Annotated in this window: 50 protein-coding genes, 2 tRNA genes and 4 pseudogenes (2 of these 56 running past the window's edge); 32 read left to right on the top strand and 24 right to left on the bottom strand. The window is 61.1% G+C overall.

The window, feature by feature from the left end; all coding sequences use genetic code 11:
- Together R1T40_RS20735 and R1T40_RS20730 are read left to right on the top strand one after the other, a co-directional pair.
- On the top strand, positions 1 to 976 hold the 3' portion of the coding sequence (locus tag R1T40_RS20735; protein ID WP_317385505.1) for a methyl-accepting chemotaxis protein. It extends 875 nt beyond the left edge of the window; the window shows 976 of its 1,851 coding nt (coding positions 876–1,851); its start codon lies beyond the left edge, outside the window; its stop codon occupies positions 974 to 976.
- Positions 977 to 1,314: 338 nt separating this feature from the next.
- Positions 1,315 to 2,520 carry a hypothetical protein gene (locus tag R1T40_RS20730; protein WP_317385504.1) on the top strand — a complete coding sequence of 402 codons (1,206 nt, stop codon included), beginning with the start codon at positions 1,315 to 1,317 and terminating at the stop codon, positions 2,518 to 2,520.
- A 154-nt stretch (positions 2,521 to 2,674) separates the two neighbouring features.
- Here the strand turns inward: R1T40_RS20730 and R1T40_RS20725 are convergent.
- Positions 2,675 to 2,752 (bottom strand) — tRNA-Arg (locus R1T40_RS20725).
- Between the two features lie 206 nt (positions 2,753 to 2,958).
- Here R1T40_RS20725 and R1T40_RS20720 point away from each other — a divergent pair.
- Positions 2,959 to 3,793: pseudogene (locus R1T40_RS20720) on the top strand (IS5 family transposase); the annotation flags it as partial.
- A gap of 277 nt (positions 3,794 to 4,070) precedes the next feature.
- A pseudogene (locus R1T40_RS20715) lies at positions 4,071 to 4,387 on the top strand (transposase); the annotation flags it as partial.
- Between the two features lie 16 nt (positions 4,388 to 4,403).
- Here R1T40_RS20715 and R1T40_RS20710 read toward each other — a convergent pair.
- Positions 4,404 to 5,456, bottom strand: coding sequence for a nuclear transport factor 2 family protein (locus R1T40_RS20710; protein ID WP_317385503.1), 1,053 nt, complete (start codon positions 5,454 to 5,456; stop codon positions 4,404 to 4,406).
- Between the two features lie 160 nt (positions 5,457 to 5,616).
- Here R1T40_RS20710 and R1T40_RS20705 point away from each other — a divergent pair, with 160 nt between their 5' ends.
- The 14 genes from R1T40_RS20705 (at position 5,617) to R1T40_RS20640 (ending at position 18,706) form a co-directional block, all read left to right on the top strand.
- Positions 5,617 to 6,663, top strand: a complete 1,047-nt coding sequence (locus tag R1T40_RS20705; RefSeq protein WP_317385502.1) for an ABC transporter ATP-binding protein — start codon at positions 5,617 to 5,619, stop codon at positions 6,661 to 6,663.
- Positions 6,664 to 6,734: 71 nt separating this feature from the next.
- The gene (locus tag R1T40_RS20700) at positions 6,735 to 7,943 is read left to right on the top strand and encodes an ABC transporter substrate-binding protein (RefSeq protein WP_317385501.1); all 1,209 of its coding nucleotides are present in this window, start codon (positions 6,735 to 6,737) and stop codon (positions 7,941 to 7,943) included.
- An 83-nt stretch (positions 7,944 to 8,026) separates the two neighbouring features.
- Positions 8,027 to 9,049, top strand: coding sequence for a carbohydrate ABC transporter permease (locus tag R1T40_RS20695; protein WP_317385500.1), 1,023 nt, complete (start codon positions 8,027 to 8,029; stop codon positions 9,047 to 9,049).
- Between the two features lies 1 nt (position 9,050).
- Positions 9,051 to 10,205 (top strand): carbohydrate ABC transporter permease, encoded by a 1,155-nt coding sequence (locus R1T40_RS20690; RefSeq protein ID WP_106165484.1) that lies wholly within the window; start codon positions 9,051 to 9,053, stop codon positions 10,203 to 10,205.
- A 121-nt stretch (positions 10,206 to 10,326) separates the two neighbouring features.
- The gene (locus R1T40_RS20685) at positions 10,327 to 10,878 is read left to right on the top strand and encodes an ester cyclase (RefSeq protein WP_317385499.1); all 552 of its coding nucleotides are present in this window, start codon (positions 10,327 to 10,329) and stop codon (positions 10,876 to 10,878) included.
- Between the two features lie 5 nt (positions 10,879 to 10,883).
- A complete protein-coding gene (hisD, locus tag R1T40_RS20680; RefSeq protein WP_317385498.1) occupies positions 10,884 to 12,215 on the top strand; it encodes a histidinol dehydrogenase in 1,332 nt (443 codons plus the stop codon).
- A 72-nt stretch (positions 12,216 to 12,287) separates the two neighbouring features.
- Positions 12,288 to 13,337 carry an ester cyclase gene (locus R1T40_RS20675; RefSeq protein ID WP_317385497.1) on the top strand — a complete coding sequence of 350 codons (1,050 nt, stop codon included), beginning with the start codon at positions 12,288 to 12,290 and terminating at the stop codon, positions 13,335 to 13,337.
- A complete protein-coding gene (locus R1T40_RS20670) occupies positions 13,337 to 14,101 on the top strand; it encodes an SDR family NAD(P)-dependent oxidoreductase (RefSeq protein ID WP_317385496.1) in 765 nt (254 codons plus the stop codon). The genes R1T40_RS20675 and R1T40_RS20670 overlap by 1 nt, the downstream gene beginning before the upstream one ends.
- Positions 14,101 to 15,135 carry a LacI family DNA-binding transcriptional regulator gene (locus R1T40_RS20665; protein WP_317385495.1) on the top strand — a complete coding sequence of 345 codons (1,035 nt, stop codon included), beginning with the start codon at positions 14,101 to 14,103 and terminating at the stop codon, positions 15,133 to 15,135. Before R1T40_RS20670 ends, R1T40_RS20665 begins: the two co-directional genes overlap by 1 nt.
- A 5-nt stretch (positions 15,136 to 15,140) precedes the next feature.
- Positions 15,141 to 16,130 (top strand): nuclear transport factor 2 family protein, encoded by a 990-nt coding sequence (locus R1T40_RS20660; RefSeq protein WP_317385494.1) that lies wholly within the window; start codon positions 15,141 to 15,143, stop codon positions 16,128 to 16,130.
- Positions 16,131 to 16,132: 2 nt separating this feature from the next.
- A complete protein-coding gene (locus R1T40_RS20655) occupies positions 16,133 to 16,255 on the top strand; it encodes a hypothetical protein (RefSeq protein ID WP_279327916.1) in 123 nt (40 codons plus the stop codon).
- A 33-nt stretch (positions 16,256 to 16,288) separates the two neighbouring features.
- Positions 16,289 to 17,254, top strand: coding sequence for a cupin domain-containing protein (locus R1T40_RS20650; RefSeq protein ID WP_317385493.1), 966 nt, complete (start codon positions 16,289 to 16,291; stop codon positions 17,252 to 17,254).
- A gap of 64 nt (positions 17,255 to 17,318) precedes the next feature.
- Complete coding sequence (locus R1T40_RS20645; RefSeq protein WP_317385492.1) at positions 17,319 to 18,014, top strand: alpha/beta fold hydrolase; 696 nt, start codon at positions 17,319 to 17,321, stop codon at positions 18,012 to 18,014.
- Complete coding sequence (locus R1T40_RS20640; protein ID WP_317385491.1) at positions 18,011 to 18,706, top strand: RraA family protein; 696 nt, start codon at positions 18,011 to 18,013, stop codon at positions 18,704 to 18,706. Before R1T40_RS20645 ends, R1T40_RS20640 begins: the two co-directional genes overlap by 4 nt.
- Positions 18,707 to 18,957: 251 nt before the next feature.
- Here R1T40_RS20640 and R1T40_RS20635 read toward each other — a convergent pair.
- From R1T40_RS20635 to R1T40_RS20625, 4 genes and pseudogenes are all read right to left on the bottom strand, one after another.
- Positions 18,958 to 19,365, bottom strand: a pseudogene (locus R1T40_RS20635) (hypothetical protein); the annotation flags it as partial.
- Positions 19,366 to 19,525: 160 nt separating this feature from the next.
- Positions 19,526 to 21,931, bottom strand: coding sequence for an AMP-binding protein (locus R1T40_RS20630; RefSeq protein ID WP_317385490.1), 2,406 nt, complete (start codon positions 21,929 to 21,931; stop codon positions 19,526 to 19,528).
- Positions 21,932 to 22,188: 257 nt separating this feature from the next.
- A pseudogene (locus R1T40_RS22310) lies at positions 22,189 to 22,452 on the bottom strand (DUF6880 family protein).
- A 258-nt stretch (positions 22,453 to 22,710) separates the two neighbouring features.
- Entirely contained in the window at positions 22,711 to 23,022 is a 312-nt protein-coding gene (locus tag R1T40_RS20625) for an ETC complex I subunit (RefSeq protein WP_317385489.1), read from the bottom strand.
- Between the two features lie 205 nt (positions 23,023 to 23,227).
- Between R1T40_RS20625 and uvrB the strand changes: the two genes are divergently transcribed.
- The 6 genes from uvrB to R1T40_RS20595 all read left to right on the top strand — a co-directional run bounded on the left by uvrB (position 23,228) and on the right by R1T40_RS20595 (position 30,572).
- Entirely contained in the window at positions 23,228 to 25,420 is a 2,193-nt protein-coding gene (gene uvrB, locus R1T40_RS20620; RefSeq protein WP_317385488.1) for an excinuclease ABC subunit UvrB, read from the top strand.
- Positions 25,421 to 25,583: 163 nt separating this feature from the next.
- Positions 25,584 to 25,940, top strand: coding sequence for an MliC family protein (locus R1T40_RS20615; protein WP_317385487.1), 357 nt, complete (start codon positions 25,584 to 25,586; stop codon positions 25,938 to 25,940).
- A 299-nt stretch (positions 25,941 to 26,239) separates the two neighbouring features.
- Positions 26,240 to 27,013 (top strand): amino acid ABC transporter substrate-binding protein, encoded by a 774-nt coding sequence (locus tag R1T40_RS20610; RefSeq protein ID WP_317385486.1) that lies wholly within the window; start codon positions 26,240 to 26,242, stop codon positions 27,011 to 27,013.
- A gap of 3 nt (positions 27,014 to 27,016) precedes the next feature.
- Positions 27,017 to 27,691, top strand: coding sequence for an amino acid ABC transporter permease (locus R1T40_RS20605; protein ID WP_106165649.1), 675 nt, complete (start codon positions 27,017 to 27,019; stop codon positions 27,689 to 27,691).
- Positions 27,688 to 28,422: an amino acid ABC transporter ATP-binding protein gene (locus R1T40_RS20600; protein WP_317385485.1), complete on the top strand. Its 735-nt coding sequence runs from the start codon at positions 27,688 to 27,690 to the stop codon at positions 28,420 to 28,422. The genes R1T40_RS20605 and R1T40_RS20600 overlap by 4 nt, the downstream gene beginning before the upstream one ends.
- A gap of 863 nt (positions 28,423 to 29,285) precedes the next feature.
- The gene (locus R1T40_RS20595; RefSeq protein WP_317385484.1) at positions 29,286 to 30,572 is read left to right on the top strand and encodes an MFS transporter; all 1,287 of its coding nucleotides are present in this window, start codon (positions 29,286 to 29,288) and stop codon (positions 30,570 to 30,572) included.
- A 298-nt stretch (positions 30,573 to 30,870) separates the two neighbouring features.
- On the opposite strand, the gene R1T40_RS20590 is transcribed toward R1T40_RS20595, so the two are convergent.
- The 8 genes from R1T40_RS20590 to R1T40_RS20555 all read right to left on the bottom strand — a co-directional run bounded on the left by R1T40_RS20590 (position 30,871) and on the right by R1T40_RS20555 (position 38,124).
- Positions 30,871 to 31,416, bottom strand: coding sequence for a peroxiredoxin (locus tag R1T40_RS20590; RefSeq protein ID WP_106163745.1), 546 nt, complete (start codon positions 31,414 to 31,416; stop codon positions 30,871 to 30,873).
- A 164-nt stretch (positions 31,417 to 31,580) separates the two neighbouring features.
- The gene (locus R1T40_RS20585; RefSeq protein ID WP_106163746.1) at positions 31,581 to 32,513 is read right to left on the bottom strand and encodes an AEC family transporter; all 933 of its coding nucleotides are present in this window, start codon (positions 32,511 to 32,513) and stop codon (positions 31,581 to 31,583) included.
- Between the two features lie 35 nt (positions 32,514 to 32,548).
- Positions 32,549 to 33,346 carry an MBL fold metallo-hydrolase gene (locus R1T40_RS20580; protein ID WP_317385483.1) on the bottom strand — a complete coding sequence of 266 codons (798 nt, stop codon included), beginning with the start codon at positions 33,344 to 33,346 and terminating at the stop codon, positions 32,549 to 32,551.
- Positions 33,346 to 34,149 (bottom strand): TatD family hydrolase, encoded by an 804-nt coding sequence (locus R1T40_RS20575; RefSeq protein ID WP_317385482.1) that lies wholly within the window; start codon positions 34,147 to 34,149, stop codon positions 33,346 to 33,348. Before R1T40_RS20575 ends, R1T40_RS20580 begins: the two co-directional genes overlap by 1 nt.
- A 67-nt stretch (positions 34,150 to 34,216) precedes the next feature.
- Positions 34,217 to 35,338: a DNA polymerase III subunit delta' gene (locus R1T40_RS20570; protein WP_317385481.1), complete on the bottom strand. Its 1,122-nt coding sequence runs from the start codon at positions 35,336 to 35,338 to the stop codon at positions 34,217 to 34,219.
- Positions 35,335 to 35,979 carry a dTMP kinase gene (tmk, locus tag R1T40_RS20565; RefSeq protein WP_317385480.1) on the bottom strand — a complete coding sequence of 215 codons (645 nt, stop codon included), beginning with the start codon at positions 35,977 to 35,979 and terminating at the stop codon, positions 35,335 to 35,337. Before tmk ends, R1T40_RS20570 begins: the two co-directional genes overlap by 4 nt.
- Complete coding sequence (locus tag R1T40_RS20560; protein ID WP_317385479.1) at positions 35,976 to 37,157, bottom strand: D-alanyl-D-alanine carboxypeptidase family protein; 1,182 nt, start codon at positions 37,155 to 37,157, stop codon at positions 35,976 to 35,978. Before R1T40_RS20560 ends, tmk begins: the two co-directional genes overlap by 4 nt.
- A gap of 58 nt (positions 37,158 to 37,215) precedes the next feature.
- Entirely contained in the window at positions 37,216 to 38,124 is a 909-nt protein-coding gene (locus R1T40_RS20555) for an SPOR domain-containing protein (RefSeq protein WP_317385478.1), read from the bottom strand.
- Between the two features lie 312 nt (positions 38,125 to 38,436).
- On the opposite strand from R1T40_RS20555, the gene R1T40_RS20550 reads away from it, so the two are divergent.
- Together R1T40_RS20550 and R1T40_RS20545 are read left to right on the top strand one after the other, a co-directional pair.
- Positions 38,437 to 38,526: transfer RNA gene (locus R1T40_RS20550), tRNA-Ser, on the top strand.
- A 395-nt stretch (positions 38,527 to 38,921) separates the two neighbouring features.
- A complete protein-coding gene (locus R1T40_RS20545) occupies positions 38,922 to 39,311 on the top strand; it encodes a hypothetical protein (RefSeq protein WP_106163752.1) in 390 nt (129 codons plus the stop codon).
- A 186-nt stretch (positions 39,312 to 39,497) separates the two neighbouring features.
- On the opposite strand, the gene R1T40_RS20540 is transcribed toward R1T40_RS20545, so the two are convergent.
- The gene (locus R1T40_RS20540) at positions 39,498 to 39,818 is read right to left on the bottom strand and encodes an antibiotic biosynthesis monooxygenase family protein (RefSeq protein ID WP_106163753.1); all 321 of its coding nucleotides are present in this window, start codon (positions 39,816 to 39,818) and stop codon (positions 39,498 to 39,500) included.
- Between the two features lie 150 nt (positions 39,819 to 39,968).
- Here R1T40_RS20540 and R1T40_RS20535 point away from each other — a divergent pair, with 150 nt between their 5' ends.
- Positions 39,969 to 40,589, top strand: a complete 621-nt coding sequence (locus tag R1T40_RS20535) for a hypothetical protein (RefSeq protein ID WP_317385477.1) — start codon at positions 39,969 to 39,971, stop codon at positions 40,587 to 40,589.
- A 60-nt stretch (positions 40,590 to 40,649) separates the two neighbouring features.
- Entirely contained in the window at positions 40,650 to 41,165 is a 516-nt protein-coding gene (locus R1T40_RS20530; protein WP_317385476.1) for a HugZ family pyridoxamine 5'-phosphate oxidase, read from the top strand.
- Here the strand turns inward: R1T40_RS20530 and R1T40_RS20525 are convergent.
- The 3 genes from R1T40_RS20525 to R1T40_RS20515 all read right to left on the bottom strand — a co-directional run bounded on the left by R1T40_RS20525 (position 41,162) and on the right by R1T40_RS20515 (position 45,863).
- Entirely contained in the window at positions 41,162 to 43,447 is a 2,286-nt protein-coding gene (locus R1T40_RS20525; protein WP_317385475.1) for a glycosyl hydrolase family 28-related protein, read from the bottom strand. The genes R1T40_RS20530 and R1T40_RS20525 overlap by 4 nt on opposite strands.
- 120 nt (positions 43,448 to 43,567) lie before the next feature.
- The gene (locus tag R1T40_RS20520; protein ID WP_394805005.1) at positions 43,568 to 43,981 is read right to left on the bottom strand and encodes a DUF4864 domain-containing protein; all 414 of its coding nucleotides are present in this window, start codon (positions 43,979 to 43,981) and stop codon (positions 43,568 to 43,570) included.
- 238 nt (positions 43,982 to 44,219) lie between these two features.
- Complete coding sequence (locus R1T40_RS20515; RefSeq protein WP_317385474.1) at positions 44,220 to 45,863, bottom strand: lysine--tRNA ligase; 1,644 nt, start codon at positions 45,861 to 45,863, stop codon at positions 44,220 to 44,222.
- Positions 45,864 to 46,074: 211 nt separating this feature from the next.
- On the opposite strand from R1T40_RS20515, the gene R1T40_RS20510 reads away from it, so the two are divergent.
- On the top strand, positions 46,075 to 46,497 hold the full coding sequence (locus R1T40_RS20510) for a tellurite resistance TerB family protein (RefSeq protein ID WP_106163758.1): 423 nt from the start codon (positions 46,075 to 46,077) through the stop codon (positions 46,495 to 46,497).
- Positions 46,498 to 46,633: 136 nt separating this feature from the next.
- Here the strand turns inward: R1T40_RS20510 and R1T40_RS20505 are convergent, their stop codons facing one another.
- The 5 genes from R1T40_RS20505 to R1T40_RS20485 form a co-directional block, all read right to left on the bottom strand.
- A complete protein-coding gene (locus tag R1T40_RS20505; protein ID WP_317385473.1) occupies positions 46,634 to 47,896 on the bottom strand; it encodes an ABC transporter permease in 1,263 nt (420 codons plus the stop codon).
- Positions 47,893 to 48,699, bottom strand: coding sequence for an ABC transporter ATP-binding protein (locus R1T40_RS20500; protein WP_317385472.1), 807 nt, complete (start codon positions 48,697 to 48,699; stop codon positions 47,893 to 47,895). The genes R1T40_RS20505 and R1T40_RS20500 overlap by 4 nt, the downstream gene beginning before the upstream one ends.
- Before the next feature lie 85 nt (positions 48,700 to 48,784).
- Positions 48,785 to 49,777 (bottom strand): taurine ABC transporter substrate-binding protein, encoded by a 993-nt coding sequence (locus R1T40_RS20495; RefSeq protein WP_317385471.1) that lies wholly within the window; start codon positions 49,775 to 49,777, stop codon positions 48,785 to 48,787.
- 254 nt (positions 49,778 to 50,031) lie between these two features.
- Positions 50,032 to 51,516 (bottom strand): D-alanyl-D-alanine carboxypeptidase/D-alanyl-D-alanine endopeptidase, encoded by a 1,485-nt coding sequence (gene dacB, locus R1T40_RS20490; RefSeq protein WP_317387014.1) that lies wholly within the window; start codon positions 51,514 to 51,516, stop codon positions 50,032 to 50,034.
- A 104-nt stretch (positions 51,517 to 51,620) separates the two neighbouring features.
- A complete protein-coding gene (locus R1T40_RS20485) occupies positions 51,621 to 52,223 on the bottom strand; it encodes a nicotinate-nucleotide adenylyltransferase (RefSeq protein WP_317385470.1) in 603 nt (200 codons plus the stop codon).
- Positions 52,224 to 52,470: 247 nt separating this feature from the next.
- On the opposite strand from R1T40_RS20485, the gene R1T40_RS20480 reads away from it, so the two are divergent.
- Both R1T40_RS20480 and R1T40_RS20475 read left to right on the top strand, forming a co-directional pair.
- Positions 52,471 to 53,565, top strand: coding sequence for an IS110 family RNA-guided transposase (locus R1T40_RS20480; RefSeq protein ID WP_165798175.1), 1,095 nt, complete (start codon positions 52,471 to 52,473; stop codon positions 53,563 to 53,565).
- Between the two features lie 415 nt (positions 53,566 to 53,980).
- Complete coding sequence (locus tag R1T40_RS20475; RefSeq protein WP_317385469.1) at positions 53,981 to 54,514, top strand: ClbS/DfsB family four-helix bundle protein; 534 nt, start codon at positions 53,981 to 53,983, stop codon at positions 54,512 to 54,514.
- A 149-nt stretch (positions 54,515 to 54,663) separates the two neighbouring features.
- Here the strand turns inward: R1T40_RS20475 and ettA are convergent, their stop codons facing one another.
- Positions 54,664 to 56,331: an energy-dependent translational throttle protein EttA gene (ettA, locus tag R1T40_RS20470; RefSeq protein ID WP_106163763.1), complete on the bottom strand. Its 1,668-nt coding sequence runs from the start codon at positions 56,329 to 56,331 to the stop codon at positions 54,664 to 54,666.
- Positions 56,332 to 56,563: 232 nt separating this feature from the next.
- Here ettA and R1T40_RS20465 point away from each other — a divergent pair, with 232 nt between their 5' ends.
- Positions 56,564 to 56,705, top strand: partial view of a hypothetical protein gene (locus R1T40_RS20465; protein WP_106163764.1) — the 5' portion only. Its footprint extends 74 nt past the window's final position; the window shows 142 of its 216 coding nt (coding positions 1–142); its start codon is at positions 56,564 to 56,566; the stop codon falls past the right edge of the window.

Below are 56,705 nucleotides of genomic sequence, written 5' to 3'. Positions count from 1 at the left end.
AGAGTATGAAACCCTACGCCGGAATTTCAACTCGACCCGTGCGACGATGGTCAGCATCATCAACTCCGTAATCGAGAGTTCAGAACGCATCCGCTCAAGCGCCGAACAGATCAGCGTATCTAGCGGTGATCTCTCTCAACGAACCGAAAGCCAAGCGGCCACGTTGGAAGAGACAGCTGCCGCCATGGAAGAGCTGAACGGTAGCGTTCGCTCTGCCGCGGAAGGGGCACGAAAAGTCGAAGGCATCATGGACGAGACCCGCTCCACAGCTGAGCAAAGCGGGAAAGTTGTGACCGATGCCGTGGATGCAATGTCCAATATCGAGGCATCGTCCAGCAAGATCTCAAAGATCCTGACCGTGATCGACGATATTGCCTTTCAGACAAACCTACTTGCATTGAACGCCGGCGTTGAGGCCGCCCGGGCTGGTGAAGCCGGGAGAGGTTTTGCTGTCGTCGCGTCCGAAGTGCGCGCATTGGCGCAGCGCTCGGCGGGTGCCGCCCAGGAAATCAAGCATCTGATCGTCGAAAGCACCGAACAAGTCGGCGAAGGCGTACGCCTCGTTGGCCGCACAGGCGAAGAGCTTGAAAAAATTATTGGCCGCGTCAGCACGATTTCTGGGCATGTGAGCGATATTGCCTTGGGCGCTGAGGAGCAATCAACGACTCTCAATGAGATCAACACTGGTGTCGCCCAACTCGATCAGGTGACTCAGCACAATGCTGCCATGGTCGAGGAAACGACCGCTGCCAGCCAGGTCCTTCGCAATGATGCCGCGCAATTGGCTCGTGTCGTAGCTGTGTTCAAAATCGATACGAAGCGGCAACGCGAAGACGATTTTGAAAGCGACCTGAACGCCGATACTATCGCGGTTGTTGCACAACAGGATACAAACAAAGCAGGCGAAGCGGAACTGCCGCAAGACGACGCCTCAGACGCACCAATGAAATCAGCTGTCGGTTGGACCGACTTTTGAATCGCCGGGCGACGGCACGACAAGAAAACTATATTTCTGGAACGCTGCTACCCTTCGGCAATACACGCCGCCCGGTATGTCAAGGCAAAAGCTGACGAGATGTGGCGATCCAGAAAGCCGGTTCTTCCTTCCGGCCATTCGCAGGGAAATCGGCAGGGCCTCGGCAGTGACTGCTGTGAAAATGGCCTGAAACCGTGCCTCAGCGCGGACACGCCGCCGGGGCTTTGACGGAACGGTGGATCCAGAACGACCCTTAAATCGCTGCGGACAAAACATGTCTGGCCTCACCACAGCCGGTGTTTCCGACGATCACACTCTGTGAGTTCATAGGTGCAGCCTTGCTGCGCACACAAGGCGAGGCCTCGGACGATCGGCGCGCCAAGGCCAAGGGCTTTGTCTTCGTCTCGCAAGGCCCTGACGGGATCCGAGCGGCTCTGGACATCCTTATGCGATCACAGGACGGCGGCCACATCGTGAATCAGGGCGAATTGGGTCCGCTTCTCCGACACCTTAATGGCAGCTATCTTGATGACGATGCCTTTGCGGTCTTTCGCGAAATCCTTCGTGGCTACTGTCTGGAAATATGGCCGTTAGCGCCAGGTGATGAACTTCTCGGACATACCGTCACAGAGCGGCGTATCCACTCCCTTGCAACAGCATCCAAGGAAATCGGCATCGGCCCGGCTGTCTTAGATGATTTCCTGACGGAAGCAGGCGCGTTCGCGCCCAGTGACGCGCGTGCCGATGCCCGCAAGACCTTTAATGCGAAGGCCTGGCAGCACGTCCTTGATGAAATCCCGACACTGGTTGGTCCCATTGCGCTGCGAAAGGCAATCGGCGCAACCTTGGCCGAATTGAACGGGTTGAAGGCAGACGGTGTCCTCGTCCCGAGGACCAACGTCGCAACAATCAAATCGCCTTGGCGGATTGCGGATGGCCCAACTCTTCTTGAGGAGCTGGGGGCCTATGCGCAGCCGGTTGCCTTGGAGGAGCCAGGGTGGGAGACGATCCAACGCGTTCACAAGCGGCTGGACTTTCCTGTGGGCGAGATCATTGCGGCCATCCGGACGGGTTCTCTGCGCCTTGGTCAGCGTCCTGATGTGTTCGGTTACCACGGGCTTGTCGTGGAAATCACTGAAGTTGCTGCGCTCAAGGCGAAGGTCGCGCCGAAGCGCAAGCCATCGACCAACCAGGGAGAGATGACCGCAGCAGCCTTCGCCCGATCGGCGGGTATTCGGGGGAAAGGTCAGTTCTTGGCTCTGATCGCAGGTGGTCACACGCCTGCGATGTTGGTTTTGAATCCTACGACCAGGCGTCGGGACTGGCGGATGAGCCGCGACGACATCGCTGCGTTTGAGGCCAGCTATACGACACCATCGATGCTGTCGGCCGAAACCGGTGCGCATTTGAACACGATTCGGGCCGTTCTGCAGAGCGAGGGGGGCCAGCCGTTTCGACCGAACGGCTTGGATCTCGGACCGGTCTATCTTCGGACCGAGGTTGAACCAGTTGTGGCGCTCTTGAAAACTCAGCGCGAAAAGTAACGGCCAAGCGCCAACCATGCTGAAAAACGATTATATTTCAGCGAATTACAAGAAATCGCCACTATGGCACCCCATAGCCTCTTGACAGGGGGTGTGCATGAAAACCGCGAAAACGTGCAAGCTTATGGTTCATTGGCAGCAAACTGAAAACGATTGGCGAGCCGTGGAGGATTCGAACCCCCGACCTGAGAATTAGAAGTTCCCTGCTCTAATCCAGCTGAGCTAACGGCCCGTTCTAGGTTCGGCTGTATCAGTCAAAGGTCTCATCTTGTCAACTTGGTAGAATGCCCAATACCATTTCGCAATCACCAAACCACAACAAGATCGAACAGCTACTTCGAGCATCACAAAACCTTGTCGCGCAAAGGAGCGAGGGTTTCACCTTGTGAAGCCAATGAAGTAGCTGGAAAACATAGGCCGTACTCAGAGGACGATCTACAAACAACCAACTGGCAAAGAGATAATCAGGCGCTAAGGCAGCGCGGATCGCTGACCGACTGGTTCGATCCCTCCATGCAGTGGGAAGCCATTTAATCGGGGCATTGCGGCCGTCAGAAGCCTATAGCGACGCTGAGATCCAGGCCTGTCTCACCCTCAACGCCCTCGTAGGGTTGCCCATCGGCCAAGCGACCGGTTTCGTGACGAGCCTGCTCGAACTATCCGGGCTTGGCTGGTTCGTGCAGCACTGCAGCTCTCTGTAACGTCGCCAGAAGACCTTGAACGTGTCCATTCCATATCGCGGTTCCAATGAGCAGCTGCACCTGCTCCTGGACAGCACCGGCATCAAGGTGGAAGGCGAGAGCGAGTGGCAAACGCGCAAGCATGGCGGCTCGAAACGAAGAGCCTGGCGGAAGATGCCCCTCGAGTTTGATACGGAAACGCTGGAGACCCGGGCGTTCGAGGTCACCTCCAGCAGCGTCGGCGACGCGCCGATGCTGCCGGGTCTGCTTGCCTAGCTCCCTCGGGATCAGGACGTCGCCACCGTTACGGTCGACGGTGCCTACGACACGCGGGGCCTGCCACACTCCCGTCACCGATCACGGTGCGGCAGCAATCATTCCGCCCGGCCGCAGCGCGAGGCCCTGAAAGCCGGGCACTGCAGGAGCCGCGGCACGCAACGAGATCCTGCGGACGTCAAAGCATCTTGGTCAAGCGCCGTGGCGGATCTGGAGCGGCTACCACCGACGAAGAGGGTCGAGACGAAAATGAACTGCGTGAAGCTGCTCCGGCAGAGGCTGAGGTCCGCGACTTCGGCCGCCAGGTTGCCGAAGTTTAGATCCGTGCGGCAGCCATGAACCGCTTCACTGCCCTCGGCAACCCGGTCACCGTGGCCCGGGAGTGAGTGTGTCCCGAGAAGGGGAAACTGCGATCAACAGCAGACTTTTGCGACCGCGCCGCATCACGGGACTGTTATAGCTGTGCCTCATATCTCCAGCTCCCTTTCGCTACCCATCCCGTTCTTACTGACCCAAACATCGCCACCAGCCGGCTTTGTTGTGAAAATACGGCGAGGGATCCATCTCGCGAACCAAGCGAGGTAGCTGGACTGACTGACCAGCCCCTTCCCTCCGCGCTATAGGACCAAGAACTGGCCGAGCGGCAACCAGGCACTGAAGCAGCGCGGCTCCCTGAAGATCTGGTTTAAACCGAACATGGCACGAGGGCCGCCGCCAACCGGCAAGCGTGGCCGACAGCCACGGTATACTGAAGCCGCGCTTAGGGCATGCCTTACGGTGAAAGTTCTCTTGGCATGCCCCTCAACTGGATGAACGGGTTCGTGAAGAGTCTTTTGTGCCAGTCCGGGGTAGGAGTAGTGTCACGTTTCACTACGCTGAGCAGGCGCTTTAAAAAGTTGAGCGCCGACGTCAGACAGCTACTCCGACCTAAGTATTCAGGTCGCCTTGCGGCACCTGAAAGGTACTCATGGCCGGGCTGCCGACTTGACGCATACGCTCCAAGATATCGACGCCCTGCTGTTTCCAGAAATGCAGCAGGTCGATGAACACCCAGTTTTCCGCCAGCTTGTCACCATCCCGTCGATAAATATCAATGACCCTGAATTCACCCGGCTTACCCGTTGCGGGCATTCCCATAAAGCCACCGCTCGGAACAGCCGTAAAATTGGGCCAACCGAAGAACCCGCCAAAATTCCCCTCGCCAATCCGGCAGATATGTTGGGTTTTGGAACGCTCCGTAAACCCGGCGCGGAAGGGGCCGGAGTGCTGCTTGGCGTAGCGTTCGATCGTGTAGGTGGCGCCGATCCCTGCTGGTCCCCACCACAGCATGTCATCGTGCCAGGTGCGCGCCAGCTCCTCTTCCAACGGCAGCGCGCCCTGCCAGGTACCAAGGTCGGTCACCATCCGCTGGATCAGGTCCAACGTTTGCTCACCCGCAGCGGAATCTTGCGCGTCAAACATCACGCCATCGTGGGTCTGTGGCCCCGGTTGAACCTGGTGGCTGGCGGTTTGCGGCGGAAAGGGATGTAGCCCGGCCTGCATCATCAGATGCGGAATATCGAAATACATCGCCGTCTCGGTGATCTGCTCCCCTTCGACGCGGTGAAAGGCGCAGTAGCGCAAGAACACCAGCTTCCCCGTCGGCGCGATATTTAGCCAAGGGCGATCAAACAGCCCCATCAGATGCCCCATCGAGCAGACCCAGATCCCGCCTGGGTCCGAATAATAGTTCTCGCCCGCCATAAACACATCCAGCCGCCGCTGCATGCGGGTCAGCGCCCCTCTGAGCGGCTGCCAGAACGCTTGCGCCACCGCCTCTGGCCCTGAGATTTCATCAAAGGGGTGATAGCCGCGCCACAAGAGATTCGGGCTGCAATGCCGTGCCATCATCGCCGGAATCTCAGCAACTTCGGCCATATCGAGGTCATTATAGAACGAACGAACCAATTGTTTGGCATGCTGTAGTTGTATCTTTTTCATCAAATTTCATACCCTTAGAGAGATGCCCTAGCAGAGCCCTTCGACCTTTTTGCAAGCGCTTGCAAAAATACCTTGCCAGATGACACGTCCTATCGCTACCCTTTTTGCAAGCGCTTGCAATTGTGACAAAGCGCAGCGCCATCAGACGCGGGGAGTATCAATGGCTGAAATCCAACTGCGCAATATCGGCAAGCGCTGGGGCAGCTTTGTCGGAGTGAAAAACTTCGACCTGACCATCGCCGATCGCGAATTTCTTGTGCTGCTTGGCCCCTCTGGCTGCGGCAAGACCACCACCATGCGGATGATCGCAGGGTTGGAGGACGTCACCGAGGGCGACATCCTGATCGATGGCAAGGTCGTGAACGATTTGGAGCCCAAGGACCGTGACGTGGCGATGGTGTTCCAATCCTATGCGCTCTATCCGAACCTCAATGTTTATGAAAACATCCGCTTCCCGCTGAAGGTGCGCGGCGTCGATCCCGCGACCCATGACGAGAAGGTGCGCCGCGCCTCCGCCATGGTGGAACTGGACGATTTCCTGCATCGCAAACCGGCGGAACTGTCCGGCGGCCAACGTCAGCGCGTCGCCCTAGCCCGCGCCATCGTGCGCGAACCCAATGTGTTCCTGATGGATGAGCCGCTGTCCAATCTGGACGCCAAGCTGCGCGTCTCCACCCGCGCCCAGATCAAGAACCTCAGCCACGAACTGGCCGTCACCACGATATACGTCACCCATGACCAGATCGAGGCGATGACCCTGGCCGACCGGGTGGTGGTGATGAAAAAAGGCGTGGTGCAGCAGGTCGGCTCGCCCACGGAAATCTACGACCACCCGGCCAATACCTTTGTCGCCAGCTTCATCGGCTCGCCCGCAATGAACCTGATGGAAGGCACCGTCACCGGCGGGACCTTCCGCGCCAAACATGTGGAAATTCCGGGCCTTGATGCCAAGGACGGCCCGCTGACGCTCGGTTTCCGCGCCGAGGATGCCAGCCTCGCCCCAGAGGGTCAGGGCCAGATCACCGCGCCGATCTACACGCTGGAGCTGTTGGGCGATGCCACGATGATCTCTGTCCGCGTCGGTGGGGCACTCGTCTCGGTCAAGGCCGACAAGACCTTCCGCGCCGAAATCGGCGATCCGGTGAGCTTTAGCGTGCCGCCCGCGATCTGCCACCTGTTTGATGCCGAAACCGGCGAGCGCGCCTGACCCATTCCAGAACAGACCGGGACAACCCGGCAGACCTCAACCCAACAGGAACCCCACAGGGAGCCAACTTCATGACACTCAAGACCATCCTGATGGCAGGGGCGCTGTCCCTTGCAGGCGCCGCGGCTTCGGCCTCCTGCGCGTTTGAAAACACCGTGCCGCTCAAATCCCTCACCGCCGGGTTTGAGGCCTGGAAGGCCGCGACCGATGCCATGGCGGAATGCGGCAACTTCTCCGCCTCGCTCGATCAGGAGTTCAAGGAGAAGCAACCCGAAGCTTTTGCCGCCAACCCGGCCCTTTACCAGATCGGCGGCGTTGCTAATGAAACGCTGATCCCGCTGTTGAATGCTGGCACCATCCGCCCGCTGGATGATCTGGTGGCGAAATACGGGGAAAACCTGACGCCGAACCAGTTGATCAAGATTGACGGGGAGATCATGGCGATTGCCATGATGGTGAACGCCCAGCACCTGATGTACCGGCAGGACATCCTGGCTGATCTCGGCATCGAAGAGCCCAAGACCTATGCCGATCTTCTCGCCGCAGCCGAGAAGATCAAGGCCGCAGGCGTCGTCGATTACCCGCTCGGTGGCACCTTCAAGACCGGCTGGAATCTGGCGCAGGAATTCGTCAACATGTACCTCGGCGAGGGCGGCAATTTTGTCGACGCCGACAATAACCCCACCATCAACACGCCCGAAGGTATCAAGGCGCTGGAAACCCTGAAGGCGATGACCGCCTATATGGACCCGGAATATCTGGTGTCGGACTCCACCTACGTGCAGCAGCAGTTCCAGCAAGGCAAGATCGCCATGGCCAACCTCTGGGCCAGCCGCGCCGCCGCGATGGAAGACGCTGCCGAAAGCCAGGTGGTGGGCAAGGTGAAGATGGCCTCCGCCCCGATGGGCGCTGCCGCACCTGCGACCTCGCTGTGGTGGGATGGCGTCGTGCTGGCCGCCAACATGAGCGATGAGCAGGCCGAGGCCGCCTTCAAGGTGGTGACGGAGGGTATGGACACCGAAATGGTGCAGGCCAACAACGACGCGGCCGTCTGGTTGGTGCCCGGCTATGAGGCCGGACCGCTGGCCGCCGGTGCCGCCGCCTCTGCCGCCAATGGCGCCCGCCCCTACCCGGCCTCCACCGCGCTTGGCATCCTGCATTCCGCCCTCGGCAACGGGCTGTCGGCCTATCTGACCGGCGCCAAGGATGCGGAAACCACGCTGGCCGACATCGAGGCGAACTATATCACCGCCGCCAAGGAAGCGGGCCTCCTGGAATAACTCCCCTCTCCTCGTCGACCTCGGGGGAGGGCACGCCCCCCCCCTTTTCCCCACCCCTACGGAACCATGAGAAAGGCAGAGACATGAATTTCCGCACCTTTGCCGCCTTTGTCGGCCCCTCTGTCTTTATGATGCTTCTGTTCATCGCCTTTCCACTGATCAGCGTGTTTGTGCAGAGCTTTTACGTGACCCAAACCGTCTATGAGGTGGTCGAGGTCGAAACCTGCACCCCCGGCTTCTTGACGCAGACCTGTACTACAGAGAAGACCTCCGTGCCGGTCGTCGGAGAGGACGGTCACGTCCTGACCACCACCGAATTTGTCGGCCTGCAAAGCTACGCCAACGTGCTAGAGCTGGGACGTGCGTGGGATGCGCTGAAATCCGGTAGCTGGTCGGCCTTTCAGACCATCGACTTCTGGAAGGCGCTGCGCTTTACGCTGACCTTCACCCTCATCACCCTGCCGCTGAACATCGGCCTCGGCCTCGGCATTGCGCTGATGATCAACAATGCCGCCAAAGCGGTGCGCGGGCCGGTGATCTTCATCTCGCTTCTGCCCTTTATCATCACGCCGGTGATCGGCGCGCTGTCGATCAACTGGCTGTTTCGCGGCGACGGCATCCTGACAGCAGCGATGGAATGGTACTCGGGCCGCGATATTGCCATGTTCGCCCAAGCCTGGACCATCGAACTACTGATGATGCTCTACCGCGTGTGGCACGTCGCGCCCTTTGCCGCGATTGTCCTCTATGCCGGCCTTCAGACCGTGAATTCCGACAGTCTGGAAAGTGCTGTGATCGACGGGGCCTCGCGCTGGCAGCGGCTGCGTTACATCGTGATCCCGCATCTGATGCCGCTGATCATCTTTGTGTCGATGATCCACCTGATGGACGCCTATCGCGTGTTCGAAGAGGTCGTCGGCTTCTCCAGCCAGGGTCACGTGATCTCGCTGCAATGGCTCACATACGATTTCCTGGTGCCGGATCAGGCGGGCAACCGCTCCATCAGCCGCGCCTCCGCCAGCGCCATGCTGACCATGATCGGCATCACGCTCCTGCTCATCGCTCCCCTGCGCCGAACCTGGCGCGATCATAAAGGAGGCCACTGACATGTCGTCCCGTGCCATGCGCCAGCCCCTCAGCCTGCGTCTGACCTCCAACAGCCTCCTGATCCTGTGGTGCGTCATCGCCGCCTTCCCGATCTTCTGGATCACGGTGATGAGCTTCAAGACACCGGTGGATGCCTTTGATGCCAATGCGCTCAATGTGATCTTCGGCCCCGAAACCCGCGCCAAGGGGCATGGCGTGTCGCTCCTCGACATCTGCCTGCTGGGGCTTGCGCTCTGGGGGCTGTGGCGGGGGGCGGCCCGGCTGCTGCCCTCGATGGTCAGGAGCTACGCCCCCGCGGGCGCGGTCTGGCTGGGCTGGCTCATTGGTGCGGCTGCTTTTGGTCTGGTCGCGCTTGTCACGCTGTTTGGCCTTTTGCCCGTGCTTTCGAACGCGCTGAACCCGGTGCTTGGGGCCTTTGGGGCGGATGTGATTGGTCTGACGACCGAGCACTACAAAACCGTCTGGATCGACCGGGGCTTTTCCAACAACTTCCAGAACTCGCTGGTGGTGACCGCAGGCGTCGTGACCGTGTCACTCACCGTGGGCACGCTTGCGGGCTATGGTCTGGCGCGGTCTGGCTCAACGCTGGCCTTCTGGATCTTGATCGTCGCGCTGGTGTTCCGCGCCCTGCCCCATTCGGTGCTGGTGGCGGGCTATCTGCCGGTGTTTATCAACTCGTCCGAATGGCTGGCACCGATCCTCGGGGAGAACGCGCCGACTCTCTATGGCAAGCCGATGGCGGTGATCGCGGTGCTGGTGGCGATCAACCAGCCCTTCACCATCTGGATGCTGCGGTCGTTCTTCCAGAACATCCCCGCCGAACTGGACGAGGCCGCGCGGGTCGATGGCTGCAACCATTTCCAGGCCTTTCGCAGGGTCATCATGCCGGTGATGTGGCCAGGGGTCATTACTACGGGGTTGTTCTCTTTCCTCTTGGCTTATAACGACTTTCTGGTGACCTCGCTCCTGCTCGATGCGCAGAACCAGACCATGGTTCCGGCCATCGCGGGCATGTTCAACCGCGAAACCACCACCACCGATCAGGTGGTCGCCGTTGCCGCCGCCGTGTCGATCACCGCGCCCCTGTTCATCCTGGTGATGGTGTTCCAGCGCCAGATCGTCTCTGGCCTGACAGCAGGGGCGGTCAAGGGATGAGCTGCGCCTTTCGCCATACGGCCAGCGCCCGCCACCCGGCACTGAATCGCCTGCCACGGGATTTTCTGTCCGCCGCGCGCCCGCCGCTGCCCTTTGACAGATCCCACACAGGAGAGACCTCATGAAAGGTTCCCGCCCCGAACAGGCCGTGCTGACCCGCGACACGGATATGACCAAGACCGACGAGACCCGCGCCGTAATTGAGGCCATGGTCGACGGTCTCAACGACCACCGCATTGCCGACATCGGCGAGTTCTTTGCAGAAAACTTCCGCTGGCTCGGCAATCAGGGCTGCGGCACCAAGACCGGCCTGCGGGAATTTCAGGACAATTGGCAGCGCCCCTTTCAGGCGGCGTTTTCCGACAAGACCTGCATCGACGAGGCGCGCCTCTATATGGGCGAATGGGCGGCCGCCTTTGGCCGTCAGGAAGCCACCCATTCGGGCGAATTCCTCGGCATCGCGCCCACCGGCAAGCGGGTCGAGATCCGCTATATGGACTTCTGGAAAGTTCAGGACGGCAAGATCGTCGACAACTGGGTGAATGTGGATTTCGCCCATGTGGCAGCACAGCTCGGTGTGGATCTGTTCAACGGCCACGGCTGGGAAGCCTATGACCGCGGCGAAAAGACCCCGCCGCACCCCGACACTCCGCGTACCGACAACCAAGGATAAGAGCCATGGCTATCACCTATCTCAAACGCGGCAAATCCGACGCCGCCCGCGCCGAAGACAATGCCAAGACCCGCGCCACGGTGGAGGCCACCCTTGCCGACATCGAGGCCCGCGGCGATGCCGCCGTGCGCGACCTCAGCGAGAAATTCGACGGCTACGCGCCCGAGAGCTTTCGCCTCAGCCAGGCGCAGATCGATGCCTTGATCGGTGAGCTGACCGAGCGCGAGATTGCCGACATCAAGTTCGCGCAAAAGCAGGTCGTGGCCTTTGCCAAGGCGCAGCGCGCGTCCATGCTGGATATAGAGGTGGAAACCCTGCCCGGCGTGATCCTCGGCCACAAGAACATCCCGGTGCAATCGGTGGGCTGCTACGTGCCGGGGGGCAAGTTCCCCATGGTAGCCTCGGCCCATATGTCGGTCGCCACCGCCAAGGTCGCTGGCGTGCCGCGTATCGTGGCCTGCACGCCGCCGTTCAAGGGCAAACCGAACCCCGCCGTGGTCGCCGCGATGCATTTTGGCGGCGCCGATGAGATCCATATCCTCGGCGGCATTCAGGCCGTGGGCGCGATGGCGATCGGCACCGAGAGCATCGAGGCGGTGCATATGCTCGTCGGTCCCGGCAATGCCTTTGTGGCGGAGGCCAAGCGGCAACTCTTTGGCCGCGTCGGCATTGATCTCTTTGCCGGCCCCACCGAGACCATGGTGATCGCCGATGAGACCGCCGCCGATCCCGAGCTGTGTGCCACCGATCTTCTGGGGCAGGCCGAACACGGCTATAACTCGCCCGCCGTTCTGGTCACGAATTCACGCGCCCTGGCCGAGGGCACGCTGGAGGAGATCGACCGGCTGCTGAAGATCCTGCCCACCGCCGACACCGCGCGGGTCTCCTGGGAGGATTACGGCGAGGTGATCCTGTGTGACAGCTACGAGGAGATGCGCGAGATCGCCGACGAGATCGCCTCGGAACATGTGCAGGTGATGACCGACCGCGACGACTGGTTCCTCGAGCAGATGACCTGCTATGGCGCACTTTTCCTGGGGCCGCGCACCAATGTCGCCAATGGCGACAAGGTGATCGGCACCAACCACACGCTGCCGACGCTGAAGGCGGGGCGCTATACCGGTGGTCTCTGGGTTGGGAAGTTCCTGAAAACCCATAGCTATCAGAAGGTTTTGACCGATGAGGCGGCCACTCTGGTCGGCGAATACGGCTCGCGCCTCTGTATGCTTGAGGGATTTGTGGGCCATGCCGAGCAATGCAACATCCGGGTGCGCCGCTACGGCGGGGTGAATGTACCCTATGGCGCGGCGGCCCCTTATCGCGAGGCGGCGGAGTAAAAAAGGGGCGCTGCCCCCGGCCCCTCGCGGGGCCTCCCCCGAGGTATTTTTGAAAAGATGAAGGCAAGAGCCATGGATGTTCACACACAGAACAAGGCGTTGATCGCGCCGCTTCGGGCGGCAATGTATGATTTTGACGCGGCGGGCGTGCGAGCCGCACTTGGATCGGTCTGCACGCCGGATGTGCTGTTTCGGTTCTGCCACCCGTTCGGGGATCTCACCGGGGTGGAGGCCTTTTATGACGCGGTCTATGCGGGTCTCTTCAAGGCCTGGCCGGATCTGGAGCGTCGCGACACCATCGTGATCGCCGGGCCGGATGAATTTGGCAACGACTGGGTGGGCGCAGGTGGGTATTACACCGGGGTCTTTACCGCACCCTGGCTCGACATTCCGCCCAGCGGTCATCAGGTCAGCATGCGGTTTCACGAGTTCTATCGCATTGTTGACGGCAAGGTGGTGGAGGTGCAGGCGCTCTGGGACATTCCCGAGGTGATGATGCAGGCCAACGCCTGGCCGATGGCGCCGTCGCTGGGGCGGGAATGGCATGTGCCGGGGCCTGCGACGCAGGACGGATTGGTGCCGGGGCCTTATGATGCCGAGAAGGGTGCGGCCACCTGTCAGCACATCATCGACATGCTCGAGCATCTGAAGAAGCACCCCGCGCAGGGCGGCCCGGAGGTGATGGAGATGGAGCGTTTTTGGCATCCGCGCATGAACTGGTACGGGCCGTCGGGCATTGGCACCGGGCGCGGCATTGCGGGGTTTCGCAATTGGCATCAGATCCCGTTTCTGAACGGCATGCCGGATCGTGGCCAGTATGTGGACGAGATCAACTATCATTTCTTTGGCGATGGCGACTATGCCGCCGTCACCGGCTGGCCGAACATGATCCAGACCGTCACCCATGACGGCTGGATGGGGATTGCGCCCGCGGGCAGGAAGATCACCATGCGCAGTCTGGACTTCTGGCGGCTGGAGAACGGCAAGATCCGGGAAAACTGGGTTCTGGTCGATCTGCTGGATGCCTATGCGCAACTTGGCGTTGACGTCTTTGCCCGGCTGCGTGAGTTCAACAAGGCACGCAATCTTGCGCCGATCAATATCCCGAATGGAATGAGCTGATGACCGACCTGCCCCGCCCCCCGTCCTTTGATCTCACTGGCAAACGCGCGCTGGTGACCGGTGCCTCCTCCGGCATCGGGCAGGGCTGCGCGGTCGCGCTGGCGGGTGCCGGGGCGCATGTGGTCTGTGCGGCGCGCGGGGCGGAGCGGCTGGAGGCGACGGTGGCGGCGATGCAGGCGGCCGGTTACAGCGCCGAAGCGCTGCCGCTGGATCAGGGCGACCTTGTGGCGCTAGAGTCGGCGCTTGACGGCGCGGCCTTTGACGTGGTGGTGAATTCAGCGGGGCTTGCGCGTCATGGCCCCGCACTTGAGACCACGCCCGCGGATTATGATGCGGTGATGGGGGGCAACCTGCGCTCTGCCTATTTCCTGTCGGCCTGGGCGGCGCGGGCGATGATAGCGGCACAAAAGCCCGGATCGATCATCCATATCTCGAGTCAGATGGGCCATGTGGGCGGCATCGACCGCGCCGTCTATTGCGCCAGCAAACACGGGCTGGAGGGCATGGTCAAAGCCATGGCGATCGAATGGGGCAAATCGAACGTGCGCATCAACACGGTCTGCCCGACCTTCATCCGCACCCCGCTGACGCAGGCCACCTTTGACGACCCCGAGCGCGCCGCCTGGATCATGGAGAAGATCAAGCTGCCCCGCGTCGGCGAGGTGGACGACATCATGGGCGCGGTGCTCTATCTGGCCTCTGGCGCGTCGGCCATGGTCACTGGCACCTCGATGCTGATCGACGGCGGCTGGACGGCAGACTGATGAGCGAGAAAGTCACCATCCTCCAGGTTGCCGAGCGCGCGGGCGTCAGCCAATCCGCTGTGAGCCGGTTTTTCACCCCCGGTGCCTCGGTCAGCAAGAAAACCGCCGACAAGGTGCGCATGGCCGCCGAAGACCTCGGCTATCGCCCCAATGTGCTGGCACGTGCCATGGCCTCGGGGCGGTCGCGCATCATCGGGCTGGTGGTCGCCTATCTGGAAAACTACTTCTACCCCGAAGCGTTGGAGAAACTCTCCACCGCCTTGCAGGCCAAGGGCTATCACGTGCTGGTCTTCATGGCCTCGCAGACGGCGGGCAATATCGATCAGGTGATGGAGGAGATCCTCGACCATCAGGTCGACGGGATCATCCTTGCCTCAGTTGCCATGTCCTCGGATATTTCCGCGCGCTGTCAGCAGCTTGGCGTGCCGGTGGTGCTGTTCAACCGCGCCCAGGACATCGAAGGCATCGCTGCCGTGACCTCGGACAATCGCGCCGGTGGGCGGCGGGTGGCCGAGTTCCTGATGGCAGGCGGGCACCAGCGCATCGCCTATATCGCCGGTTGGGAAGGCGCCTCCACCCAGCGCGACCGCGAGGCAGCCTTTCGCGAGGCCCTTTCCGGGGCCGGGCGGGATCTCTTTGCCCGCGCCGTGGGCAATTTCAGTGTCGAGCAGGCCGAACAGGCCGCTCGCGACATGTTCTCCGTCCCCGCTGGCGAACGCCCCGATGCGGTCTTTGTCGCCAATGACCACATGGCCTTTGCGGTGATGGATGTGCTGCGGTTCGAGCTGGGCCTGCGCATCCCCGAGGATGTCTCGGTCGTGGGCTATGACGACGTCCCGCCGGCCGCGTGGCGCGCCTATAACCTGACCACGATCCGGCAGCGCGCCAATCTGATGGTGGCCGAGACCGTGCGCGCCATGTTTGAACAAATCGACACCCCAGACACCGCCAGCCCCTGCCATGTGCAGATCGAAGCGCCGCTGATCCTGCGTGGATCGGCGCGTATACCGGACGACTGGCCCACAGAAGGATAACCCCCATGCAAGGCTTTGATGCGAAATTTCGCGACTTCCCCGACTATATCATCGGCATCACCAAGGAGATCTGGGAAGATCGCGGCATCGCCACATTGCACCGCTACTACAGCGACGACATCGTCGTGCGCTCGCCTGCCTCGGTGGTGGTCGGCAATCAGAATGTGATCGGCGCCACCATGGCCACGCTTGCGGAGTTCCCGGACCGGGAGCTCTTGGGCGAGGATGTGATCTGGTCCGGCACGCCGGAGACGGGCATGCTGTCCTCGCACCGGATCATCTCCACAGCGACCCATACAGGCGACGGGGTCTATGGCAAGGCCACCGGCAAGAAACTCCAGTACCGTATCCTCGCCGACTGTCATGCCATCAACAATCAGATCAACGATGAATGGCTGATCCGCGATCAGGGCGCCATCGTGCGCCAGATGGGCTGGGAGCCCAGGGACTATGCCGCCCAGCTGATCGAGAACGAGGGCGGTGCGGCCAATTGCGTCAAACCCCTGAGCCCGGCCACGGATCGCCCCGGTCCCTACACCGGGCAGGGCAACGACAATGAATGGGGCGGCCGCCACGCCGAGATCCTGACCCGGATCATGAATGCTGATATGGCCGCCATCGAAGAGACCTATGATCGCGCCGCCCATGTGGAATATCCCGGCGGCGTCACCGGCCATTCCTTTGGCGCGGTGGACCGTTTTTGGATGGGGCTGCGGGCGGCGTTCCCGAACGCAACCTTCACCATCGATCACCAGATCGGTCGCGAGGATCCGCATATGCCGCCGCGCTCCGCCCTGCGCTGGAGCCTGCATGGCAAGCACGAAGGCTGGGGCGCCTTTGGTGTGCCGACCGGCGCCGAGGTCTATATCCTCGGCATTTCCCACGCCGAATTCGGCGCGCTAGTCGGCGGCGACGTGAAACTGCGCCGCGAATACACGCTGTTTGATGAAACCTCGGTCTGGAAACAGATCCTGATGCAAACTGAGGCGGAGTGATCATGCCCGCCTTTGACATGAAACTGGATGCCCGCGAGGCCACCCGGCGGATGCATGCGCATCGCGCATCGCTGCGGGCGCGTCGGCTGAACCTGCGCCCACCCGGCGCAGGTCTCTCAACCTGACGTATTTCTGTTTCATATCAAAGGATAAACTCCATGAGCACTCTGAATGATCGCATCGTCCGTTACGGCGAACTGCGCCCCTGCAAGACCGCCTTTATCGACGCACACACGCCGGGGTCGAACCAGAAGGAAAACTTCACCATCATCGGCGGCGGCGTCTCGGAATCCCCCGATCAGCACGTCCACATCCGCGACACCCCCGGGTTCAACATCGGCGCAGCCGGTCAGCCGCCCAACTGCCGCAACTCGCTCCATAGCCACACCACGGCGGAGGTGTTTTTTGTCCTCAAGGGCCGCTGGCGGTTCTTCTGGGGCCGCAATGGCGACGCGGGCGAGTTCATTGCCGAAGAAGGCGATATCTTCAACATTCCCACCGGCATCTTTCGCGGCTTTGAAAACGTCGGCACCGATTACGGAATGATCATGGCGATCCTCGGCGGTGACGATGCCGGGGGCGGTGTCACATGGGCGCCGCAGGTGATCGAAGAGGCCCGCGCCCATGGGCTCGTGCTGGGCAACAACGGCGTGCTCTACGACACCAAGCAGGGTCAGGAGCTGCCGCACAACGTCCAGCCCATTCCCACCCTGACCGAAGTGCAGATGAAAGACTTCCCCGAAACCCCGGTCGAGGCCGTGGTGCCGCGCTATGTGGCGCGTTACTGGGACCTGATGGCGCTGTCGGGCAAACAGCCCGCCAAGGTGATCGGCACCGATGCGCTCCTGAAGGACAAGCCCGGTTTCGAGGTCGACTTCCTGTCCCGCACCTCGCTGGACGACAGCCCGATCACGCCCGACAAACACGTGGTGCTGATGCCGATGCGCGGCCACTGGGCGCTGCGGGTGGGCGATTTCGATACCGTGCTGAACCCGGGCGATACCTGCCTGCTGAAACCGGGCGAGAGCTACAGCCTTGCGCCCTCGATGACCGGCGAGGCGAGCCTCTACCGCGTGACCGAGACCGACGATCCCGCCGGGGCCACCTGGAGCGGTGCCGCCTGAACGGGTGCCTGATCGACCCACGGGCCGCGCCCTGCCGCGCGGCCCCTCCCGAACGGAGGCCGCTATGACTCCCCTCGTATTTCTTCCTGGCATGATGTGCGATGCGCGGCTGTTTGCGCCACAGATCGGTGCTCTCTCTGCCACGCGCACCGTCACCTGCGCGGCGCTGACCGGACACGACACCGTTGGGGCGCTGGCCGCAGAGGTGCTGCACCACGCGCCGCCACGCTTTGCCCTTGCAGGCCTGTCGATGGGCGGCATCCTTGCGATGGAAGTGCTGCGTCAGGCCCCCGACCGCGTGGCCGGGCTGGCGCTGCTGGACACCAACCCGCTGGCCGAGGTCCCCGAGGTCAAGGCAAAGCGGGCACCGCAGATCGAGGCCGCACAGAACGGCAGCCTGGCAAAGCTCATGACCGACATCATGATCCCCAACTACCTCGCCACGCCCGACCCCGCGCATCCGATTTCCGCGCTGTGCCTGGAGATGGCGCTGGCACTGGGTCCGGAGGTCTTTGTGCGCCAGTCGCTGGCGCTGCGCGATCGCCCGGATCAATGCGCAACGCTGCGCTCCTTTGCGGGGCCGGCGCTGATCCTCTGCGGCGCGCAGGACCGGCTCTGCCCGGTTGCGCGACACGAGCTGATGCAGGAATTGATGCCGCACTGCCGCCTCGACGTGCTGCCCGACTGCGGCCACCTGCCCACCCTTGAGGCCCCCGAACAAACAACGGCGGCACTGGCCCGCTGGCTGGAGGACATATGACACCCGACTTGCTCACCCTGCTGCGGCAGGTGGATACCCCCACCGTCTGCAACGCAATCGAGGTCGCCGAGGGCAAACGCGGCTTTGACGCCTTTACCCGTGGCACCCTGCTGGCCTCCGCCCCGGAGGCCCCGGCCATGGTCGGCTACGCCCGCACCGCCAAGGTCGCTGCCGTGGCGCCGCCCGCAGAGCCGCCCGAGGTCATCAAGGCCCGCCGCATGGCCTATTACGAATACATGGCAGAGGCCCCTGCCCCCGCCGTCACCGTGATCGAGGACCTGGACTACCCAAACGCCATCGGCGCCTATTGGGGCGAGATCAACACCACCGTTCACAAGGGCTTTGGCATTTTCGGCGCGCTCACCAATGGCGTCATGCGCGACCTTGGCGACTTGCCCGAGGGCTTTCCGGTGGTTGCAGGCTCTATCGGTCCCAGCCACGGGTTTGTGCATGTGCGCGAGATCGACACGCCCGTCGAGATCTTCGGCCTGACTGTCGCCCCCGGTGATCTGATCCACGCCGACCGCCACGGCGCCGTGGTGATCCCGCCTGCGGTGATCCCGATGCTGGCGGAGGCCATATCCAAACTGCTGGAGACCGAGAAGCTGGTGCTGGAGCCCGCAAAAGCCCCCGGTTTCGACTTCGCGACATTCGAAGCCGCCTGGGCCCGGTTCGAGCAGTCGCGAACATGAATGGACAGTCTCCCGAGATCATGCCTCGCAGAGTGTTCGTTTCTGTCACTTTCCGTCCCAAGAGGTTCACCCACAACTCGGCAGTCGATGGGCGGATACTTCATCGAGACGGCTTTGACGCGCAGCTCCGTCAAAGAGTGTGTGTCACCTTCCCCCAGGGCAGATTTATCCTTCAGACCGCGTGGCGGGTACCATCAGCAAGCAGAGCCATTCGTACCCGGAGTTGCCGCGCGAGGTCTCTTCCGCACAAATCAGGTGATCGCCAGCGTCCCCCTTTCCCCTGACGGCTTCATCCCACGGGCGGTGTAACCGTTCATCGCAGTGATCAGAACCTGGACGTCCGCGGCCTGTCTGTCGAAGTTCCGCACCAGGAGGCGCTGTCCCAACAGTCTGACGCAGTGCATCTAATCGTCGGGAAAACGATCCCCCGGATCGTTTTCTGCTCCTCCTCATATCGCGAGGCGGCCTCAGCGGTGGTATCCGCTCCAACTTCGCCAGATCGCGTGACCGAGATATTTCGAAGCTCACAGGACCTCGTTTCTGGCAATCGCACCCGCAGTGACGGTCTTCCACCGCGTGGCGTCGCTGTGGGGTGGAATGACTGCATTCTGCCCGCAGCCAGCGATGGCATTGTGGCATTTGCCGGTACCGGCGACGCCCACATTGCTGCAGGACCAGACGTTGGCGCGTTTAGATTGAATGGCGGCAAAGTCCTGCATCTCTGAACGCGCATAGCTTGGTCGTGATGCAGCGCATCGTCCAAAGATCGAGCCAAAGGGGAGCGGCCGTGCAGTCGCGGTTACCGCCCTGCGAGCGTCGTCAGGCAGGATGTGCGATCTGGGTGAATTTCCTAGATATCCATGCGTAAAGATGGGTGACCGCCACACCAACGATCAGTGAAGAGATGAGCGACAGCCAAGGCCTGCTGTCGCCGTATATTTTGTTCACGATGGAAATCATCTGATAGTGGCAGAGATAGACAAACATCGACGCGTTTGCGATCTCGCCAACCAGGATCTTGACGGGCGCCGGAACTGTAACACTCCTGACGAACAGGACCATTGCGGTACCGCCGGTGACATAGAATGCGGCGGATGTCAGATCCCATTTGAGGTAGACAGCCACCATTGAGACGGCCAGCGCAAGTATGCGTGTCGAGGTGTCCTTGGCGCTTGCGAGTACGATGCCGAGGGCAAAGGCCCAGGCGTAATTCCACGGCGTGCGGTGGAAATTATAATCACCACTCCAGACGCTCTCGATGAGCTGGTTGAGGAGTGCAACTGCGGCCAGCAGGCTCAATGCGCTGATCATCGGATAGAGACGGAAGGCCTCCCTGACGCGCGCAAAGGAAAACAGGAGCGCCGCGAGCGCCAGAAGCTGAAGATAGAATTCTATGAAATAGAATAAAAAACCCTTCAGTGTGAACGGGTCGAGGTAATTGGACACCAAGAGTAGTGGCAAGATCTCAAACCTCTGGGTCAGCACCTGCAGCAGCGCCACCATCAGGATCGTGGGGATCGCCACATATCTGATCGTTCCCAACAGAGTTTTAACACTGCCGGTACGGATGATTTCCGGTAGCTGAAAGCGGGCGACAGAATAGCCCGCAAGCATGATCAGAAAGTAGGCTGCCCCCCAGTTCGGACTGTAGATAAATGCCTCTGTGTGCAGCGCGACAATACAGACCATGAAGAACCCGCGCGTCAGAGTGACCGACTCAAGGCGGCGCCAGATGGACTTCCGGCTGGCACCCACGTGCCGTTGCAGGGCGGCCGTGCTGAGTGTTTCCCAATTCTCGGGCAGCTGGCCAAAGCGCTGTTCGAAGCTGAGCGAAAACTGGATGAAGTGCAGAGAGTCACCTCCCAGAGTTTCGAAAGTATCGTCCGGGCGAACCGTTTGTCCGGGAAATTCATGCCGAAACAGGGCGAGGACATCCTTGATCTCTCCGGTTGGCACGGGCGGCGCGGCGGGGGTGAGGGCTGGACCACGCTGTGCGAACTGATCAGCAAGCATTGCCCGTTGTACCTTGCCGGTCCCGGTCACTGGGATTGCCTCAACCGGCATGATGTGCAGGGCGCTTCCAGCGGCGATGCCCATCTCGAGCAGGGCCGCGATGGCCAGATCCCTGATCCGCTCCGTCGGTGAGGCTTCAGCCTGGACTGCGACCAGTACACCATCACCACGTTGAACATCCGGGACTTTTGCCACCGCAATTTCGGATCCGGGCGGGAGCGCTGGACGCATGCGCGCTTCGAGTTGATCCGGGACGAGCTTGACTCCGCCGCAGTTGATCAGATCGTCGGCCCGCCCGTCAAAGTAGAGATGACCCTCTTGGATGTGGCCAAGGTCGTTGGTCTGCAGCCAGCCATCGGCATCGCGCAGGTCATGCAGCCCGTCGGTGTCGATGCGGTATTGCGCAACATGCGGACCACGGATGCGAACCCTGCCATCCTCGCCAATCTGCACGTCGCTGCCTCCAATCGGCTTGCCGACAGAGTGCAATTCGGCGTCGGTCGCCGCTGAGATCTGCAGGAACGTGCTGCGCGATGCTTCGGTCAGGCCATAGTGCTGTGTGATCCGTGCGTTTGGGAACAGGTCTCTGATGCGGCGCTTCTCATCCGGCGTCATATGCTGTGAGCCGATTTCCATCCATCGCAACTCTTCGCCTGCCGCGCCGATGATATCGGGGGCGTCAAGAAGAATGCGCAGCAAGGTGGGCACCGCAGAGAGCGCATTGACCTGACCTGCCGCCAGCATCTGCGCCAGTTCAAGCGGGTCGAACCCGCGCGGCGGTAGGTAAGCCTGGCCTCCCACGGCGCTGACAGCGCGGTAGCGTCCCATGCCAAAGCTGAATGTTGCCGGGACCGCCACGTATTCGCGAATGTCTTCCGTCATCTTCATCTGCGCGATGATGCGCTCGGCAGTGTCGGCCAGGTTCGTATAGCTCAGCAGGATGCCCTTTGGCGTGCCTTCGGTTCCCGAGGTATAGCTGATCTGTGCAGGCCGATCATCGTGTATCAAAGCATGTCTGGCAGTGAACCATCCGGACCGGTCCGCAGGGGTGATGCAGCGATCAATCGAGACGCCCGGCATGTCCTGCGCCTGTGCCTCGTCCGTGACAATCACGAGCGGCTGGCGCGCTTCGTTCAGCGCCAGAACCTCTTCAATGAATGCGACCGAATTCTTGCGAACCACCGCTGTGGCCTGAAGTTCCTGAGTAGCCATCTGTCCAGACACCATCGTTTCCATGCCGGGAGGCTCACACGCCGGGCGGCGCTGTTTCATGACCAAACTGTGTCCATTCGACGGAGTATTCCTCACTCCATAGCGCCGCAGCCGACGTCTGGTTACGCGTCAGGTGAAATGCAGGTGGCCGATGATATCTGCGAGGCGTCAAATCGTGCAGCCGGTGATCAGGCCGGGAGCGCTGGCGTTGGGGTCTATGATCAATCGCTCGAGGCGAACGACAGGCGCGGTGCGATCTACCCGATGGTGCTCCAGCTGTTATCGGTGCGTTCGTGGATATCTTTAGACAAATGCAGCTGAGACCGGAGTAGCTCGAAGGTCAGCGAAGGAGCAGTGGGTGCGATGCGGGGCTCGATCAGCTGGATGATCTCGGTCAGCTCCTGCGCCAGCTTCTTTTGCTAAGGGCGGTTCAGGAAACTCTTGCCCCGCCGGATCGCGGCGCAGCGTTTGCGGAAATCGGCGGTGAAGGTTTCGGGGCCATCATCGGCGGCCAGAGCCATCCGCACCGACGCGGCCGCGCGACATCGCCTTTGACCGCCTCAAGGAGCAGATCGGCGAGAACCTCCGCCGCAATGCTGTCAGGTTGGCTTTGTGAGCGGTTTTCCGGCCATGAAAGTTGGCTTTGGGTCTGAGATGCCAGCGTAGCGGCGGGCCTCACAAAGGCAACATATAGAAAAGGCGCCCGCCGGGCGCCCTATATGCAGATGTCGGGAAAAACTTAGCCTTCGATCGGAAGAACTTAGGTTTGTTCTACACCCTCAATGGGTCCAGGGTCCACGGCGGTTGGTGGCAAAGTTCTCTCCGTAGCCACCAGCACGCAGGTTGGGCTTGCGGGTCTTGGGTTCCTGCACCTCGACTTCGATGTCGTGATCCTTGGCGTATTCCAGCGCCTCTTCCTTGCTGTCAAAGCGCAGGCGCACCTGGCTTTGCGTATCGGAGGAGGACGTCCAACCCATCAACGGATCGACTTCGCGCGCAGTGGTTGGGACATAGTCCAACACCCACTTTCGCGTCTTGGCCATGCCAGAGGTCATGGCGTTTCGTGCTGGCCGGTAAATCCGCGCGCGCATGGCTGTCTCCTCAAGAAGATTCCTTTGCACCTATATGCGATGGATGCGCGGGCGCGGCAAGATTTCAAATAGATCGTCTTTAAGACGGGTTGCCCTGATGCCACCCCGCCCCGCCACATGCAAAGGCCATCTCGTTTGACTTGCCCCTTGAAGTAGAACAAAAACGGACCAACCTTTCTGTGCGTGCCCGACGAAGGAGTCGCAGATGCCATACGCCCATTCCGACAAGACCCTGCCGATGATGGCTGACCGCGCGCCAGAGCGGCGCGAAAAGCTGGAGGGCGGCAGAAGTTTTGTCATGCACACCGCATTCTCGCCCGCGGGCGACCAACCTACCGCCATCGCGGAGCTGAGCCAGGGGGTGCTGGACGGGGAGCGGGACCAGGTGCTCTTGGGCGCGACCGGTACTGGCAAGACCTTTACCATGGCCAAGATCATCGAGGAGACCCAACGCCCGGCGATTATCCTTGCGCCGAACAAGACGCTGGCGGCGCAGCTCTATGGCGAGTTCAAGGGCTTCTTTCCGGAGAACTCGGTCGAATATTTCGTGTCCTTCTACGACTATTACCAGCCCGAGGCCTATGTGGCCCGCTCGGACACCTATATCGAGAAGGAAAGCCAGATCAACGAGCAGATCGACCGGATGCGCCACTCGGCCACCAGGTCGCTGCTGGAACGCGATGACGTGATCATCATTGCCTCGGTCTCCTGCATCTACGGCATCGGCTCGGTCGAGACCTATTCGGCGATGACGCAGGATCTGGTGGTCGGCAAGGATTATGACCAACGTCAGATCATGGCCGATCTGGTGGCCCAGCAATACAAGCGCAACGATCATGCGTTTCAGCGCGGCTCTTTTCGGGTGCGCGGCGACACGCTGGAAGTCTTTCCGGCCCACCTTGAGGACCGCGCTTGGAAGCTGTCGTTCTTTGGCGAGGAGCTGGAGGCGATCACCGAGTTCGACCCGCTCACGGGTGAGCGCACCGGCAGCTTCGATAAAATCCGCATCTACGCAAACTCGCACTACGTGACGCCAAAGCCGACGCTCAATCAGGCGGTGATCTCGATCAAGGAAGAGCTGCGCCAGCGGCTCGACAGTCTCGTGAACGAGGGCAAACTGCTGGAAGCACAACGGTTGGAGCAGCGCACCAATTTCGACATCGAGATGCTGGAAGCCACCGGCCATTGCAACGGGATCGAGAACTACTCGCGCTATCTGACCGGCCGCGCGCCGGGTGAGCCGCCCCCCACCCTGTTCGAATTCATCCCCGACGATGCCATCGTCTTTGCCGATGAAAGTCATGTTTCGGTGCCGCAAATCGGCGGCATGTACAAGGGCGACTATCGGCGCAAGTTCACCCTGGCCGAACACGGGTTCCGCTTGCCCTCCTGTATGGACAACCGACCGCTGAAGTTCGAGGAATGGGACGCGATGCGGTCGCAGTCGGTGTTTGTCTCCGCCACCCCGTCCGCCTGGGAGCTGGAACAGGCCGGCGGCGTGTTCTCGGAACAGGTGATCCGCCCCACGGGCCTGCTGGACCCGCAGGTGGAGATCCGCCCTGTCGACATGCAGGTGGATGACCTGCTGGACGAAATCCGCCGGGTGTCCGAACGCGGCTACCGCACCCTTGCGACCGTGCTGACCAAGCGCATGGCGGAGGATCTGACCGAATACCTGCACGAACAGGGCATCAAAGTGCGCTACATGCACTCTGACATCGATACGCTGGAGCGGATCGAGATCCTGCGCGACCTGCGGCTGGGGGCCTTTGACGTCTTGGTGGGGATCAACCTGCTGCGCGAGGGGCTCGACATTCCGGAGTGCGGGCTGGTGGCCATTCTCGATGCCGACAAGGAGGGGTTCCTGCGCTCTGAAACCTCGCTGATCCAGACCATCGGTCGCGCGGCGCGCAACGCCGACGGCAAGGTGATCATGTATGCGGATCGCATCACCGGCTCCATGGAGCGGGCGATCGGAGAGACCGACCGCCGCCGCGAGAAACAGATTGCCTATAATGAAAAGCACGGCATCACGCCCGAGACGGTGAAGAAGAACGTCGATGATGTCCTGGCCGGTCTTTACGAGGGCGACACTGACATGTCGCGCGTCACCGCCACCATCGACAAGCCGATGCATGGCGCAAACCTCGAAGCGCATCTGGCCGGGCTGCGTGAAGACATGCGCAAGGCGGCAGAAAATCTGGAGTTCGAAGAGGCCGCCCGCCTGCGCGACGAAGTCAAACGTCTGGAAGCGGTGGATCTGGCGATTTCCGACGATCCGCTCGCGCGTCAGTCAGCCGTGGAAGCCGCCGCAGAACAGGCCACCAAAAGTCGCGGACGCTCAACCGCGGGCAAGGCCGGTCAACGCGGTGGGAATGTCAAAAGGCGGGGGAGATGACCCCCGCTGAGGGCTGAGGCCGGGCAAGACGCAGGGTCACGCGCGCCAGAGTTCGCGAACGGTCGCGGACAAGAAAACGTGTTTCGCCAGCGCGTTGAGGACGTCGTAGACCTGCTCGGCCTCCGGGGCATTGACCACCGCGCGACACCAGAAAGGGTGCTCCATGTTTCGCTTAGTACTCGCGGCGCCGCTCTTGCTGGCCGCTCTGCCTGCAGCCGCCGATACGGTGCCGACGCTGCCTGACGGTATCTCGGTCACACAGACACGGTTCACCTGCGACCGCGATAGGGTCGTGCCGGTCACCTTCATCAACGGTGACGACGGCCTCTCTGTGGCGGTCGCACAGATTGACGGGCAGCAAATTGTGATGTCGCAGGTCGTCTCCGGGTCTGGCGTGCGTTATCGTTCCCTCGACGCCGCGCGTCCCTACGAGTTGCACAGCAAGGGCAACATGGCCTTGTTTTCCTATGGTTCTGACACCGCGTCCGAAACGATACTGCGCAACTGCGTCGGGACATGAGTGCGCGACACATACGCGTGACAAAGTCCCATCCCAGCAGAGCATTGGCGCATTGCGCGTGATGCATAGCCGTGTCTCACTGATCGCGAAAGCGCAAGTTTCGAGCAGTCTCGGAAGAACAATCTCCCGGCAAGGCGCGCCGCTTTGGATTGTTGTCTCGCCGCGCGCGAAAATTCGTGCAATTTGCCCGGCAACCTGCGTCGCGCGCGAACGCAGGTTCCTGAATTCGGCGCGTTGTTGTAATTTGCTCAAAAAACCGACACCTGTGCCGCAACAGCAGACACCAAGGAGTCTCTCTCATGTTCAAATCCACCCTGCGCGCCGCCACATTGGCGAGCCTTCTGGCCGCAACCGCCGTCACCACCGCCCAAGCGGAAGACACCACCCTGACCGTCGGCATGTCCGGCGGCTATTTCCCCTTCACCTTCGTTCGTCAGGACGTCTTGCAGGGGTTCGAGGTTGATGTGATGAACGCCGTCGGCGAAGAGGCCGGCCTGGATATTGCGTTCGAGACCATGTCCTTTTCCGGCCTGATCGGCGCGCTGTCTGCCGGGCGCATCGATACCGTGGCCAACCAGATCACCATCACGCCGGAGCGCGAGGCAACATTCGCCTTCACCCAGCCTTATGTGTTTGATGGCGCTCAGGTTGTGACGCGCGAGGGCAATGACACCATCGCCAGCGTCGAGGATCTGCGCGGCAAGATCGTTGCGGTGAACCTCGGCTCCAACTTCGAGCAATTGCTGAATGAGCTGCCCTTTGCCGATGAGGTTGAAATTAAGACCTATGAAAGCAACATCGAGCAGGACACCGCACTGGGTCGCGTCGATGCCTTTGTCATGGACCGCGTGTCCTCCGCGCAGCTCATCCAGGAAAGCCCGCTGCCGCTGCAACTGGCCGGTCAGCCGTTCTCGGAAATCCGCAATGCACTGCCCTTCCGCGACGATGCCGATGGCCGTGCGCTGCGCGACAAGGTGGATGCTGCACTGACCACACTGCGCGACAATGGCACACTGACCGAGATTTCGGTCAAGTGGTTTGGCACCGACATCACCTCCAACGCGGCGGAGTAACCGATGCAAGCGCTCGACTTTGAGTACATGCTGGGGCTGGTACCGGTGATCCTCGGCTATGTGCCGCTGACGCTTGGGATGGCGGCGGCGGGCATGGTCTGTGCTCTGGTTCTGGCCGCATTGCTCGCGGTCGAGCGCGTGATCCGGGTGCCGGTTCTGGATTGGCTGGTGGTTTTGTTCATCAGCTTTTTCCGGGGCACGCCGCTTCTGGTGCAGTTGTTCCTGTTCTACTACGGACTGCCCCAAGTGGTGTCATTCCTCACCCGCATCGATGGGGTGACGGCAGCGATCCTCGGGCTGACGCTGCATTTTGCCGCATATATGGCAGAATCGATCCGCGCCGCCATCATCGGCGTGGATCGCAGCCAGTGGGAGGCGGCGCAGTCCATCGGCATGACGCAGTGGCAGCTGATGCTGCGGATCATCCTGCCGCAGGCCGCCCGCGTCGCCGCGCCAACTCTGGTGAACTACTTCATCGACATGCTGAAGGGCACCTCGCTTGCCTTCACCCTCGGCGTGACCGAGATGATGGGTGCAGCGCAAAAAGAGGCCGCCGGCAGTTTCCGCTACTTTGAGGCCTTCCTGGTGGTGGCGGTGATCTATTGGGTCATGGTCGAGGCGCTGAGCCAGGGCCAGAAATGGCTGGAAACCTATCTCAACAAGGCGTTTGTGCGATGATTTCGATCACAGGACTGACCAAGACATTTGGCGCAACGCCGGTGCTCGACCAGATCGACCTCGACATTGCCGAAGGCGAGCGGGTGGTGATCATCGGCCCCTCCGGCACCGGCAAGTCCACCCTCTTGCGCTGCCTCAACTTCCTTGATCGCCCGGATGCGGGCAAGATCACCATCGGTGACCTGACTGTTGATGCGGCGCGTGCGCGCAAGGCAGAGATCCTCGGCCTGCGGCGGCGGACCGGCTTCGTGTTCCAGAATTACGCCCTGTTTGCCAACAAGACGGCACAGGAAAACATCATGGAGGCGCTGGTGACCGTGCAGCGCCTGCCCAAGGCCGAGGCCGCCGCGCGCGCGCAGGCGGTGCTGGCGGAGACCGGGCTGGCAGACAAGGCAAACAGCTATCCGGCCGCGCTGTCCGGCGGGCAGCAACAACGGGTTGGCATCGGTCGCGCCATGGCACTGAACGCCGAGCTAATGCTCTTCGACGAGCCGACCTCGGCACTGGACCCGGAGTGGGTGGGCGAGGTGCTTGACCTGATGCGGCGGGTCGCGGAGCAAAAACAGACCATGCTGATCGTGACCCACGAGATGCAGTTCGCCCGCGAGATCGCCGACCGCATCCTGTTCATGCACAGCGGCAAGATCGTCGAGCAAGGCACACCTGCGGAGATCTTCGACGCCCCCCAGGACCCCCGGCTGAAGCGATTTCTGGCGCGGGTCAGCGGCTGACTGCACCTGGCGGGCCAGATCAGTTAGGGCCGTATCCTTCGGCATATGACTGGTCGCCTCTGCCGATCTGACGACGCCTTATGCACCACCTCAGCATCTCGTGGCGCTTGCTTTAATGGTGAGTGCGGAGATCCATACTGCATACATCAATGTCGTCGTTGCAAGCCTATGTGAGCCGCACCAATACATCAGTCCTCGCCACTGCTGCCCGTCTCTTCAATCCGCCCGATCCGCGCCGTGCCGCGGCGCGACCGCCTCAGCCGTATCAGCCCCAACCATACAGCAACCTCACGACTGATACGGAACTGGTGGCGTCACCGGCAGTTGCTATGATGGCCGAAACGCGATCATGCCGCCCCTTGGTGTTTTCTGAATAAGTTGGCGCGTGGATCTAGGTGTGCATCAAACCGTGTGCATCTCTCATGCGAAAGAATGAGCAGATGCGAAGCGATAATTTCGTTGCTTTGTTTGACGAAGACGTCGACGGCGCCTCGAGGAGCACTTGGCCGGTCGCTATCCAAAACCTCGTTGGCGAACTTGACCGCGCTGCCGATCCCCCGCGCGCATCGCTATGCCGCACACGGCCCACCACATATTGCGCGGTGCCGGAATACGATTCTCTGCTGCGCCTCGGATTTGATCGCAACAGCCTGTCTTATCTAATCCATGCAGCTTCATGGTGTTCTTGGCCAGATCTAGGCCTACTGTTGAAACCTGCATTGGATAGCGCCCTTCCTTGCAATGATAGAAATGCATAGTGGCGCCGGGGAAGCAGGAGCCCCCATCCGCTTTCGTTCGCGTGAAAGCGGTCATGATCCACCTTTCACCTTGTTCCTGCTGACAGCAAAGTCAATGCTGCACGCATGGCATCAGAAACAGAGTTTTCCTTCATGGAACTGCCCCCTTCGGCACGCCGGCACATTCTAGTATTTCAGCTACACCAGTTTCTCGATCGTTTTGCGATGGGTCTTACGGTTGCCGTTGTTGCTTTGGCGTTGACCGACCGGGGCATGGACCTCTTCCAGATATCACTACTCTTCGGGGTATACTCGCTCACGACGATGGCGATGGAGCTGCCTTTCGGTGGATTGGCAGACAGCATTGGACGCAAGCCGGTCTTTCTGATGGCGGTCTTCGCCAGCTTGATTTCGCTGGCGCTTTTTCTCTCAACCCGCGATTTCTATGTGCTCGCAGTTTCTTTTGCGTTCATCGGTTTTGGACGTGCGCTTCGCTCAGGGACGCTTGATGCGTGGTTTGTCGAAACCTTTAAGGCCGCCGCGCCCAATGTCGATGTCCAGCCTGCACTGGCCAAAGCGCAATGGGCAAATGCAGTCGGTTTGGCCGTTGGCGCGGTTCTCGGAGGCGTTCTGCCCGATATGTTAGGCTCGGTCGCAGAAAGCCTCGGTTTCAGTATCTATGATGTGTCCTATGCTGCAAGCTTTGGGGTGATGCTGGGCGTGTTTGTTTTCACGCGCCTCGCCATTGTAGAAGCCCCGCGATCCATGGCCCCCGGTGCGCTCAGGCAGGGCTTTGTAAATGTGCCTTTGGTGATCAGAGACGCGGGCATTCTTGCTGTCAAGAATCCCGCACTATCGGTTCTGCTGACAGCACTGGCGTTCTTCCTGATGGCAACCAATCCGGTCGAGGTGATCTGGCCAACCTTTGCCAAGCCAATGTTGGACGAGGGGTATGCGAACACCGTCATTGGTGTCGTCACCGCGACTTATTTCTTCTCGATCGCTCTTGGCGCATCTCTGTCTTCGTACATCAGCCGGATCTTCAAACGGCAGCACGCCAAGACACTTGCGGCGACATTTGCTTGCCTCGCAAGCGCTCAAATCGCATTGGCGCTTCAGGGCAATATCTTCGGGTTCGTGGGCGTTTTTGTCCTCTATTCCGTGTTCCTTGGCGTCAGCGAAACACCTGCCAGCAGCATTCTTCACCGCTGTGTCGAAGATCGTCAGCGGTCGACCATGTTGTCAGTGAAATCACTCATACAGCAGTTGGGGGGCAGCTTGGGCCTGCTCTTGGCCGGCATCGTCGCCGAGACTTACTCGACACCGATTGCATGGATTGTCGGTGCAGTGTTTCTATTCATTGCTGCGATACAGTGCTTGGTTTTGGTCAAACACTTGGCCGTACAAAGCTGACATTCGTGCAGTCGCAGAAACCTTCAAACTAAGCTCAAAACGCGCCTTTGAAAGAGCCTTAGCCGCTCTGGAGACCCCTTCAGAAGGGGCCATTTGGCGATGGTTTCACACGGCGGCTTGCAGTCAGCGACCGGCATTAGTGCGTGGCTCAGCGCATCCATCGCTCGTGCGGGCTATGTCATCGTCGAGGTAAACGCGCCTTGTCCAGACACTGCCCCTCTCACGCGTGCATACTAAAAAGGCCCCGCAGCGATCTTGCGGGGCCTTTGCGTTCAGAGTGTCAACGCGACTGCGGGCCTTACGCCGCTTCGGTGACCTTGTTCTTCAGCGCCTTCAGCAGGTTCTCGGGGGAGGACTCGCCGTAAGGGTCTTCTGCGTGGTTGTCGTCACGGCCCGGCTCTTCGAAATAGGCTTCGACCACACCATCATTGACGATGGCCGCGTAGCGCCAAGAGCGCATGCCAAAGCCGAGGTTGTCCTTGGCCACCAGCATACCGACCTTGCGGGTGAATTCGCCGGAGCCATCGGGGATCACCTTGACGTTCTTGATGCCCTGAGCCTCGGCCCATTTGTTCATCACGAAGCTGTCGTTGACGGACATGCAGTAGATTTCGTCGATGCCCTCGGCCTGGAAGTCCGCGAACCCGTCCTCAAAGCCCGGCAGCTGATAGGTGGAGCAGGTCGGAGTGAAAGCGCCCGGCAGCGAGAACAGGATCACGCGCTTGCCCGCAAAATAATCGGCGGTGGTCATGTCCTGCCAGCGGAAGGGGTTCGACCCTTCGATGCTCTCATCGCGAACACGGGTGCGGAAGGTCACCTGGGGGAGTTTTTGTCCAGCAAACATGGGAGATCCTTGAAACTGATTTGAATGTGCGGCTCGTGTCTTACCGGATCTGCACCGAGGTGCAAGGGGGCCGGGCACAAGTTCACACGGCTGTTTCAATCAGCCGCAGAGCCAGGGCGCATTGCCTTCGCATATGTCCGTTTTTCAGGCTGTAGGTCTGAGTGCTAACTCAGCAATGTCAGCCACAGCAGAACCGTCACCACGCAGGACGCGGTCGCAATCAGCACCGACGACGCGGCGACTCGCTTGGCACGGCCATACATGTTGGCAAAGATATAGGCGTTAATGCCCGGCGCCATCGCCGCGTTTAGGACGCCGGACCGGAATAGATCCTGTCGCACATCCAGCGCCGAGCCGAGGCCAAAGACAATCGCCGGATGCAGCAGCAGTGAAATCCCGCACACCATGGCGATGGTCCGCAAATCGCCTTCAGGGCGGTACTGAACCATGATCCCCCCAAGTGCAAAGAGCGCCGTGGGCAGGCCAGCCTTAGCGACGAGCGCCAGCGCCTCATCCACCGGTTCCGGGATCGTCAGACCGGTCAGGTTCACCGCGAACCCTGCCAGGATCGCAAGGATCAGATTGTTGCGGAAGATCGAATTCAGCACTGATGTGACGGTACGCAGCCCGCCCTGCCCCCGATTGCGGATGATCTCCATCGCGGTGATGCCCACCGCGTAGCAAAAGGGCGAGTGGAAGGCGATGATGGCAAAGTTGCCCACCAGCGCATCCGGCCCGAAAGCGCGTTCCGTGATCGGCAGACCGAGCAGCACGGAGTTTGAGAACAGGCAGCAGAACCCGATCGCGACGCAATCCTCCCACTCTCGTTTGAACAAGAACCGCGCGCCCAGGAAACCAGCAAAGAAGCAGGCCCCTGCCCCGGTGTAAAAACTGATCAGAAGACGCGGATCAAAGCCGGATTGCAGATCGATGCCGGCCATAGCGCGAAACAGCAGGAACGGGATGGCGACGCCCTGGGCGAATTTCATCAGCCCGTCGATCTGACCCTGTTGGAACATACCGCGCAGCGTCAGGCCATACCCGATCCCGACGACCACAAAGACCGGCAGGACGACATTGATAAGGTTGAAAATCATATGCGTGTCAGTCCGGTCTTTTGAAAATCTGTGGTTCAGTAATCGCTGTGGATCACCATGCCGTCAAAGGCGGGGGTGATATGATCCGGCGTCTCGGCGTCGACGGTGGCGTGATCCATGTCGATATGCATGTTGGTCAGCACCGCGCGCGCAGGCTGCATGCGGTCGATCCAGGCCAGCGCCTCGCCGTAGGAGAAATGCGTCGGATGCGGCGCGTGGCGCAAGGCGTCGAGCACCCAGCACTCCAGCCCCTCAAGCACCGGCACCACCGGTTCGGGGATCTTTGCCACATCCGGCAGATAGGCCAGATCGCCCATCCGGAACCCAAGCGCATCCATGCCACCGTGGTTCACCCGGAAAGGCACAAACGGGATGGTGCCACCCGCGCCGGAGATTTCAAACGCGCCGTCGATGTCGCGCATCTCCAGGATCGGGGGATAGCTCGACCCTTCGGGCTGGATGAAGGCATAGCCGAAACGATCCAGCAGATCGGCCCGGGTGGGGGCATCGGCATAAACCGGGATGCGCTCGCGCATGTTGAAGACGATCATCCGAAGGTCATCCAGCCCATGCACATGGTCCGCATGGGCATGGGTATAGACCACCGCATCCAGCCTCCCGACGCCCGCATCCAAAAGCTGACTGCGCATGTCGGGGCTGGTGTCGATCAGCACCGTGGTGGTGCCCTCCGGCCCGTCCTGTTCCACCAGCATGGAGCAGCGGCGACGGGTGTTCTTGGGGTTGTGCGGGTCGCAGTCGCCCCAGTGTCCGCCGAGGCGCGGCACACCACCGGAAGAGCCGCAGCCCAGGATCGTGCAGCGCAATTGAGGCATCAGGCGGCGGCCTCATATGCGGCGGCCTTCCAGAACAGCCGGTCGAAATTCTCCTGCGTGCGGGCGGCGAACTCGGCATAGTCCAGACCAAAGACCTCGGCACCGACCTTGGCGGTATGGGCGGTATAGGCGGGTTCATTGCGCTTGCCGCGATAGGGCGGCGGCGCGAGATAGGGACTGTCGGTTTCCACCAGAATGCGATCAAGGGGAGCGGCGGCAAAGATGTCGCGTAGCTCCTGGCTCTTGGGGAAGGCCGCGATGCCGGACATCGACAGGTAGAACCCCAGATCCAGCGCCGCACGGCCCAGTTCGGCCGAGGAAGAGAAGCAGTGCATCACGCAGGAATAGGCCTTCTGCGCGTGCGTCTCGCGCAGGATGCGGGCCATGTCGTCATCGGCGGCACGGGCGTGGATGATCAGCGGCAGACCGGTGTCCTGCGCGGCCTCGATGTGGATTCTCAGGCTGTCCTTCTGCACCTCGGCGCTGTCGCCGGTGTAGTGATAGTCCAGCCCGGTCTCGCCAATGCCGACAAACTTCGGGTGCTGCGCCAGGGCGACCAGCTCCTCCACCGTGGCCAGCGGCTCTTCAGCGGCGCTCATCGGGTGGGTGCCGGCGGCGTAGAACACCGGCGCATGTGCCTCGGCGAGGGCGCGCACGGCGGGTTCGTTCTTCAGCTTGGTGCAGATGGTGACCATGCGGGTCACCCCGGCCTCTGCCGCGCGGGCCAGGACCTCGGGCAGTTCCCCTTCGAAGTCGGGGAAATCAAGGTGGCAATGGCTGTCTGTGATCTGCGGGGTCGTCATGGTGTGGCCTCTGTCGCGGTCGAAAGTCGCGGTCATTCCGCCTGTCGCACCGGGACCGAAGGCCCGTTCAACGCGACGCGGTGTCCTGCATCTTGAACACCGTATCTAGGACCAGCGCCGCAGGGTCAAGGTTCACCGCCTGCCCGTGACGGCTGCGCTCGGTCACGGTGGCAGCAAGATCGGCCCAGGCCCGCGCCCGGTGCGGATCCGGCGACAGGCGCAACAGCACCCCGCCCTCGTTCGGGGCGGCTTCGGGCATCGGCGGCTGGCCGGTGGCCCCTGTGCGCGCGAGGCGCACGAGCAACAGGTCGATCAGGGTCAACATCAGCTCGAACCGCTCCGCGCCGCCGCGGGTGGCGGCCTTTTCGGCCAGTGCCATGGCACGCTGGCGATCCAGTCGCGGCAGGCTGTCGGCGATCGCCAGCAATTCGGCATAGAGCTTCATTCCCTCGAGCGACAGCAGCCGCATGGCCGCCCCGACAGAGCCTGCGGCAAGGGCTGCAAGATAGGTCGGGTCATCGGGCAATTCAGCCCCGGCCTGTTCCAGCGCGGCCTGCATGTCGTCGGGCTGCAGGGGACCAAGACGCAGGGTCCGGCAGCGCGAGCGGATTGTTGGCAGCAGGCGCGACGGCTGATGCGAAATCAGCAGCAATGTCGTGCGCGCGGGCGGCTCTTCGAGCATCTTCAACAGGGCGTTGGCGGCGTTAACGTTCATCTCGTCGGCGCAGTCCACGATCACCACCCGGCGTCCGCCCTCGGCAGAGGACAGGCCAAAGAACCGATTCAGCACCCGGATGTCATCCACCACGATCTGGTCGCGCAGACGGCCCTTGTCGTTGTAGCTGCGGGTAATTGTGGCAAGCCCCGGCTCGGCCAGCGCCTGAATGCGGTGACTGACAGGGTGGTCCGGGTCGATCTCAAGGCTGGTGGGAGGCGGCGGAGCGCCGAACAGCCCATCGTCCTCCATCGGAGGGGTTGCCAACAAGAAACGCGCGATGCGCCAGGCCAGCGTCGCCTTGCCGACGCCACGTGGCCCCATGATGAGCCAGGCGTGATGCAGCCGTTCGGCGGAAAACGCGTGCAGAAAATCCGCTTCCGCCTGCGCATGACCAAACAGCTGCGCGGTTTCGCGCGGATGCGGCGCGCCCTCGGCCTGATCGGCGCGGGGAAGCTCTTCGGGATCACTCATGCCCGCGCGTCCAGGGCCGCCGCAACGGTGCGCGCGACATCTGCAGCCACGGTCTCCATCTGCCGGGCGCCGTCGATGACGCGGAACCGGTCGGCAAATTCCTCCGCCAGCGACAGGAACCCCGCGCGCATCTTCTCCTGCAGGTCGAGGCCGAAATCCTCGAACCGCTCCTCACGCCCCTGCCGCCCCTTGGCGCGGGCAAGGCCGGTGGCCGGGTCCATATCGATCAGAAGGGTCACATCCGGCTCGCGGCCGATCATCAGTGCATGCAGGCTGTCGACGGTGGCGCGCAGATCGCCGCGCGACAGGCCCTGATACATGCGGGTGGAATCGGCAAAACGGTCGCAGATCACCACCTTCCCAGCCGCCAAGGCCGGGCGAATGGTGCGCTCCAGATGGTCGCGACGGGCGGCGGTGAACAGCAGGATCTCAGTCTCTGCCGACCAGCGGTCGGGGTCGCCCTCCAGCACCAGACGGCGGATCTCCTCTGCCCCAGGCGATCCGCCGGGCTCTCGCGTCAGCACCACCTCGCGCCCCATGCTGCGCAGGTGGTCCGCCAGAAGGCGGCATTGAGTGGATTTGCCCGACCCGTCGATGCCCTCGAAGGTCAGAAACAGGCCGCGGCCTTGGTCTTGATTCACAATGCGTCCTCGGGGCCGTTCAGAAACCGTGTCACCAGCACGCGCGCGGCGGTCATCACCTTGACCGGAAAGCCCCCGGTGCCCACATCGCTCTGCGCTACCAGTGGCAGGCGCATCTCGGGCAGGTCTTCGGGCTGCACAACCAGCTCCGCAAGCTGCTGACCGGCCTGGATCGGCGCGGTGACGGGGCCGGTATAGACAACTTCGGCATTGATCGCATCACCGGAAAGCGCCGGCAAAAGGATTTCCAGATCTTCGGCAGGCACCAGCCCGACCGTCGGGCTCTCGCCCATCCAGACCTCGGCCTGTTCGACGGCCAGGCCTTCACGGGCGATGGTTCTCTTGGTGAACTGACGGAACGACCAATTGACGATCGCCTCGCTCTCTTCGGCGCGTTCGGGTGTCGTGTTCATACCGGAGATCACGAAGATCACCCGGCGATCCCCCTGCTTGGCAGATCCCACCAGACCATAGCCAGCCTCTTGAGTGTGGCCGGTCTTCAGCCCATCCGCACCAATATCAAGCTGCAACAGCGGGTTTCGGTTGCGCACGTTCGACGGCGCCCGGCCATCGAATGCAAACTCCTGTTCGGCAAACATCGGGTAGAACTCCGGAAAATCCTCGATCAGATGTTCCGCCAGAACGGCCAGGTCGCGCACCGACATCCGGTGCCCGGGATCCGGCCAGCCGTTGGAGTTCATAAACGTGCTTTCGGTCATGCCCAACTCTCGCGCCCGACGGGTCATGTAGCGGGCAAAACCGGCTTCGGTGCCATCGGGGCTGAGGGCCTCTGCGATTACCGCGCAGGCGTCATTGCCGGACAGCACGATGATGCCCCGCAGCAGGTCCTCGACCCGCACCCGGTCGGTGGTATCCAGGAACATGGTCGAGCCCTTGTAGCTCATGGCGTGTTCGCTGACCGGCAGGCGTTCATCCATGGTCAAACGCCCGTCCCGCACCGCCTCGAAGGCGACGTAGAGCGTCATGAGCTTTGACATCGATGCAGGCGGCATCGGCACGTTTGCGTTCTTTTCCAGCAGCACCGTGTTGGTGCCCTGATCCACCACATAGGCGGCGCGTGCCTTGGTGTCGAACGCCAGCGCAGTCGACGCGGAGGCGGCAACCCATAGCCCGGCCAGGGCGCCAATGCAGGTGGCGGGTGTAAAGCGGATGGTCACGGGGGAGATCCTCCCTTGAGGGCGCTTGTCAATTGTCGCAGATCCGGCGCGGGCCGGATCAGTTGGTCACCGCGTAAGCGTCTGCAAAGCCGGCACCTTTCACGGCCTTCAGCAGCTGCGAGCGTTCGCCTTTGGACTGGGCCGGACCGACGACGACGCGCCAGAACGATTTGCCGTTCGCGGCCTGCTCGTAGACGGTGGGAATGATGCCGGCGTTGCGCATCTGGTCCGCCGTGCGTTTGGCGTTGGCCTCAACGCTGAATATGCCAATCTGGATGTAGGGTTTCGTCAAAGCAGAACGCTGCGAGGCAACCGGCTCTGTCGGCGCTGGCGTGGGCGCAGGTGTTGCAGCTGGCGCGGTGGCCTCGATCGCAGCCGATGCACCGCTGGTGATCGGATCAAGCGCCTGCGTTTCAACCTCTGCGCTGGCGGCGACCGGTGCGTCCCCCTCCTCCAGCCCTTCGATCTGCGGCACCTCCGCATCCGGCGGCGTGTCGTCCACGGCCTCACGCCGCAGGGCAGTTACATTCAACTCAACCGGAGCGCCGGCCAGCATCGACAACGCCGCCGCCGCATCCGAAGACACCTGCAGACGCGGGCCGGGGATCGCCCGCTCGCGGCGGAACAAGGCCCCAATCACAAACTTGCCGTTGGCATTGTTGCGGATGATGACTCGTTCCGGCTCCGTCACATCCGGATGTGCAACCCAGACACCCCCGATGGAGGGGCGGCCATCCCAAAGACCGGCTTCTGTCACCTGAAAGACATCCGGCGCCTCGACGTCGCGCTCTACCAGCTTGGTGGAGTTACTCGGCAGACCCTGCTCACCCGCGCCCTTGGGCTGTAGGAAGGACAGGTTTGCCCCCTCTTCACACGCCGCCAGCGCCAGCGCACTTGTCAGAGCAAGGGCCACACCTGTCGCCCTGGCCCTGCGGCGACCTGCCCGGTCCGAAATCTTATCGCTCATGCGCGTATCCTGCCTGCTCATGCTGCTCATGGTCCGTCACTGTCTGTCTTCGCTGCCTGTCTTCGCCTCAACACATCCGCCGCAGCCCCGTGTCAAAGCGCGCGGAGCGGTCGATTGCCGGTTTTCCGGTCTCATGCGTCTTTGAGCGAAGCATAAACACTGTGATTTGGTATGGAAACCCTGACGTTTGGCCCATCGGCGACAATGGGCGACAGATTGCGTGTTCGTGATCCGCAGCAATCTTGCGCAGATTTCTCCTTGCCACTGCGCCGCTCGCGTCCTAAACCGCAGAACAGTTCGATCTGCGTGACCGGGGAGGTGGCAGAGTGGTCGAATGCGGCGGTCTTGAAAACCGTTGAACGTGAGAGCGTTCCCAGGGTTCGAATCCCTGTCTCCCCGCCATTGAATCAATGGGTTATGGTGCTTCACGCTCACTTCGGCGAATGGTGAACTCACACATCGGCCAAGTTTCACCTCCACCTTCACGATTGCTCCAGGTCTTTGTGTCTGAAGATCAAAGCGTCTTCGTGTGAGGCGCTTTCGCTGTGTGTCTTTGGGCGCTGGTTGAACAATCGAGAGACTTTGACGACCGATGCGGACTGACACTGACGATCAGTGCAACGACAGCAGCATCACACAGCAACTGAATGCCTCATGCGGCCTCGGCCCTCAAAGGCGCGTATCTCGACGGCAGCCGCACCGCTTGACCTCCACGTCTTGACCGATATCGAATAACATGACGAAATCGAGTGTTATTGACTTATGGATTTCAAATCTTCGCAATCATAGGATGCCCCATGCTCCGCGCCCCTCTTGCCCTATCTGCTCTCGCCCTGCTGGCCGCCTGCGCCACGCCCCAGGAACGCTGCATCCGACAAGGCGCGTCGGAGCAAACTCGGATAGTGAATGAGATCAGCGAAACCGAAGCAAATATCTCTCGTGGCTACGCCATTCACCGACAGACCATTCCAGAAACCATTTTTCACACCTGCAGGCGGGTGAGCGACGGCAAGGTCGTGGGCTATTACCCCTGCCCCGAGACATACTATCGGACCGTGGAAACCCCGGTTTCCATCAACATCGGCGAAGAACGTAAAAAGCTGCGCGGGCTCAAGGATGCCCTGCCCGCAGCCAGCAAACGCGCCAGAGACGCCGCAGCACAATGTCGGATACAATACCCGGAATAAAAGCGCACGCTGACGTCGACCGCTTCAAAGACATCCATTTACCACGTCCCGCGTGACACCCAAAACGATTGCGCCACCGCCCGACGTATCAGTCAGTGAACCCGCCCCTGACGCAAAGCTTTCGGCACGCTAGGTTTCAGTGCCCGGCGGGCGTGGCAGGCGGGGTGGTCGTGGCCGTTCCAGGCTTTAGTCGTAGCTCGCCATCACGTCATACATCACCGGCTCGAAACTGCGACACAGCGTGTTCAGCACCCGGTTTCGCTTGCGCATCTCTTCGCTGCGCAACATCTCCATGAAATCCTCTCGTTGGCGCCACTGGGAATAGTTGGCCACCCGAGTTTGGGCATCATTCACATGCAGCGCTGCCGCGATAAAACCGGGCTGATGCGAGATGAACTCCGAATAGGCTTCCTCCAGCGCATCGACCAGATCCTGACAGGTGCCGGGCGTCACCTCAAACGTGGTGATCACCGTTTGCACATGGTTGGTTTTTGCAATTGTCGGCATGAGGTCCTCCTTCTCATCCTGCCTTTCAGACTATGCCAACTGGCTTGAAAGTCGACAGGATTTCGCTCTACCATAGGTGGAGCGAGGTAAATTCAAGGGCTCCCGCCTGTGCGCCGACCCATCACGATTTTCCTGTTTTTACATGTCGTCATGACCACCAGCTGGGCACAGGCTGGTGCGTGGCTGGAACAAACGGGATCCGGGTTCCTGTCCGCATCGAGCCGCGCCCGAGAGACCGGCACCGAACTCGGAGCTTACGCCAGCTACGGGCTGAGCCGAAATCTGACGTTTGGCCTCGACATCAATCAAAGCGACGACTCCGGATTTCAGAGCGCCCATGCACTGGCCTTTGCCCGCCTGCCCCTGCGACAGCGCAAGGCGGGTTGGCAATTGGCGGTCGAACTCGGCGCCGGCCTTGGGCAGCGCGACGCAGACTGGACGCCGATGCAGCGGCTGACGCTTTCGGCCGGGCGCGCGCTGTCCTGGCGGGGGCGCGACGGTTGGCTTGCAGTCGATCTGGGCCGAGAATGGCATGATGCCGGTGACGCCTGGAAGCTTGACGGAACGCTCGGCCTCCACCGCTCACAAGGCCCCGCCCCCATTGTACAGGTCGAGCTATACCAGCCTGACTACGGCGATCTCGCGTGGAAAATCCTGCCCGGCCTGCGCTGGCGCCTGTCCCCCGACCGAGAGTTGCTGACCGGGTTGGAATGGCGCTCATTCGGGGAGGCGCGGCTTGGCCTCAAGGTGGAATTATGGCACAGGTTCTGAGCCCTGCCAGCCGCAACTCCGTGCCCGCCCGGCCTGTCCCGAACATTCCGGAGCCTACCCATGCCATCTGACACCAACACTCCCACGAAAAGCGCCTCACCCATTCGCCCCACAGATGACGAGGCCCGCGCCTTGGCACGTCAGCTGATGCAGGACGCCCGGTTCGCCGCCCTCGCGACGTTGACTGATGCGGGGTATCCGATGCAAAGCCGCGTCGCCTTTGGCCTAGACGCCGATGGTGCGCCGATTTCGCTGGTCTCCACCCTCGCCGCGCACACCCAAGCCATGGCCGTGCGCCCGCAGATCTCGCTCTTGGTGGGGGAGCCGGGCGCCAAGGGCGATCCGCTGACACATCCGCGTCTCAGTCTCAACGGGACTGCTGAAATACTGCACAACGCCTGCACTGCGCATGACGAGATGGCCGCGCAGTATCTGCGCAGCCACCCCAAGGCAAAGCTCTATATCGGCTTTGGCGATTTCCACTTTGTCCGGTTCCAGATCTCAGAGGCGTTTCTGAACGGCGGATTTGGCAAGGCCTACACCCTGCGGCCTGCGGACCTCGGGCTCTCTGCCTAGCGATCAATCCGGATCAGCACCCGCACCGTGCCGCGCACCGCTTGCTCCCAGATGATGTCGATCTCGTTGTTATTGCTGCCTTCCTGCGTGCGCACATAATGGCCCGGATAAGCCACGGACCCGCCGCTGTTGCGCAATGCGCCTTCGACGATCACCGCGTCCACGGCGCGGCTGTAGGCCTGAAATGGCAACGTGCCGCCGGTGGGTACCGTCCAGGTGCTGGCCACGGTGTTCTGATCAAACTCCACCCGCAGCGGATTGCGCGATTGCGTCGAGACGTTGTGAAAGCTGTTGCCGTCAAAGAACACGTCCTTGGAGCGGGTAAAGTTCAGATTGGCAAAGCTCGTGTCCACGCGTTCGGCCCGGTCGATATTGCCATTGATAGAGCGGAACTTGTTTCCGGTGACGGACACCCCGTTGAGGAAATGACCGCTGCCGAAGGGTTTGACCACGATGTAGCTGAACCAGCTCGCCACATCACCGCTGAGGAAAACATTGTCAGTAATCGACATCGCCGCAAAGGAGAACCCGCCAGTGAAATCCGGATCCGCGTCATATTCGTTGGTCCACTCGATAAAGCAGTTGTCGATGTAGTTTTCCGAAATCGTGTGCGAGGCATAGGTGTCGGTCACAACAATTCCCGCCGTGCGGATGCCGCCTGCCACGCTGTCGCCCTGAAAGAAGTGGTTGCCGGTCACCGTGTGGTTCGAGCCGGCCATCACGGCCCAATGCCGAAAGCGCGTGGCGCGGTTGTGGCGCAGTTTCACGTCGTTGGAGTTGACGTTGAGCGCGATGGTTTCGCGATCCGCCACATCCGCCGCATCCTCGTCGGACAGGAATTGGCAATTGTCCACCAGCATCCCCTGACATCCGCTGCCGATCGAGGTGATGCCCCGCGCCTTTGGCTTGGTGAAAAAACAGTTGTGCGCCGCAAATACCGTGCCTGCGGGGGCCAGGCGCAGGGCGCTGGCCTCTCCATTGCACTGGAACTCCACGCCTGAGATGCCGAATTTCTTCAATGAAGAGAACCCGGAGAAATCGAGCATGTACTTGAAGGCGGTGAAGGTGAAATTCTGCGTGCCTTCCGCATCATAGAGCGGTTGGCTCAGGGTCAGCTCGCCCGCGCCGGTGTTCTTGGATTTCACATAGACCTCGCGCCCGACGCCTGCGCCCTCGACCAATGCGCCGACTGGGATGGCAGAAATATTGGCCACATTGGTCAGCTTTCTCTTGTCAGCGCTGTCGTAGGTCGCTTGCGCGGTGACCACGTCATGATCCCAATTGGCGCCCGCCTGTGCCGTGAACTGGCCGTTTCGGATATAGCGGCGCGTGGCATAGCTGGTGCGATTGGGCACTGCCGCCTGCATATCAATCGGCGCGCTCACCGTGATGCTGCGCCCGCCAAGGTCGAGGCTTTCGTGGTCCACACTGTTCAGCAGCGCCTGAAACGCCTTTTCAAAGGCCAGCTGCTCATCTTCAAATGCCGCCGCATAGGTCGGGTAATCGTAGCTCTTGGTCAGCAAGAGCATCGCGCTATCGGGCATCGACAACGTGCCCTCAAAGATCACCTCGTGATGCAAAGAAAGGGTGCTGTTGATGCGGAACTCGCCCTCTGGCACCAGGATGCGGCGACCATCGGCGGCGTCATCGGCGGCCTCGAAAGCCGCGTGGCAGTTGGTGCTGCCATCGCCGACGGCACCAAAATCGGTCACATCCACCAGGCTCAGCATATCGCGCAGAAAAACGCTGGTGATGTCCTCGATCACGATGTCGTCGACCCGGATCACCCCGCCATTAGCGCCGGTCAGATTGAGGCCGAGGTGGCCATAGACGGCACTCAGCCCCCAGGGCATGTCGACACCAGAGCGGCTGCCGGTGCCGACGATGGCCTGCACCTCTACCACCTCGCCATAGGCACTGAGGCTCACGCCCGGCCCGCTCTCGATCACGCCGGAGACATGGCTGTTGTTGGCCGCCCCTGCCCAGCCCGCGATGCGTACCGTGGGCAGGGCGCCGCTCATCGCCTTTACCCGCGCGGTCAGGCGCAGGTAGCAGCCCGGCAGGATCGAGGTTTCGCCCATGTAGCGCAGCTTTTGGGTGCTGTCGGTCTTTTGCAGCTCCAGACAGCCGCCGAAATCCGCGTCCCCCGCCACCAATGCGGCATTCGCGGCCCCGTCATAGGTGTCGGAGCCGGGGGTGCCGTTGCCGCTGGACCAGACGTCAAGCCCGCCTGAAAATGCGGGCGGCATCAGTTGCAAACCGTCGGTGATTGCCTTGTTCATGAGAGAGACCTTTCCTGTTCCAGCACGCCGGGATCGGAAAAGGTTCTATCATTTGGGACTTAAATCCCGCTCAGGAGGGCGCGCGCGGCCAGCGCAACACCCGGAGGGTCAGCAGCAGCGTCAGACGTTGGCGCCCGGGGCCTTGAGAAGCTGTACAGCGTTGATTTTCCAACCCGTTTCAGTCTCAATCATTTGGTAGTCGAGCATGTGAATACCGCCACTGTCATCAGTCACCATGACCCGTTGCCAGAGGTTTCCAGCCACCTCGCGCAGTTCAAGGTAGCGCACATCTGCTGGACGCCAGACCATCGGATAGCCCTGTTCGACCATGGTCGCGAACCGTTCCGGCGTACCAAACAATGCGCGAATATTGGGCGAGGCAAACCCGAAGGCTGCCCCCATGTCATCGGATTGGAAGGCCTCGATCTGGGCGCCAATGACGCCGGTGATCGGCTCCTTCTGCGCCGTGGCCTGCGTACCAAGCGTCGCAACCGCCATTGCGGCCACAAGGCCAAGTGTCACCATCATCCGCATCACAAAACTCCTCCGTACCAACACCTGATTGCTAGGGAGATAGCGTGCTGGCGCATGCGGTCAAAAAATCAGGTTCTTTACAGACGCAGGCGCAGCTGTGATCGCGCTCGGTCGCACGTTCGTCAGGCCTTTCGACCTGGACCTGCCCGCAAGGACGCCCGCAACAGAAGGGATCATTCAACGTAAAACGGGCGCCCGCTTGGGACGCCCGTCATGAGGTCACGCGTGTGCGTTGGTCTCAGACCAGCTCGCCCGCCAATGCGCTTTCGATCAGCGTGACGGTCTCCTCGACGCCGTAAAGCGCGATGAAGCCACCAAAGCGCGGCCCCTGCGTGGCGCCCAAGAGCACCTCGTAAATGGCGGAGAACCAGGCCCGCAGCGGCTCAAACCCGTGGATCTTGCCGATGGCAAAGACCACCGACTGCAAGAATTCCTCATCGGCAAAGTTCGCCTCGGGCAGCGGGTCGTCATTGCCGACAAGCTCGTTCTTCTTGGCAATGGCAGCGAGTGCGGCCTCGGGCGAGCGCAGCGCATCGGCCAGATCCGTAAGCGCGGCGCGCTCCTGATCGCCTGGCAGGCGGTAGGTTTTGGCAGGCTTCACGAAGTCCTGGAAATAGCGCACGGCAAAGCCCGCCGCCTGATCCATGCCCGGATGTGTCGCGGCAGTGGCGTCGGGGGCGTATTTGTTGATGAAGCCCCACATGGTGTCCTTGTCCTCGGCGCTGGAGGCGCTGGCGAGGTTCAACAACATCGAGAAGGAGACCACCATGTCCGATTCCGGCACGTCGCCACCGTGGATGTGCCAGACCGGGTTGTTGAGCTGTGCCTTGAGATCCTGACCATGGTAGGCGCGCAGCTGCTGGTGATACTCGTCCACCGCCTTGGGGATCACATCGAAATGCATCCGCTTGGCGGTCTTGGGCTTTTGGTACATGAAATACGACAGGCTCTCAGAGGACGCGTAGGTCAGCCAGTCGTCGATGGACACGCCGTTGCCGGAGGTCTTGGAGATCTTCTGGCCGTTCTCATCGAGGAACAGCTCGTAGGTGAAATGCTCCGGTGCGCGCTGGCCCAGCGCGCGGCAGATCCCGTCATAGATCGGCGTGTTGGTGGAATGGTCCTTGCCGTACATCTCGAAATCGACGCCCAGCGCTGCCCAGCGGGCGCCGAAATCCGGTTTCCACTGCAGTTTCACATTGCCGCCGGTGACGGGGAGCGTCCATTCGCGCCCATCTTCGTCGTCAAAGGTCACGGTGTATGTCTCGGCACAGACCTTTTTCATCGGCACGTAAAGTACCCGCCCGGTTTCCGGATGGATCGGCAGGAAGATGGAATAGGTCTGGCGGCGCTCTTCGCGCAGGGACTTCAGCATGATCTCCATGATGTCGTCGTATTTGTCGACCGCGCGCTTCAGCACCTCATCGAACCGGCCGGAGCCGTAAAATTCGGTGGCGGAATAGAACTCATACTCGAAACCAAACGTATCGAGGAAGCGGCGCAGCATGGCGTTGTTATGATGGCCAAAGCTGTCATGCGTGCCAAACGGGTCCGGCACCGATGTCAGCGGCTTCTGCAGATGGTCCTGCAGGCTCTCGGAATTGGGCACATTGCCGGGGATCTTGCGCATACCGTCCAGATCATCCGAAAAGCAGATCAGCTTGGTCGGAATATCCGAGATCACCTCGAAGGCGGTCTTGATCATGGTGGTGCGGGCCACCTCGCCAAAGGTGCCGATGTGGGGCAGACCGGAGGGGCCGTAGCCGGTCTCGAACAGCACATATCCCTTCTCCGGCGCGCCCTTGGCGTAACGTTTGAGAACACGGCGTGCTTCTTCAAACGGCCAGGCTTTGCTCTTCAGAGCTTCTTCGCGCAGAACAGACATGATGTACTCCAGTCAGCGTCTTTTTCAGGGATGATCGGCGGCACCACGCGCACCGACGCTCCCCTCTATTGTGCCTGTGCAGCATGAGTCAACAAGGCCCACGCCCGCCGGGGTGGCGGAAAACCACTTTTCACCAGGCTTCGCCGTTGAACAGCTGGGCCGCCGGTCATATTCTTCTGAATGAACCCAAGGCATAAAGGACGCCGTAGAAATGACAGAAGAAACCATCCAGCTGCTTACACCGCAGGACTGCCTTGTGGCGGTCATGGTGGCAGTATCGGCTTCGGACGAGGACATTCGCACGGCAGAACTGGTCAAGATCCAGAACGCGGTCAATATGCTGCCGGTGTTTGCAGATTATGATGCGGACCGCATTCCGTCAGTGTCGCGCACCGTCTTCGACCTGTTCGAACAGGAGGACGGGCTGGATGCGTTGTTTGGTCTTGTCCGGGACATCCTGCCGGAGCGCCTGTTCGAGACCTGCTATGCGCTGGCCTGCGATGTGGCAGCGGCGGATGGCAAGCTCAATGAAAACGAGCTGCGCCTGCTGGAAGAGATCCGCTACGAGCTGAACATTGACCGCCTGCATGCAGCGGCCATCGAACGCGGCTCGCGCGCGCGCCACATGGTATAAGCGCATCCGGTCACCTCGAACCTGTCTGGTTACGAAGGACGGCCGCACGCCGGAAAATTGAGATTTGACGCAAGAGGGCGACCCAACGGGCCGCCCTCTTCGCTATGGGAAACGTGATGTCCCCGCAGACCGCATGTCAGCTGCGGCCCTTCCACGGCACCAGGATGTCCTCGGCCTTGCGCATCAGGATATCGATGCCGTAACCAATAACACCGATCAGGATGATCCCCATGATGACAATATCCGTCAGTTGGAATTTCGACGCAGCGATAATCATCATGCCAGCCCCCTTCTGAGCCGCCACCAGTTCGGCGGCCACCACGGTGCCCCAGCAGACCCCCATCGCAACACGCGCCCCGGTGAAGATTTCCGGCAGCGAGTTCGGCACGATGACATGGCGCAGGATCTGCGGCTTTGACGCACCAAGCGAATAGGCAGCGTGCACCTTGGTGATATTGACACCTGACACCCCTGCCCGCGCGGCAATGGTCATGATCCAGAGCGCGGCAAGGAACAACAGAACGATCTTGCCCGTCTCCCAAATGCCGAACCAGATGATCACCAGCGGGATCAGCGCCAGTGGCGGCACCGGTCGCATGAACTCCACGATCGGATCGAACCAGCCTCGCACCCAGGAGCTGAGCCCCATGGCATAGCCAAGCGGAATGCCCACCAGCGCGCCAAGGGCAAAGCCCGCCAGCACCCGCAGAAGCGACCAGCCCAGGTGATCCCAGAGGGTGAAATTCTGATAGCCTTCGGATGCGATTTCGATGAAACGGGCCACCACCGCCTCGGGGCTGGGCATCCAGATCGGTTCCATCTGAAAGCCCTTGTCGGGCGCGAAATTGAGCGACCCGCGCCGCGACATGGTGACACTGCCGTCAGGCACTTCGACCGTTTCGCCCGGCACAATGGGCTGTCCCTCGACTGCGGTGACCGTGACATCCTCGCCATCGTTGCGGGAGGCCTTGATCAGAACAGAGCGCCAGACCGTGACCACCTCGGCGTCATCCTGAGCAAAGCTGCTATTCGGGCTCACGTCAGGTGCCGGGACGTCCTCGCCAAAGTCATGCACCCGAACATGCACACGCGCGTCAGCGGTGGTGCCATCCGGCGCGGTGGCAGTGTAGCTGAAGCTGGTATCACCCCGAAAGGGTCCGGGCACATGGATCGGAACCAGCCTGGAGTCGGTAAACGCACCCCAGATCAGAAAGATCACCAGGACAGAGATCACAGAGGCGGCCCGGTTAGGCGTGATGGCGCTTTCGTCACCGAAGGTCACGGTTTTCAGACTGTTGAAGTTCACACCACTGCGGCTGCGGTCCTGAATGCGGTCGACGATGAAATAGGCAATGGTGAACAGGGCCACATAGGCCAGCAGGATCAGAAGACCAGTCATGCGGCACCCTCCGAGCGACCCATGATTTCCTCTTCCATTTCCCAGATCATCGACAGGATTTCATCGCGTGTCTCGGCAAATCCGTCGAGTTTCTTCACATCGCGCAGATCCATGTTGACGCCATGATCGGCAAAGGGAAGCCGGTACTCCTTGTGGATGCGTCCTGGTCGGGGGGCCATCACCAGAAGGCGTTCCCCCAGCAACAAGGCTTCTTCGACGGAATGGGTGATCAGGATCACCGTCTTGCCGCTCTTTTTCCAGAGTTTCAGAACCAGCGCCTGCATCTTCTCGCGGGTCAGCGCATCCAGCGCCCCCAGAGGTTCGTCCATCAGGATCACATCCGGATCATTGGCCAGGCAACGCGCCAGTGCGACCCGCTGTTGCATGCCGCCAGACAGCTCGTAGACTGCCTTCTCGCCGAAATCCTGCAGGCCGACAGTGTCCAGCAGCTGATCGCAGATGTCGCGCCGTTCAGCGACAGGCATCCCCTTCATGCGAGGGCCGAATTCGACGTTTTCACGCACGCTCATCCACTCGAACAGTGCGCCCTTCTGAAACACCATACCGCGCTCGGGTGCTGGCCCCGTCACGACGTGGTCGTTCATCCGCACAGCGCCTTCGGTGGGGGCGAGAAACCCGGCACAGATGTTCAGAAGCGTGGTCTTGCCGCAGCCAGACGGGCCCAGCACCGACATGATCTCACCCTTTTCAATCTCGATGGAAACGTCTTTCAGCGCCTGAATATGCGTGCCGTTGGGCAGGTCGAATCGCATCGACAGGTGATCGATATGGAGGCCATCCATGGGCTGCTCCTGCTCTTGAAGTGAGTATTTGAGAGAATGGAGAGACGCCATCCGACGCCTCTCCTGCGCCACGAATTGTCAGCGCTTACTCTGCAACGGCTGCAAGGTGACTGGCATCAACCGATGCCTCATAGCTGTCTAGAACCTGCGGGATTGACCCTGCATCGGCAAAGACCTGTGCCACCCCGCTCATGAAGGTCTGCACGCCACCACCAAGCCATTTGTCACCGAGCTGATCTGAAACCGACGGGAAGGTGAACGTAGCCAGCGACGCCTCTGCCGCAGCAGGCTCCATGCCCGCATCCTTGGCGATCACCGGCAGCATTTCGGCCGTGTGCTCGCCAGAGTTCCACATCGCATTCATGTCTGCTGTCACCTTCAGGAACTGCGACAGCAACGCGCCCTCTTCAGCCGCGAAATCAACGGGTGTCGAGGTGACATCAAAGACGAGAATGCCAAGGTCTTCTTTCTCGGCGCCGGTCAGCAGCACGTTGCCGTGCTCCATCATCCGTCGCAGGCCGCCACCATATCCGCAGGCCATGTCGACATTCCCCTGCGACAGGGCAACCGCGCCCTCCGGTGGTGCCATGTCGACGATCTCCATCTGGGAGATATCCACCCCGAAATGGTTCATCTGCGACAGAAAGCCGTAGTGCGCCGCGGTGCCGATCGGAACCGCAACCTTCTTGCCCACCAGATCAGCGGTGGTGGTCTTATCAATTTCCAGGTTCGTGGCCACGACGCAATTGTCGTTCTCGGAGTAGCTTACCGCCACGTCGACCACCTGCAGCGCCTGCCCCGCAGAGACCGCCACCACAAATGGCGGCAAGCCCTGGCTGACCGCAATCTGCACATCGCCCGAGGCCATTGCCGCCGACATTGCCGTGCCGGTATCAAAGGACACCCAGTTGATATCGACGCCCAGCTCCTCTTCGTAGAGGCCCATGGCCTTGCCGTATTGGAACGGCATCGGCCATTCCAGGAAATAGGCCACCGTGATCTCGTCTGCCATCGCCGTCGTGCCGGCAAGCAGGGCCAGGGCAGCGGATGTGGCGCAAAGTTTGGTCTTGAAAGACATTAGGGGTTCCTCCGTGTTGAACCATATCGCGATCAATCGCGTTTTTCTGGAGGTCGCTTTCTTTGAGAATTTTTATGCGGACCTGCGCAAATCGTTGCGATCCACACCCCACCTGACAACCGTGACGATAACACTGGCCCCACGAAAACTGGATTCTGGGCTTATCTGGGCGCGTTTTTTGCCTCTGAGAGGGCAAACTGGCCTTATCCGAGCCAAAGCCGCAGCTACGCGCTCCGGTAGGCCGCAGCAGCAGATCAACTTGCGTAGATCTGCCCCCAGCGTTCCAGCAAGGCCTGCTGCAAGCGTTTGGCGCGGCGGTTCCAGCTGCGCCCGCCTGGGGGACGCTCCCGCTGGGCCCGGCTGATCGCAGCCCGCGCCCGCAGGTCAGCGGAAAAGATTGCAAACGCCATCTCGCGCCCATCCTCGGCGGTGACAAAGCCCCCCAGCCCCGAGACGAAATTCAGCGTCCCGGTCTTCGCCACGACCTTGATCGGATGGGATTTGATCGGCCGCCCTTTTGCATCCTGCAGATAGATCCGTTTCAGGAGGGGGCGCAATGCTCCGGTCCGGTTTGCGACCACCAGCGCGCGCAGGAGGTCGGTGGCGGTCAGTCGCGATTTATCGCCAAGCCCGGAATGATCCACCATGCGGCTGGACTGCATGCCCAAGGTCGCCGCGGCCCAACGGCTCATCACCGCACCGGAATCGGAGAGCGAGCCGGGGCGCTCGCCCCGCTGCACGCTGGCCGTCATGCCGATCATTTCCGCCATGAGGTTGTTGGAATACTTGAGCATCGCCTTCAGCAAGGCCGACAGCGGATCGCTCTGATACTGGGCGACCATTTCGCCGGACGGCAGACGATCGGTCTGTTTCGGGGTCGGCAGGGCCAGACCATGCGCACGGGCCAGCGTCTGGAATACGTCCCCCGCATAGAGCGCAGGATTGCGCACCGGCAACCAGCGCGCACCGCCATTGCCAAGCGCGCCGCTGGCTACGGTCCAGTGATCGACCCCCGCCTTGTCATCATAGGTGTAGACCGGCAGATCCCGTCGCACGACGGCCATTTTTGAGCTATACACATCCGGGCGAAATTTCTCGGTCCGGGCGTCCATGGTGATGGCCCAGCTGCTGCCCGCGCGCTTCCATTCAAAATGCACCCGGTTGAAATTCAGGGCGATACCGCTCACCGCGGGGCTATACCCCAGATGGTCGGGCTGGCCCGGATCGATCGATTTCACAAATGGCAACATGCTGTCCCAGACCAGGAACCGGCCAGTGACGCGCTGAATCCCCTTGGCCTTCAGGGCCGCTGCCAGTTCACCAAGCCCATCGGTGCTCAGCGTCGGATCACCACCGCCCACGAGCACCAGATCACCCTTCAGAACACCGTTCTGCACCGGACCCGTCGCGATAAGCCGGGTGCGAAACCGATAGCCTGCACCGAGCGTATCCATCGCATAGAGCGCTGTTACCACCTTTGCCACGCTGGCCGGTGGCAAAGGTGCATCCGCGTTTACACTCTCCAGCAGCTGGCCGCTATCTGCATCCGCAACCGCACAGACCACCTCCCCCGACAGGCCGGCATTCTTCAGGATCGTCTCCAGCCCCTCGCGACCGGGGCTGAGCGGGTTGAGCCCGCGCATCTTCGGACGCGGCGCGGAACTGGGTGCATGGGCAAGCGCCGGGCCGGAACCGAGGGCAGCAAGAGCGGAGATGATAAGGCGACGGCGTGAAATCATGATGCGCAAGTTGAATCAAATTCCCTTGCATTCGGCAATTGCCTTATTCGCAATTTGCCAAAGAAGTTTCTGTGACGGCCAAAAAAACCTGCCATCCAGCCCCGTTAGTCGGACCATTCACCGCGCTTGCGGATTTCGGTTGAGGACGCATCGACCATGGGCACGTTGAGAAAACACCAGGCCGGGGCCTCGGCACGCGCCAGTCGCTGGCTCTGCCAGGCCGGGATGCGATGGGCGCCATAAATGCGGGCGGCGGGCGACAGCCGCGCCGAGATCCGCTCTCCCGGGCGCGCCAAAACGCCGACGGGCACAGTGTTCAGGATGTCGCGCCAATCTTTCCAGCGGTGGAAATGGGCAAGGTTGTCGGCCCCCATCAGCCAGACAAAGCGCACATGCGGATAGGTGGTGCGCAGGTGCCGCAGGGTCTGGGCAGTGTAGCGCGTGCCCAGACGGGCCTCGATATCCGAAATCCGCACCCGCGGATGATCCATCATCGCCCGCGCTGCCGCCATCCGCCGCGCCATGGAGGCCGGCGGGTTTTCCTTCAGCGGATTGCCCGGGGTGACCAGCCACCAAAGCTGGTCGAGGTTGAAGCGTTTCAATGCCGCCAGGGAAATCTGCACATGCCCCTGATGCGGCGGATCAAAGGATCCGCCCAGCAGGCCCACGGTCATGCCCGGGCGCAGGAAGGGGTACGCAGTTTTCATCGCGGGATTGATGCGCAGATTTGGAAGGGGATGGCAACGGGCGATGCAATGCACGCAATGCCTGCGCCTGACTTTGAGAGAGAAACGAGGATGGTAGGAAAGAACTACCTGCCGAAATCTAGGAGATATTCGATGTTATAAAATTGCGGTCACGGATCTTAATCCCAAGCAAAGAAAATACCATGCTGGACGGCGTTGCACGTGGCTGCTGCAATGCCGGAGTTCTTCGAACAGAGGAGATTCCAGCATGGTCAAGAAAGCAACGCGCCTCGCCCGCTTCGCGGAAGCCGTCGAGGATCAACCTGTCGTCGTCGGTCTCGACGTTCACAAAAAGACCTATTCCGTCGCCCTGTTCTCGTCGCAAGACGGTCAGGTCGAGAGCTATACCTGTCCAGCCGGAGAGGCGGCGCTCGCCGCGCAGCTTTCGGGCCTGGGCTGCTCCATCGAGCATATCGTCTATGAGACCGGGCCAACCGGCTTCGCCTTGGCCCGCACATTGATGGCCGCAGGATTTAAGGTATCGGTGATCGCCGCCTCGCGCATCCCGCGCGGCTACGCAGCGGCGGCGAAGAACGATCGGCTGGATGCGGTGAAGCTGGCGACCTACTTCGCGCGGGGATTGCTGCATTCCGTCGCCATTCCAACCGTCGAACAGGAAGGCTACCGGGCGCTCGTGCGGCGGCGGAAGCGTGTCGCGGAGAGCCGGGGCAAGATCAAGCAGAAGATCAAGGGCTTCCTGCTCGCGTCCGGCATCGGCGAACCGCAGAGTATCCAGAAGTGGTCTCTGGCCGCTTCGGCAGACCTGTCGGCATTGGATATGCCGCCGGAACATCGCATGTCGCTGGCCTCGATGGTGCGTGAGTACCTTTTCTTGCTTTCCGAAGACAAGATGCTGCGCGCCGAGATCAGGACGGCAACGAAACGGATGCACGCAGAGCGGTTCGCGCACCTGACATCTGTCGTCGGGGTCGGCGAGACCGCCGCATCGAACTTCTTGGCCGAGCTGTTCTCTCCCGAACGGTTCAACCGCCCCGAGGAAGTGACCTCCTATCTCGGTCTCGCACCTGTGGTCAGCCAGAGTGGTGGCAGTCAAGCCCGGGCCAGGATCAGACCCGTGGGTCAGAAACGCTTACGCGGCATCCTCATCGAAGCCGCATGGCAATGGACGTGGCGAGACCCCGAAGCGAAGGAACTCTACAATCGACATTTTGCGAAGCATGGGATCGGGCAGAAGGCCATCGTGGCCGTCGCCCGCAAGCTCGCGATCAAGCTTTGGCGCATGGCGGTAGAGATACCGCCCGTGTCAATGGAGGGTGCCGCGCGCGGGGCCTGGTCGGGATAACCGACAGTAGAAAAGGGCGGCACCCTCATCTACCGGCGCGTACCGAAAGCGGTACTTGGTGATCCTGCATCTTGACAGGCACGAATAAGAAAAGGCTTACGCAAGCCGGTAATAGCTCTGGCATGGCCTCAATTCTGTGGCGTGACACGCACGCAGGATGGGTTTTTGTGGCTATAGGCAAGGTCGGCAGTGCGGACTTTTCGGACTTTGCCTGAACGTGCGCCAATGTCTGCTCTAGCAAGAATCGTTCGTCAAACGATCCTTTTGGCGGGGACGGCGTGATTGTATAGTGTGCCAGTTCGAGACTGGGTACTCGTTACGAGGTCATCGGCTGATACAACCCAACTTGCCGCTAGACGTCCCCTCTTGACCAATTGAGAAAGCTTATATTCTCTTTGCGATGAAGGAGAATATTATGGCAATTCCAGCCTCAAAGTCAGAGTTGCTAGATGCAATTTCTGAGACGTTTGACAAGTTGATAGTCGACTTGTTGAAGGTGCCGAAGGATCGTGCGCGAGAATGCTCACTCGAAGGTCACGTAAAAGGAACAACCATGAGTGCCGCCGATCTTGTGTCTTATCTCATTGGCTGGAACGAGCTTGTTTTGAGTTGGCTGGATCAGGATGACAAAGGACAGGATGTCGATTTTCCCGCAACGGGTTTTAAGTGGAATGAGCTGGGACAGCTCGCGCAGAAATTTTACAAAGACTGCGATGGCGTCGACTACCACGACCTTTTGGACCGCTTGAAAAAAGCCAAGGAAAACCTCGTCGAAACAATCTCGGCACGTTCGGATAATGAACTCTATGGCGGGCCGTGGCATGGCAAATGGCCGAAGGGTCGGATGATCCAGTTCAACACGTCATCGCCTTATGCAAACGCGCGTAGCCGTATCCGCAAGTGGCTCAAGACCCAGACGAGAGTTCAGCTTCGCCAAAGTCCAGCATAGCGGTCATCCGTGCATTGCGCAGCATCGGTCACTTCGGGCTCCAAGCCGCCATTGGGAGCTGGGTTGAGCACTCGCAGCATTGCCAGCTGCACTTGACAGTTGTCCACATAAGAAAGGCCCCGCGAAATGCGAGGCCTTTCCGTTGGCTATTACCGCACAAACTTCTTGTGCTTCAACCGCTTGGGCTCCAGCGCGTCCGGTCCCAGACGGCGCTTCTTGTCTTCTTCGTAGTCCTCGAAGTTGCCCTCGAACCACTCCACATGTGCGTCGCCTTCAAAGGCGAGGATGTGTGTACAGATCCGGTCGAGGAAGAAACGGTCGTGCGAGATCACCACCGCGCAGCCGGCGAAATCGACCAGCGCGTCTTCCAGTGCCCGCAGGGTTTCCACGTCCAGATCGTTGGTCGGCTCATCGAGCAGCAGCACGTTGCCGCCTTCTTTGAGCAGGCGCGCCATATGGACCCGGTTGCGCTCACCACCCGACAGGAGGTTCAGCGTCTTCTGCTGATCACCGCCCTTGAAGTTGAACGACGAACAATAGGCGCGGGAGTTGACCTGGGCATCCCCAAGTTCGATGACTTCCGCACCGCCCGAAATCGCCTCCCAGACCGTGTCCTTGTCGTTGAGGTCATCACGGGACTGGTCGACGTAGGAGAGCTTTACCGTATCGCCATATTCGACCGAGCCAGCATCAGGTTGCTCCTGTCCGGTCAACATCCGGAACAGGGTCGATTTACCGGCGCCGTTGGGGCCGATCACACCGACGATACCGCCCGGCGGCAGCGAGAAGTTCAGCCCTTCGACAAGCTGCTTGTCGCCATAGTGCTTGGCCAGGTTTTCCACCTCGATCACCTTGGAGCCCAGACGCGGGCCATTCGGGATCACGATCTGGGCGCGCCCGACCTTTTCCCGCTCGGAGGTATTGGCCATCTCGTTATAGGCCGAGATCCGCGCCTTGGACTTGGCCTGACGGGCCTTCTGTCCCTGACGCATCCATTCCAGTTCGCGCTCCAGCGTCTTCTGGCGGGCCTTGTCCTCGCGAGCTTCCTGCTGCAGGCGCTTGGCTTTCTGCTCCAACCAGGCAGAATAGTTGCCTTCGTAGGGAATGCCGCGGCCACGGTCGAGTTCGAGGATCCAGCCAGTGATATCATCCAGGAAGTAACGGTCGTGGGTGACGCAGAGGATGGTGCCCTTGTAGTCGATCAGGTGCTGCTGCAGCCAGGCGATGGTCTCGGCATCGAGGTGGTTGGTCGGTTCGTCGAGAAGCAGCATGTCGGGCGCTTCCAGCAGCAGTTTGCACAGCGCCACGCGGCGTTGCTCACCACCTGAAAGGTCCTTGATGTCCGCGTCATCCGGCGGGCAGCGCAGCGCCTCCATGGAGACGTCCACCTGGCTGTCGAGATCCCAGAGGTTCTCGGAATCGATGGCGTCCTGCAGGGTCGTCATCTCTTCCATCAGCTCGTCGGTGTAGTTTTCGGCCATCTCGACGGCGATCTGGTTGAACCGGTCCACCTTGGCCTTTTTCTCAGCCACGCCGAGCATGACGTTTTCACGCACCGTCAGGCTTTCATCCAGCTTCGGCTCCTGCGGCAGATAGCCGACCTTGGCACCTTCCGCGGACCAGGCCTCGCCGGTGAAGTCCTTGTCGAGACCGGCCATGATGCGCATCAGGGTCGATTTACCGGCGCCGTTGACGCCGACAACACCGATTTTCACGCCCGGAAGAAAGGATAGGTGAATGTTTTCAAAGCATTTCTTACCACCCGGGTAAGTCTTGGAGACACCCTGCATGTGATAGACGTACTGGTAGGAGGCCATGGGATTGCTCCGTCATTAGGGGAAAGAGGTTGGCCGCTGTGATAACGCGTGCGCCGGGCAGGAGCAATCGCTGCAGTGCTTGCATGTCCCCGCCCTCCCCAAGCGAAGCGCGTTTATCGCGTGCCGTTCCGTTACCTTCCATAATCTGACCACATTTCTCGACAATGATCGTGCGGACGGCAGCCCTTGATCCCCTGAGGCAAGGACAGCAATCTGTGACAGGAGGCACGGCATGATCTTGGCAGCACTATTCCTTGCAATCATTACAGGTGGACTGGCCGCCTTGGGTGCCGCAGTGATGTTCAATGCAACATTCTGGAGCTGTCTGGGCATCTACGTGCTGGTCGGAAGCCTTACCACGCTCAGCGTCGCCT

The organism is Tritonibacter scottomollicae, from assembly GCF_032924845.1.
GTDB lineage: Bacteria > Pseudomonadota > Alphaproteobacteria > Rhodobacterales > Rhodobacteraceae > Epibacterium > Epibacterium scottomollicae.
This window is presented reverse-complemented; position numbering and strand designations above follow the sequence as displayed.

Excerpts from the sequence above, each read along its gene's own strand:
- R1T40_RS20630 (WP_317385490.1), bottom strand. The coding sequence starts at position 21,931 with ATGGCTACTCAGGAACTTCAGGCCACAGCGGTGGTTCGCAAGAATTCG.
- uvrB (WP_317385488.1), top strand. The coding sequence starts at position 23,228 with ATGCCATACGCCCATTCCGACAAGACCCTGCCGATGATGGCTGACCGC.
- R1T40_RS20580 (WP_317385483.1), bottom strand. The coding sequence starts at position 33,346 with ATGCCTCAATTGCGCTGCACGATCCTGGGCTGCGGCTCTTCCGGTGGT.
- R1T40_RS20665 (WP_317385495.1), top strand. The coding sequence starts at position 14,101 with ATGAGCGAGAAAGTCACCATCCTCCAGGTTGCCGAGCGCGCGGGCGTC.
- R1T40_RS20605 (WP_106165649.1), top strand. The coding sequence starts at position 27,017 with ATGCAAGCGCTCGACTTTGAGTACATGCTGGGGCTGGTACCGGTGATC.
- R1T40_RS20535 (WP_317385477.1), top strand. The coding sequence starts at position 39,969 with ATGACCACCAGCTGGGCACAGGCTGGTGCGTGGCTGGAACAAACGGGA.
- hisD (WP_317385498.1), top strand. The coding sequence starts at position 10,884 with ATGGCTATCACCTATCTCAAACGCGGCAAATCCGACGCCGCCCGCGCC.
- R1T40_RS20610 (WP_317385486.1), top strand. The coding sequence starts at position 26,240 with ATGTTCAAATCCACCCTGCGCGCCGCCACATTGGCGAGCCTTCTGGCC.
- R1T40_RS20595 (WP_317385484.1), top strand. The coding sequence starts at position 29,286 with ATGGCATCAGAAACAGAGTTTTCCTTCATGGAACTGCCCCCTTCGGCA.
- R1T40_RS20575 (WP_317385482.1), bottom strand. The coding sequence starts at position 34,149 with ATGACGACCCCGCAGATCACAGACAGCCATTGCCACCTTGATTTCCCC.
- R1T40_RS20675 (WP_317385497.1), top strand. The coding sequence starts at position 12,288 with ATGGATGTTCACACACAGAACAAGGCGTTGATCGCGCCGCTTCGGGCG.
- R1T40_RS20545 (WP_106163752.1), top strand. The coding sequence starts at position 38,922 with ATGCTCCGCGCCCCTCTTGCCCTATCTGCTCTCGCCCTGCTGGCCGCC.
- R1T40_RS20525 (WP_317385475.1), bottom strand. The coding sequence starts at position 43,447 with ATGAACAAGGCAATCACCGACGGTTTGCAACTGATGCCGCCCGCATTT.
- R1T40_RS20625 (WP_317385489.1), bottom strand. The coding sequence starts at position 23,022 with ATGCGCGCGCGGATTTACCGGCCAGCACGAAACGCCATGACCTCTGGC.
- R1T40_RS20510 (WP_106163758.1), top strand. The coding sequence starts at position 46,075 with ATGACAGAAGAAACCATCCAGCTGCTTACACCGCAGGACTGCCTTGTG.
- R1T40_RS20695 (WP_317385500.1), top strand. The coding sequence starts at position 8,027 with ATGAATTTCCGCACCTTTGCCGCCTTTGTCGGCCCCTCTGTCTTTATG.
- R1T40_RS20600 (WP_317385485.1), top strand. The coding sequence starts at position 27,688 with ATGATTTCGATCACAGGACTGACCAAGACATTTGGCGCAACGCCGGTG.
- R1T40_RS20640 (WP_317385491.1), top strand. The coding sequence starts at position 18,011 with ATGACACCCGACTTGCTCACCCTGCTGCGGCAGGTGGATACCCCCACC.
- ettA (WP_106163763.1), bottom strand. The coding sequence starts at position 56,331 with ATGGCCTCCTACCAGTACGTCTATCACATGCAGGGTGTCTCCAAGACT.
- R1T40_RS20645 (WP_317385492.1), top strand. The coding sequence starts at position 17,319 with ATGACTCCCCTCGTATTTCTTCCTGGCATGATGTGCGATGCGCGGCTG.
- R1T40_RS20710 (WP_317385503.1), bottom strand. The coding sequence starts at position 5,456 with ATGAAAAAGATACAACTACAGCATGCCAAACAATTGGTTCGTTCGTTC.
- R1T40_RS20685 (WP_317385499.1), top strand. The coding sequence starts at position 10,327 with ATGAAAGGTTCCCGCCCCGAACAGGCCGTGCTGACCCGCGACACGGAT.
- R1T40_RS20585 (WP_106163746.1), bottom strand. The coding sequence starts at position 32,513 with ATGATTTTCAACCTTATCAATGTCGTCCTGCCGGTCTTTGTGGTCGTC.
- R1T40_RS20660 (WP_317385494.1), top strand. The coding sequence starts at position 15,141 with ATGCAAGGCTTTGATGCGAAATTTCGCGACTTCCCCGACTATATCATC.
- R1T40_RS20700 (WP_317385501.1), top strand. The coding sequence starts at position 6,735 with ATGACACTCAAGACCATCCTGATGGCAGGGGCGCTGTCCCTTGCAGGC.
- R1T40_RS20520 (WP_394805005.1), bottom strand. The coding sequence starts at position 43,981 with ATGCGGATGATGGTGACACTTGGCCTTGTGGCCGCAATGGCGGTTGCG.
- R1T40_RS20500 (WP_317385472.1), bottom strand. The coding sequence starts at position 48,699 with ATGGATGGCCTCCATATCGATCACCTGTCGATGCGATTCGACCTGCCC.
- R1T40_RS20515 (WP_317385474.1), bottom strand. The coding sequence starts at position 45,863 with ATGTCTGTTCTGCGCGAAGAAGCTCTGAAGAGCAAAGCCTGGCCGTTT.
- R1T40_RS20690 (WP_106165484.1), top strand. The coding sequence starts at position 9,051 with ATGTCGTCCCGTGCCATGCGCCAGCCCCTCAGCCTGCGTCTGACCTCC.
- R1T40_RS20530 (WP_317385476.1), top strand. The coding sequence starts at position 40,650 with ATGCCATCTGACACCAACACTCCCACGAAAAGCGCCTCACCCATTCGC.
- R1T40_RS20505 (WP_317385473.1), bottom strand. The coding sequence starts at position 47,896 with ATGACTGGTCTTCTGATCCTGCTGGCCTATGTGGCCCTGTTCACCATT.
- R1T40_RS20555 (WP_317385478.1), bottom strand. The coding sequence starts at position 38,124 with ATGAGCGATAAGATTTCGGACCGGGCAGGTCGCCGCAGGGCCAGGGCG.
- R1T40_RS20615 (WP_317385487.1), top strand. The coding sequence starts at position 25,584 with ATGTTTCGCTTAGTACTCGCGGCGCCGCTCTTGCTGGCCGCTCTGCCT.
- R1T40_RS20480 (WP_165798175.1), top strand. The coding sequence starts at position 52,471 with ATGGTCAAGAAAGCAACGCGCCTCGCCCGCTTCGCGGAAGCCGTCGAG.
- R1T40_RS20655 (WP_279327916.1), top strand. The coding sequence starts at position 16,133 with ATGCCCGCCTTTGACATGAAACTGGATGCCCGCGAGGCCACCCGGCGG.
- R1T40_RS20650 (WP_317385493.1), top strand. The coding sequence starts at position 16,289 with ATGAGCACTCTGAATGATCGCATCGTCCGTTACGGCGAACTGCGCCCC.
- R1T40_RS20570 (WP_317385481.1), bottom strand. The coding sequence starts at position 35,338 with ATGAGTGATCCCGAAGAGCTTCCCCGCGCCGATCAGGCCGAGGGCGCG.
- R1T40_RS20475 (WP_317385469.1), top strand. The coding sequence starts at position 53,981 with ATGGCAATTCCAGCCTCAAAGTCAGAGTTGCTAGATGCAATTTCTGAG.
- R1T40_RS20590 (WP_106163745.1), bottom strand. The coding sequence starts at position 31,416 with ATGTTTGCTGGACAAAAACTCCCCCAGGTGACCTTCCGCACCCGTGTT.
- dacB (WP_317387014.1), bottom strand. The coding sequence starts at position 51,516 with ATGATTTCACGCCGTCGCCTTATCATCTCCGCTCTTGCTGCCCTCGGT.
- R1T40_RS20485 (WP_317385470.1), bottom strand. The coding sequence starts at position 52,223 with ATGAAAACTGCGTACCCCTTCCTGCGCCCGGGCATGACCGTGGGCCTG.
- R1T40_RS20670 (WP_317385496.1), top strand. The coding sequence starts at position 13,337 with ATGACCGACCTGCCCCGCCCCCCGTCCTTTGATCTCACTGGCAAACGC.
- R1T40_RS20495 (WP_317385471.1), bottom strand. The coding sequence starts at position 49,777 with ATGTCTTTCAAGACCAAACTTTGCGCCACATCCGCTGCCCTGGCCCTG.
- R1T40_RS20705 (WP_317385502.1), top strand. The coding sequence starts at position 5,617 with ATGGCTGAAATCCAACTGCGCAATATCGGCAAGCGCTGGGGCAGCTTT.
- R1T40_RS20540 (WP_106163753.1), bottom strand. The coding sequence starts at position 39,818 with ATGCCGACAATTGCAAAAACCAACCATGTGCAAACGGTGATCACCACG.